Source organism: bacterium, assembly GCA_037128595.1.
GTDB lineage: Bacteria > Verrucomicrobiota > Kiritimatiellia > CAIKKV01 > CAITUY01 > JAABPW01.
Genome location: JBAXWB010000036.1, coordinates 1 through 43972, shown reverse-complemented (window position 1 = coordinate 43972; position 43972 = coordinate 1). Strand labels below are relative to the sequence as shown.

General features: G+C 58.4%; 28 protein-coding genes. 8 read left to right on the top strand and 20 right to left on the bottom strand.

Features of this window, described 5'->3' with window-relative positions; genetic code table 11:
* The 7 genes from WCS52_17375 to fucU all read right to left on the bottom strand — a co-directional run.
* The coding region (locus WCS52_17375) for an RNA-binding domain-containing protein (protein ID MEI6168956.1) at window positions 1–1241 on the bottom strand (1241 nt) is incomplete at its 3' end.
* 79 nt (window positions 1242–1320) lie between these two features.
* A complete protein-coding gene (locus WCS52_17370) occupies window positions 1321–2010 on the bottom strand; it encodes a hypothetical protein (GenBank protein ID MEI6168955.1) in 690 nt (229 codons plus the stop codon).
* Between the two features lie 175 nt (window positions 2011–2185).
* Window positions 2186–5524: a sugar-binding protein gene (locus WCS52_17365; GenBank protein MEI6168954.1), complete on the bottom strand. Its 3339-nt coding sequence runs from the start codon at window positions 5522–5524 to the stop codon at window positions 2186–2188.
* A gap of 22 nt (window positions 5525–5546) precedes the next feature.
* Window positions 5547–7022 carry an MFS transporter gene (locus WCS52_17360; protein MEI6168953.1) on the bottom strand — a complete coding sequence of 492 codons (1476 nt, stop codon included), beginning with the start codon at window positions 7020–7022 and terminating at the stop codon, window positions 5547–5549.
* 15 nt (window positions 7023–7037) lie between these two features.
* Window positions 7038–9362, bottom strand: a complete 2325-nt coding sequence (locus tag WCS52_17355; protein ID MEI6168952.1) for a hypothetical protein — start codon at window positions 9360–9362, stop codon at window positions 7038–7040.
* 116 nt (window positions 9363–9478) lie between these two features.
* A complete protein-coding gene (locus WCS52_17350; GenBank protein MEI6168951.1) occupies window positions 9479–10477 on the bottom strand; it encodes a LacI family DNA-binding transcriptional regulator in 999 nt (332 codons plus the stop codon).
* A 129-nt stretch (window positions 10478–10606) separates the two neighbouring features.
* The gene (gene fucU, locus WCS52_17345; GenBank protein MEI6168950.1) at window positions 10607–11038 is read right to left on the bottom strand and encodes an L-fucose mutarotase; all 432 of its coding nucleotides are present in this window, start codon (window positions 11036–11038) and stop codon (window positions 10607–10609) included.
* Window positions 11039–11263: 225 nt separating this feature from the next.
* On the opposite strand from fucU, the gene WCS52_17340 reads away from it, so the two are divergent.
* Both WCS52_17340 and WCS52_17335 read left to right on the top strand, forming a co-directional pair.
* On the top strand, window positions 11264–12979 hold the full coding sequence (locus WCS52_17340) for a hypothetical protein (protein MEI6168949.1): 1716 nt from the start codon (window positions 11264–11266) through the stop codon (window positions 12977–12979).
* 242 nt (window positions 12980–13221) lie between these two features.
* Window positions 13222–13554: a glycoside hydrolase family 95-like protein gene (locus WCS52_17335; GenBank protein MEI6168948.1), complete on the top strand. Its 333-nt coding sequence runs from the start codon at window positions 13222–13224 to the stop codon at window positions 13552–13554.
* 23 nt (window positions 13555–13577) lie between these two features.
* On the opposite strand, the gene WCS52_17330 is transcribed toward WCS52_17335, so the two are convergent.
* Entirely contained in the window at window positions 13578–14579 is a 1002-nt protein-coding gene (locus WCS52_17330) for a hypothetical protein (protein MEI6168947.1), read from the bottom strand.
* Between the two features lie 143 nt (window positions 14580–14722).
* Here WCS52_17330 and WCS52_17325 point away from each other — a divergent pair, with 143 nt between their 5' ends.
* Entirely contained in the window at window positions 14723–15928 is a 1206-nt protein-coding gene (locus tag WCS52_17325; protein MEI6168946.1) for an alginate lyase family protein, read from the top strand.
* 144 nt (window positions 15929–16072) lie between these two features.
* On the opposite strand, the gene WCS52_17320 is transcribed toward WCS52_17325, so the two are convergent.
* The 3 genes from WCS52_17320 to WCS52_17310 form a co-directional block, all read right to left on the bottom strand.
* On the bottom strand, window positions 16073–18313 hold the full coding sequence (locus WCS52_17320; protein ID MEI6168945.1) for a GH92 family glycosyl hydrolase: 2241 nt from the start codon (window positions 18311–18313) through the stop codon (window positions 16073–16075).
* 3 nt (window positions 18314–18316) lie between these two features.
* Entirely contained in the window at window positions 18317–19690 is a 1374-nt protein-coding gene (locus WCS52_17315; protein MEI6168944.1) for a glycosyl hydrolase family 28 protein, read from the bottom strand.
* A 146-nt stretch (window positions 19691–19836) separates the two neighbouring features.
* Entirely contained in the window at window positions 19837–20163 is a 327-nt protein-coding gene (locus WCS52_17310; protein ID MEI6168943.1) for a hypothetical protein, read from the bottom strand.
* A gap of 30 nt (window positions 20164–20193) precedes the next feature.
* On the opposite strand from WCS52_17310, the gene WCS52_17305 reads away from it, so the two are divergent.
* Entirely contained in the window at window positions 20194–22290 is a 2097-nt protein-coding gene (locus WCS52_17305) for an MFS transporter (protein MEI6168942.1), read from the top strand.
* Window positions 22291–22352: 62 nt separating this feature from the next.
* On the opposite strand, the gene WCS52_17300 is transcribed toward WCS52_17305, so the two are convergent.
* Both WCS52_17300 and WCS52_17295 read right to left on the bottom strand, forming a co-directional pair.
* Window positions 22353–22736, bottom strand: coding sequence for a HEPN domain-containing protein (locus tag WCS52_17300; protein ID MEI6168941.1), 384 nt, complete (start codon window positions 22734–22736; stop codon window positions 22353–22355).
* Window positions 22717–23010, bottom strand: a complete 294-nt coding sequence (locus WCS52_17295; GenBank protein ID MEI6168940.1) for a nucleotidyltransferase domain-containing protein — start codon at window positions 23008–23010, stop codon at window positions 22717–22719. The genes WCS52_17300 and WCS52_17295 overlap by 20 nt, the downstream gene beginning before the upstream one ends.
* A 177-nt stretch (window positions 23011–23187) precedes the next feature.
* On the opposite strand from WCS52_17295, the gene WCS52_17290 reads away from it, so the two are divergent.
* Both WCS52_17290 and WCS52_17285 read left to right on the top strand, forming a co-directional pair.
* Window positions 23188–25440 carry a hypothetical protein gene (locus WCS52_17290; GenBank protein ID MEI6168939.1) on the top strand — a complete coding sequence of 751 codons (2253 nt, stop codon included), beginning with the start codon at window positions 23188–23190 and terminating at the stop codon, window positions 25438–25440.
* Between the two features lie 23 nt (window positions 25441–25463).
* Window positions 25464–27503, top strand: a complete 2040-nt coding sequence (locus tag WCS52_17285; GenBank protein MEI6168938.1) for a beta-galactosidase — start codon at window positions 25464–25466, stop codon at window positions 27501–27503.
* A gap of 235 nt (window positions 27504–27738) precedes the next feature.
* On the opposite strand, the gene WCS52_17280 is transcribed toward WCS52_17285, so the two are convergent.
* From WCS52_17280 to WCS52_17255, 6 genes are all read right to left on the bottom strand, one after another.
* Window positions 27739–28527 (bottom strand): helix-turn-helix domain-containing protein, encoded by a 789-nt coding sequence (locus tag WCS52_17280; GenBank protein MEI6168937.1) that lies wholly within the window; start codon window positions 28525–28527, stop codon window positions 27739–27741.
* Window positions 28528–28541: 14 nt separating this feature from the next.
* Window positions 28542–30848: a hypothetical protein gene (locus tag WCS52_17275; GenBank protein ID MEI6168936.1), complete on the bottom strand. Its 2307-nt coding sequence runs from the start codon at window positions 30846–30848 to the stop codon at window positions 28542–28544.
* Window positions 30849–30948: 100 nt separating this feature from the next.
* On the bottom strand, window positions 30949–32049 hold the full coding sequence (ugpC, locus tag WCS52_17270; GenBank protein MEI6168935.1) for a sn-glycerol-3-phosphate ABC transporter ATP-binding protein UgpC: 1101 nt from the start codon (window positions 32047–32049) through the stop codon (window positions 30949–30951).
* Window positions 32050–32061: 12 nt separating this feature from the next.
* On the bottom strand, window positions 32062–33975 hold the full coding sequence (locus WCS52_17265) for an ABC transporter permease subunit (protein MEI6168934.1): 1914 nt from the start codon (window positions 33973–33975) through the stop codon (window positions 32062–32064).
* Window positions 33962–35713 (bottom strand): extracellular solute-binding protein, encoded by a 1752-nt coding sequence (locus WCS52_17260; protein ID MEI6168933.1) that lies wholly within the window; start codon window positions 35711–35713, stop codon window positions 33962–33964. Before WCS52_17260 ends, WCS52_17265 begins: the two co-directional genes overlap by 14 nt.
* A complete protein-coding gene (locus tag WCS52_17255) occupies window positions 35710–37560 on the bottom strand; it encodes a tetratricopeptide repeat protein (protein MEI6168932.1) in 1851 nt (616 codons plus the stop codon). Before WCS52_17255 ends, WCS52_17260 begins: the two co-directional genes overlap by 4 nt.
* Before the next feature lie 66 nt (window positions 37561–37626).
* On the opposite strand from WCS52_17255, the gene WCS52_17250 reads away from it, so the two are divergent.
* Both WCS52_17250 and WCS52_17245 read left to right on the top strand, forming a co-directional pair.
* Complete coding sequence (locus WCS52_17250) at window positions 37627–39486, top strand: hypothetical protein (GenBank protein ID MEI6168931.1); 1860 nt, start codon at window positions 37627–37629, stop codon at window positions 39484–39486.
* Between the two features lie 11 nt (window positions 39487–39497).
* A complete protein-coding gene (locus WCS52_17245; protein MEI6168930.1) occupies window positions 39498–41582 on the top strand; it encodes a beta-galactosidase in 2085 nt (694 codons plus the stop codon).
* 109 nt (window positions 41583–41691) lie between these two features.
* Here WCS52_17245 and WCS52_17240 read toward each other — a convergent pair whose 3' ends face one another.
* Complete coding sequence (locus WCS52_17240) at window positions 41692–43845, bottom strand: hypothetical protein (GenBank protein ID MEI6168929.1); 2154 nt, start codon at window positions 43843–43845, stop codon at window positions 41692–41694.
* Between the last annotated feature and the right edge of the window lie 127 nt (window positions 43846–43972).

Sequence of the window (43972 nt, the reverse complement as noted above, 5' to 3'; positions counted from 1 at the left end):
ACTTGTGGGGTGACTTGTGGGGTGACTTGTGGGGTGACTTGTGGGGTGACTTGTGTTTGTGGCATCAACGGAATAATCGTCGTAAACATCTCCCCCTCTACAAAGGATGGAGCAGGTGCCCCGGGCGCATAGAAAGGGTGATAGTGGGTCACCTTGTTGATTCCCGACCCCAAGGACTCAAACTGCCCCAGTTGAATCATGAATTGGCAGATGGTCGGGTTCTTCGGATAAGGGGTGAAATTAAGGGGATCAATGGGCCCATGCCCGTGCGGGATATTCGGGTTCTTGAACTCAACCCGGTCCTGGTAAATCTTAATGGTAGCGGCCGCCGGGCTGACATATTCACGGTGAGCAATGACATTCGCCACCAACTCACGGAAGATCAAGGAACGGAGACTAACCCGTATTACGCCCTCAAGATAGAAGGGATCGCTGAGATGTTTCTCAATGAACCCCATAAGAATATCAAAGGAATCAATCAGGTTAGTGCACACAAGTTCCCGGTCATCATACCGCTCGGTGTCGCGCCGCCTCAGCAAGGCGTCGAATTTGTAGCCGGGTGCAACGCTCTGGATGATCGAATCTGTCCCGAACATGAGAGCCGCCGCCAGTGTATACCCAACCTTCCCCGTAAAAACATCACGCCGGACAAATCCTGCAATGTTCAATAGGGCCTCCGGGGACAAACTCGCCCAAGGATGTTTTGGTTTGCGGGCCTCCATCAAGACCTTGGCCTTCTCAAAAAGATCAGGCCGTAAATCAGACATCTCTAAATACGGGAGGACCCGCTGCTCGGTATACGTTCCCGTCTTGCGGTTGACCAAGGCGGCAATACGGTTCAGGCCGGAAATCTTGTAATCCCCATCCTGGCTTCGGAGATAAACATGCCCTGCAGTCTGGTGAACGTTTGAGCTGGCCGGCACCTGGATCTTAATAACCCATCGTTCATTGATTTCCAAGACCTGTGGAAAGAGAAGCCGGGGCGGATCAAGTTTGGTGGGATTGTTAGACAGGCTGGCGATCTCCGCCACCATCCGGTCCACCGCCTCAGGAGCAACACCCGCCACCGTGCCATCATCCGCTACCCCCAAAACAATCAACCCACCATCCATGTTGAGAAAGGCACAAATGGTCTCGAAAAGGTTCTTCGGCAGGGCATTCGCCGCCTCCTTGAACTCCAGATCAACCCCTTCTTTCCGCCCAAAGGGATATTCAGGGGGATCCGGCTGCTTCGTGTTCATGGTTTTCCTCATTGCCCAGTACGCTATTCATTGCCATTAACCTCGTCAAGGCAATCCAATGCCCACCCCTATTACGCCCTTAGCGCTGGAAGAACGTTGCATCGCGGATCGTCTCATATCCGTCTTTCCGCATATCGTCAAACGTGAGACTGAGCCCCGGAACTGGTCGCGTTCCCTTTGGCGGAATAGCGAAAAAGCCCCGGTAATCTGTCCTGACTGTATAACTCACAAGCGGGGCTTCCCACACATAGTTAATCCCGACTCGCTGAAGGCGCGTACGGACTTCGGCATCTTCCACCGGATCGCCGAACTGATCAACTACCTTCCCGTAGAATTCGACAGGAACTTCGTTTGACTGTGCTTCTTTCAGTGCCTTTTTCGCCCACTCTGGAATCGTGTGTTCCTCTCCAGGAACACCACCCGCTGAAGCAAACAGAACCATCACGAGCAACAAATTGAAGGCCAATGATCTGGGATCAACGCGTAAACTTCCGACATGTACTATTTTCATCATCATTCTCCGCTGGGGGGGGAAACCACAATTGCTCATCAACTGTCGCCAGTAGGCCCGTTCATCAATGATATTGGAGCGAAACTGACGACTGTGCGAGTAATGCTGCCCGTCATAGCTGAACGAGATTCGAAGGTTAACGCTCCCCTCAAATCCCGTCACCGCAGATTGAGTGCCAACGGGTTCGGCACGCGCTTCCGCCCCGTATGAGCTTTTTGATTTTGTATAACACGGAAAATATTGGCGAGGAATGTTCAAATTCTTCTACCCAAACAAAGCGCGAACGCCAAGAAAGCTCGCCTTGTCCACATATGCCGCCGGGACGTCGGCATCCACCCATGCTAGACAGCGCGAGCAAGTGGTCATCAAGCATTACCTATTCAGTTATTTCGCCCGGCTCATTCTCAGGTTTAACAGCTACTGCTGTGCTGGATTATTTTACGATGAACAGGCCCCAGTTTGACGGCCGGTACTGAATGCTTTCGTCCTTGCCGCGTGGCCAGCACACTTCCACTTTATCACCCTTGACCGAGTTCACGGTCACGACCAGATCAATCCCGACCCGTGTTCCCGAGGCGGTGCTCCAGCCTTCAATCTGAGAGGCCGGGATCAGGGCCTGCATCACATACCCCTTCGCGGTTTTAGCGGAGAAGGACTGGACCCCCTCCTTGACGTCGTACAGGTTGGCCGGAATCTCATCCTTCATCTTCCAGCGACCCAGATAAGCCCGTTGCTCGCCCACCAGCGGGCACAGCCAGAACTGGTGCATGTCTTTGGGATTGCCGCGCCAAGTCCGGTCCGCCAGAGGCTCCACAAAGACTTCCAGCGTATCCTGGGTCCAGAACCAGGAGGGATCCGACACCTTGGCATCGGAGCCAACCACCTCTACCCCGACCAACAACCCCTTCGAGGAAACCGCCAGATGGAAACTGGCCTCAACGCCCTGCCCGGCTCCCGCAGTCGCCCAGGCGGGAAGCAAGGAGTCCTTAGGCCAGGTGCCAAACGAGCCATCCAGCTTCACCTCACCCGCCACCGGCACTTGAATTGTATCTGGAACAAGTCCGCATTCGGCAATCTTGGCGCCATCTGCCGCAAACACCTCAATGCCGGCACGCTCGTCTGTCTTCCAACCCAGACCCCACTCTAATTCCAGTTCGAACTCCTTGGACTCGCCGGGTGCGAGATTCTGGATCTCCATGGAGGCCGGCGTCACTTTCCATACGGCCGGCACCGTTACCTTGGCCGTGAAGCTCTTCGGGTTCAGCGAGACATTGGACACCGTCACCTTGGTCTTGCACTTGCCGGGCCCGCCGACCAGTGGTTCCGCCGTGACGGCCGCCGGGGAGGTGATTTCAAAGTCGATCACCAGCGGCTTCTCCACCGCGCCATCCTTGACCAGGACAATGACTTTCCGGAACGGGCCTTTGTCGGCCGCCGCGGAATTGACCGTCAGATTAATGACATTCGTCTCACCCGGCGCGGCCGCCATCGTGCCCGTGGGTTTATCGCAACTCCACCCCGCAGGCAGCTTGACGGAGTAGGTTCCCGAGAGCGCACTCTTCCGGTTGTTGCACGCCCGGAGTTCAATGACCGAGACATCACCCGCCGCACACTTCTGGAAATACCGGGACTTCAGATCATAGGCTGTCTGGATATAGAATGGATCGCTTTCACTAAGTCCAACGACCCAGGTGGGCAAGATATCCAAAGTTTTCGGAGCCTGCGCCAGAGGATTGGCATAGGCGTCAAACAGCTTCCCTGACTTAAACTCCGCCGCCACTGCGGGTCCATCGACATCCACCTTGAACGCCGCCGCCACCAGTTTATTGCCATCCTTGAAAACATGTCCCATCCCGTTTTCGCCCACCACAAATGTTCCCACCGGCTTGGGAAGCGCCATAAAATGAGTCAGCGCCGAAATGGCGGCACACGCCGGCTTCGGCTCGTCGTTGGGGTCCAGGATGCCGCACCCGTCAAAGAAGGTGGTGGGCTTTTTCTTGGTATCCCGGTTCCAGTACCAGAACATTTTATCAAGGCCCGCCTGCAGCCCCAGCATATAGCCGCGCTGGAGATAGGCCGCCTGCTCTTTTTCAGAAACGATGTGGCCCGCGAGGGTATCCCACCCGAACTCCGTGATCCACGCCTGCCGCTTCTTGCCATCACAACTGGCGGCGGCGACAAAATCCCGGAGCATGTCAAAGTAGTAGCGGGACAACCCTTTCAGTCCGCCGGTATTATAGTTGGAACGATTCAGTTCCGGGGCCTGGGTTCCACAATAGAAGTGGCCATTAACGACGTCGATGGAGTCAAAAGCGCCGCTTTTGACCAGATCACGGGTCCGCTCCGGGTAGACGCCGGCCGCGCCCTGTTCAACGGAGAGATACGTGTCATCCATCATATTGACCGTATCCCCGAAGGTCTTGTGGAAGGACTTGTAGGTGGCCCAGTTATTCTTCACCTCATCCTTGCCATAATGCAGATCGTACTCATTATCGAGTTCCCAGGCGGTATACTGAGGGAACGCCGCCATGAACATCATCATTTCCCGGCGCATTTCCTTGTCCATGGCCGTCTTACCCGCCTTAACCGAATCGCGCATCGACCCCATAAAGCAGGGAAGAAGCATCAAGCCGGACTCCTTGATTTTCGCATCCATCTGGGGATACCAGGGCCAGCCACCGTATTTCGAGTCGGAGCCTTTGGCCCGGGTGACCCAGTTGTAGGTATAGGCATAATCCCGGATCCAGGTGAACCCCAGCCGGGCGATGGCGTTGTAACCGACCCCCTCTATACCGCCATGGATATTCAGGGCATAAGGGGAGTTCTGCTTCTCCGCCGCCGTCAGTACCGCGGGTTTCGGAAGGTAGGCGATGCGCCCTTTTTTCTGGATGGGTGCCCCTTCGCTGAGCTTCAAGCTTAAACTGTAGAAATAGGTCCCGAACTTGCCCGGGGCAAACTGGGCGGACCCATTCCAGGAATCGCTGAATTTCACCGGCCCGCCACCCTTCTGCACAGTCTGGCCTTCAGTGTCGGTCAACGCCCAGATGAGCTCGCCTGAAAGTTCCTTACCCAACCAGCTGCCGGCGGAAATTTCAATCCGCGGGGTTTCGCCTTCGATGAAAATGTTGTCCTGCGCAGGACAGACGGTGGTGATCTTGAGAAGTTTGGCCGGGTCACTGACCCCACTGACGTCCGTCTCGAGCTTCAGTCCGGCAATGAACAAACTGGCGCGCCCCACTTGATCGTTGGCGCCCCAGTTGTGGGTCCCGATGCCCGAGAAGCTGACCGGCTGTTTCCAACCTGCCGGAATCGGAAACTGGACGTGAACCCATTTACCGGCTGAACCCTTGATGGAGCAATCAAGTTTCTTTTTATCAACTTCGCTTTTGCCATCCGCATCCTTGAAGATCAAGTTCCACCCGCGAGATAACCCCTCACTTTTCGCCCATAGATTGATGGACTTCAGGGTGCCCGGAACCGTTCCCGCACCCGCTTCCGCCGTATAATGCGCGAACCCCTTGCCATTGTAGTCCACGTCAATTTCGATGGAACCTGTTAATGCCTCACCTGCCACGCCAGCATCCGGCCTCTCGACTGAATTCTTCACCACACCCTGTGCCAGATTCCAGGCACTCGGCTTGACCTGCAGGGTTTCCGCGCTCTGGAAAAGGCGGGTGACCACCCGTTCCTGGGCACAGAGTGCACTTGCGGCCAGCGACAGGGGAATGATTAGCAAGGCGCCAAGACAACGAGTCGAGATGAAGTATTTCATTATTTAGTCTCCTTTTTACCACTTAGTGCGACGGGCTTGCAGTTGCAGGTTCGCTCACATCATTGGGCGGGTAACCCGGGGGCGAATAGTGCGTCACCCCGCCCTGCCGCTTCCATTCCCGGTAAAGCAACCAGAGGAAAATCATAGCCATGCCCAAAAACGGTAGGCGCCAGGCAGGGATCATGCGATAGCAGAAATCCTTACCATAGACCGCATCCGGCAAAAGGGTTCGCATGCCCGTCATGAACCAGGCGACCGACAACGAGGCCACGATATTCATGACGGCCCCGCTCAGGGCATTGAATGAACAGAATTGCCCGAATTTCTCCCGGGGCAACATGCGCATCATCAGGGGCATTCCCACTGCGCCGAGAAGCATGGTGACGGGGAGATCGATCGCGGTCAGTGCGATCATGATGTGGAAGGCCTGCGTCGGTGTATATTGGCCAAACAACCATACAAAATTAAGCGGCACGATAAACAACAGACAGACCATCATCCACATCCATACCCGGATGGGATGGAACCGGTCGGCCAGGGCGCCCGATGGATAACTCACCACCAGTTGGACGAACTGGATACCGGTATTTAAAACCGCCAATTGCTTGAGGGTGATGCCCAGCGACAAATTCAGATAAAGCGTGAAGACGCCAATGGCATTCGCCACGGTCATGAACATGCCCATTGCAAAATAGTAGACGTAAATACGGTGGGAAAGACATTCACGGATATATATCTTCATCTCCCCCATCATCCGGAAAAAGGGGCCACGGGCATGGGGTGGCCGTACGGGAGGCGGGGGATACGTTCCCTCCTTGACGAACAGGCACATCATCGTGAAGCCCACGAGATAGATGGTGGCCGCACCCAGATAGATCCAGCGCATATGCGTCAGGGCATGTTCATAGAAGAAGTAGTTGTACAACATGGCCGCCAGGCTGGCGACGACCCGGAACATTCCCATGAAGCGGGCCATAAAGGCCTGGGGCACCACATCGTTGAACAGGTACCAGAAGGTGGTGTTGACGAACATGTCAAACACCTTGAAGCTCGCCATCAGGAGGCCCACGGTAAAGATCGACATCCCCACAATCCCCCACCCGCCCATCGGCCCGACTTTGGCGTGGAGCCAGACCGAAATTTCAGGGGAGAACGCCATCATGACCAGCGTGGCGGAAAGGAAGGGCGCCGAGTACAACAAAAAGGGAATCCGCCGCCCCAGCGGGCCCCGATGCCGGTCACTGATCGTGGAAATCACCGGATTCAGGGTGAAATTGATGATGCTGGGAACCGTGGTCAGGATAATCGGCAACACCCAGTCAGGCGCCTGCAACTCCCTGAGTCGCAGGGGCACGATGCTGTTGTTGACATACTCCATCACCGTGAAACAGAAATCGCCCCACAGCAGCCAGACGAACACCCACATCAGCCCGGCCATCGTGTATCGCAGCGAGCCGACCCGCAGGCGGGGATCCTCTTTCTTCGTTTCAATTTCCACGCGGCAATCCCCTTTTTATTTCACAGTGACCAGGACTTCATTGCTCTCGCCGCAGTCGGCCAGCGCAAGGAAATTACCCTTTACGGCACGTCCATTCAGCATCAGCGACGGCTGGCCCGTCCGGCGGATGTGAACGTTAAAGGTACGGCCCCGGAAGGAGCGGACGACACTCGTGTCCTGCCACTCGGAAGGCAACACAGGATCAATGGTCAGTCCGTCATATTCGCGCCTGACCCCGACCAGGTAGTCCAGAATGGCGTTCCCGTACCATGAGACGGAGCCCGTGACCCAGGTAAACTCCATCTGGAACGGGCGATTGCGGTGCTCCGGCCCGTAGTAACAGTTGGAAAAGATGTAGGGCGGCGCCCCGTTTTTCGGATTTTCAGGAGTTGGCAAATAGCCCGGTGCGGCACGCTGGAACAGCGCGTACGCCCGGTCGCCTTCGTGCTTCTGCAACAGCGCATAGATCATGAACGCATTGCCATGGGAATAGATGGTGCCATTCTCGCAGATGCCGGGCTCAAGGTAACTGATGCGGCCGATATGATCGTCGCGCTTCAGATACGGCGGCACCACCAGGCGATAGCCCAGATCGGTCAACAGCAGTTCATCACAGGACTTGAGCATCGTTTCCATCTGGGCGGGATCCGCCACTCCCGCCAGCATGGCCCAACTCTGGGCATTGACATAGATGCGGCCCTGCTCGCACTCACTTGCGCCCACCGGCCGGCCATCGTCGTCAAAGCAACGCAGGAACCATTTACCATCCCAGGCGTGGGTGCGTATGGCCTGACGCATCGCGTCGGCCCGCGCCTGATACGCGTCGCTTTCGACCTTGCGGCCCAGGCGGCGCCCCAATTCCACCATCAGATCCAGCGCGCGCACATACGCCATCGACAACCACACGCTTTCGCCCCGACCCGCCTTACCGATGGCGGTGAGCGAATCATTCCAGTCACCAAATTTGATCAGGCAAAGCTGATGGATGCCTTTGTTGATTTCCAGGAATTCCAGCGCCCGGTCAATGTGGCCCAGCACCGTATCCTCACCCTTGTCAAAATACGGCACCATCACCTCAAGCAGGTCAAAGTCACCGGTCTCCTTCAAGTAGTCGCACACGGTGGCCACCAGCCACAAGGCGCTGTCGCTGTACACCTTGGTGTCCAACGGATTCCAGCCGCGCAACGCCAGGCCGTTGCCATACTGCCGGGCCAGCGCGGACAACAACACGCGCCGGGTGCGGGGGGCATCAAAGGAGGCCACGCCCCAGGCATGCTGCACCACATCCCGGTACCCCATCCAGCCCCAGCGGCCCCAGGTGGCGCCGAAAAGCGTCTGCTGCTTAAGCCACCCATTGGCCATCCGGTTCAAGTGGGCATCCGGGGTCTTGATCGCATTGTGGGCCACCATCCGGGCCTTTTCGGCCTTGAGGGCCTCGAACTGGGCATCGAACGACGCGAACAGGCGCGGACGGATCTCCGCCAGATGCGCGGGCGCATCGGTCAGCCCGCTGATCAGGTGAATGGTCTCTTCCTGATCGGATGCCAGCTCCAGATTGAATTGCAGGACGCCGACGGTGGCCTCGGACGAGCCGGGCCGGTTGGAACATTTCCCGGCGATGACCGCCTGCGGCTCAGACAGCGTGTTGTAGATTCCGACAAAGTTGTCACGACTGCCATCAAAGCCATCGGCCTTCCGGTCGGCAGTCAGGAAGGCGGTGAGGAAGGCATGGGGCGCAATCTGCGGATGCTTCTGGACGATCATTGCATTGTGTTCGGCCTCAAACCAGGCCCCGCGGTACAGCATGTCGCCATAGCTGTTAAACCCGCTCTTGTACTGGAGTCCATACTGATTGTAGACGAACACCGTCAAGGACCGGCGGCGCCCGCTCGGATTGGCCAGTTTCAGGCGCCACAGCTCCACGGCCTCCTTGCCCGGCGGGACAAACAGCAGGAGTGAGGACTCAATGCCCTTGGTGCGGGAACTGAGGTGGGTATAGCCAAGTCCGTGCTCACAGGCATAGGCCTCGTAGGGCCGGCGCACCGGCTCCCAACCGACATTCCAGAATTCGCCGGTGTCATTGTCCCGCACGTAGATCAACCGGCTCAGCAGCGTCTCGCGGCCGAACACTTCAATGTCACAGATACGCCCCTCACCGGTGTAGAGCTTGACGCCCTCCGTCTCGCCGATCTGCACATCGCAATAGCCCACGCCGGTCTGCTGGACACAGGACATGACGGAATCGTTCCAGATAAAATTATCGAAGGCCCGCGGTGTCGCCGGATCGGTGACCACAAATGCGAGTCCATCAGGGTGAAAATGTCCGTACGGGTGATTCATGCCATCGTCTCCTGTTGCGGCCTTTAAGACCAATGATGAATTGGTATCATGGCCCCCTCATCAAGGTCTAGAAAATATTTCACCAGGAGTGATACTCTTTCATCAAGCCCCGTCTCTCAGGCGGTCGTCCGCTTCTGGGGTTTGCCCCCGCGCAGGTCGGCCACGGAATCCCGTTCCACCAGTTCGCCATGTAGCCGGATATCGAGGACTTTCCTGGAGGCTTTACCCTGCCCGCAGGCGCCCGCTAGTTCCATGGCGCTATCCACAGCCAGTCGAGCCAGCTCTTCCAGCGGCTGCCGGATCACCGTCTGGGGCGGAGACAGATACTGATAGAAAGGCAACTCTTCCAAGGTAATAGTGGAGATGTCCCGGCCAATCTGCAAATTGAAGACACTTTGAAGCACGTGGATCGCTTCGGGCCCAACCCGCTCTCCAAAATTCAAGATGGCCGTCGCCTCATCACGGACCCAGCGCCGTAAAATGTCATAGATCGGCGCCTCCTCACTGAAGCGCACCCAGGATGGGTCCACCGTGAGTCCCGCCTCCTTCATCGCCTGCTCATAGCCACGCCGTCGCTCACAGCCCCCCCACTCCGTCGACAGATCCGCCATAAACGCAATGCGCCGATGCCCCTTTTCAAGGAGGTGTTTTGTCGCACTCATCCCCTGTTCAAAGTGGTCGGTGTAAAGGCTATGAATCCCCATGTTCACCATCGGGTGATTAATGGTCAGGACAGGAAGATTGGGAATTTCATGGAGCGCCGCAATGCGGTCATCGAATACGATGCCAATGGCCGCCTTGATCCCGGAATCATACAGGGTATCCAGATTGTCCATGTCCACAATCTCAACCCCGAGCTTCCGTTGCATCACAAACCGCGTGATCAGGCTGGTCATGATGCTTGTGTAGCCGACGGGCATCACGGAGTTGGACCAGGAACTCATCAACGCCAAACGCGTATGCGCGATTTTTGGAACAAACCCGATCCGCCGGGACTCAAGCAATACCCGCCGCCGCAAATCGGCATTCACACTGGTCTCGCCATTCATGACACGCGATACGGTGCCCACCGATACTTTCGCTAGTCTTGCAACATCTGTGATAGAAGGAGCCATACTCAATTTCTCCAGGTACCCCTGACACTTCAGCAGGGAAGCCATATTTAGCGGGTAATATGCGGATTCCCTCCTTCAGGGTAAAGGAAATATTTCATCAGGTGATGAAATCAGCGCCCAGCGAAGGCATCAGACCGGGGTCACACCCTTTTTCATGATGATATTGCCATACTTGGCTGTTTCGCCGGTCATCACCACCGCAAAGGCCACCTTGGCACGGTCATAAAAGGCGAACCGATCGATGCGGGTGATGGCGGGTGTCCGGGGGGCATGTCGATCGACGGCCTTGCGGTACATTTTCTCCACCTTGGGATCGAGTTTATCACCCGGCACGGCCGCCATCATCATCAGGGGCGAATCGACATAACAGTCCAGTTCAAACACCGGCAGGATGGCGTCCAGCAGATCGGCGATTTTCAGGCCATCCGCCCGGATCACACGCTGGCCAAACGTGTCGCCCGGAAAATGGGCATCCGCCAGAACCAATTCATCGCCATGCCCCATCCGGCAAAGCACAGCCAGAAGGTCAGGACTCAACAACGGTGACAAACCTTTAAGCATCGTATTTCTCCTTTTGAATGGGGATGTTTTATATCCACCACAGCCAAAAATATATCATAATCATTAGCATCCCATGGAAATCTTAATCATAATCGTAATCTTTATCTTAATCTACTTTCCCCGATGAGGATTACGATTACGATTAAGCCCCAAGAATTCCCTTTCGCGCCTTTCGCGTATTTCGTAGTTTAACGGCTTTTTAACGAATTATAAGGAGTTCATTTTATGCCGCCTAAATCTGTCGACTCCCTTCTGCTCTGGAATTTCCCCCTTCCCCGCACCCATACCGGAATTCTCATTGGAAACGGGACCCAAGGCCTGATGGTCTGGGGCGAGACCACGCTGAACATCACCATCGCCCGGGCGGGCTTTTGGGATCACCGGGGCGGGAATCGCTTTGAAACCCGTGCCACCTTCTCCGCCGTCCGGCGCCTGCTCGAGGCGGACGATGAAGCTGGCATCCGAACCCTGTTTGCCGGAGCCAAGCCGGCCCCGCTTTCCCCTAATCGTCCTCAACAAGTCGGCGGCGGCCGGCTGGAAGTCTCGCTGGGCAAGGGGTGGCGCCCCGTGGAAGGCCGGCTCGACATCACCCGCGCCCTCCTGACGATCCGCTTCGCCGGTCCCGGGGAAAAAACAGCCCGGATCACCCTCCGACAGGTGATGAACGAAGAGGTGGCCTGGGTTGATTTCGACGCCACCTCCGCCCGGCTCGCCACTCTCAAGCTGATCCCCTCCTGGGCTCATGTCAGCATGGAATTGGAAGCCGTCGGCTGTCGCCCGCCTGATCAATGGTTTGGCAAACATGAAGGCGGCTTCTGCCAGACCCTACCCGAGGATGACCCCATGGCCATCGCCTGGCGGCGGCAGGGCCGCCGGCTGGTGCTGGCGACCGCCCTCGGGCCTGACGCGCCCCAACACGCCCGGCAGCGCGTGGATGAAGGCATTACCCCTGCCTTCATCAGACAAACCGATGCCTGGTGGAAGCAGTATTGGCGGGACGTGCCCCGCCTGCGGCTCCCTGATGCCGGACTCCAGCATACGTATAACTATGGAGTCTACAAGCAGGCCGGCCTCACCAACCCGGGGGGCGTGGCCGCCACCCTGCAGGGCCCCTGGATGGAGGAATACCAGCTCCCGCCCTGGAGCAACGATTACCACTTCAACATCAACGCCCAGATGATCTACTGGCCCTGTCTGGGCACCAACCGGCTCAGCCACCTGACGCCGATGTGGCAGCTGATCCAGTCATGGCTACCCCAGCTCAAGGCCAATGGGGAAGCCTTTTTCGGCGCGCCGGGCGCCATCATGCTCCCCCACGCCGTGGATGACCGCTGTCAGGTGGTCGGCACCTTCTGGGCCGGCACCATCGATCATGCCTGCACGGCCTGGATGGCACAACTCGCGTGGTTGCACTACCGCTACAGCATGGACCCGCGTATCCTGGGCGACATCGCCTGGCCGCTGCTGAATGGTGCCTTCAACGGCTATTGGGCCATGTTGGAGGAGATCGAGGAGAACGGGACGAAACGACTCTCCCTGCCAGTCAGTGTCAGTCCGGAATACAACGGGTCCCAGATGAATGCCTGGGGCCGGGATGCCAGCTTCCAGTTGGCGGCACTCCATGAAACCGCCCGTCTCCTGCAACAGGCGGCCAAGCTCCTCGCCCTCCCGGAGGATGCCCGCTGGGCAGAAGTCCGCACGCGGCTCCCGCTCTATACGCTGACAGGCGTGCAACCCGGCGCTTACCGGGGCCGCATCGCCCTCTGGCAGGAACAGGACCTGGCGGGCAGCCCGGCGCTTACCGGGGCCGCATCGCCCTCTGGCAGGAACAGGACCTGGCGGGCAGCCATCGTCATCACAGTCATCTGGCGTCCATCTATCCCTTCTGCACCATTGAACCCCTTGCCGATGAGCACCGGGAGATCGTTGCCAATTCACTGACCCATTGGACAAACCGGGGAGCGGGCCAATGGACCGGCTGGTGCATTCCGTGGGCGGCCATCCTCTGCGCCCGGTGCGGCCTGGCCGACGCCGCCACCACCTGGCTGCAGTGGTGGAAATCCAATTTCACCAATATCGGCCATGGCACCCTGCATGATGCTGATTTCGGCGGGTGCTCCTCCTGGAATCAGAACGCCCTGGCCACACCGGATTTCCACCGGGGCCCGGAATTCCGCGAAATTATGCAGATGGATGCCGGCATGGGTGCGGTCACCGCCATCCTCGAATTACTGGTCCAATGCCGGCAGGATGGGATCTATGTTCTGCCCGGGCTCCCCAAACACTGGCACTCCCTGACCTTTGACGGGATCCGGACCGAGGGGGCCTTTCTCCTCGGGGGTACGGTGCGTGAAGGCGAACTTTGCGAAATCCGGGTCACCAGCCTTGCCGGCGGCCCGATCGAACTGGTTCACGGCTTCCATAAAGCCTGGAAGCTGAACGGAAAAGCCGGCAAAGGACCACGCGTGTCCCGCAACACCCGCCCCGGCGAAACGCTGAAACTTTCCCGGGATTAAAAGGGCTTAGCCGGTAGCGACCTTTACGCGAACTTGGTATGGACCCGGTCCAGAAACGACTGGCCTTCTTCCGGAGTATCAGCATATTGGAAAAGGGATAAGTGGCGGCGGTCCAAATGACGCGCCATCCAGGCCAGTTCGGCATCCGTAAACCGGCGACTCCAGCAAGTGACCAGAAGCCGCGTGTGCTCCTGAATGCCAGCCAGTACGGGCTCCAGACTTTCAAGGTCCGGCCCCGTCGGATCATGGCTGATTTCCACTGCTTTCACACGCGGATGGGGGGCAATCCACTCGGCCAGGGCGGGCCCCGAGCCGCCGGAATGTAAATGATAAATCACACTGTCAAATTCATTCAACAACTTGCGCTCCTCCGGCCAGATCAAATCATGGAACCAGTCCGGACTGCACATCATCATCATGTCGGCCGAAACCGTGGCGCCGCGCCCCGGCATCCAGGCTAGCCCTCCCACCAGACCACCCTCATAAAGCGGTAGACGCCCCAGCAAATCCCTCATCAAGTAGCGCCAGCACCCCGCCACATGCGCCACCAATACCGCCACCGAATCCGGATCTTCCATCAAATCCATCATCAAATCCTGCGCCCCTCGCAGAGCCGAGAGGAGATCGGAGATTCCCGCGACCGGAATCATTTTCAAGGCATACTCCGGCCTCCCTTTTGCCGCTTCAATTCGCCGGATCAGTTCTTGATAGAGCGGGGCTCCGGGATCAAACCGGACCTTCAAGCCCTCTGCTAAATTCGAAAGGATGGGAGTGGACCAGGCTGAGCCGGCACTATATTCAACCGGAACCCCAAGCAGAGCGGCCATGGTTTCGGCCTCATTACTGATAGCCACATGCGGGGCCGTATCATCCGGCAAATGACGCCGGTTTTCCCAGTAGGCCACTTGCGAGGCCAGATCCCACCGCTTCAGATCAGCGGGCGGCTCGGGCAACCAGATCGAAACAAGAGGGCCGTCCTCCAAACCTGCTTCCCAAAATGTGCGGACACGACTATTTACATTCATGAGCCCCTCCTGAGTTCGGATGAATCATTTCATCACCTGTGATTAAACACAATACTTTAATGAAACATATCATATATTTTGACTTCATGGCCCTATCTTGCAACCATGACTTAATCCAATCTTTTTCTGGAGACGCCTAAGTTATGAAAGATGCTTTTCGCCGTGATTGCCTGCTTATTCCTGATCGCTTTGATCAGGCCCTTCTCAAATCAAAACAGGGAGCGTTCGCGGAAGTCACCAGGCGCTTGATCAAGGATGCGGAATTGGCACTCCTCACGGCACCCCGCTCCGTGCTCGAAAAACCGATCCTCCCGCCGTCCGGTGATAGGCGGGACTACCTGAGCCTGAGCATTTATTATTGGCCGAATCCCTCCTCAAAAGATGGGCTTCCCTATTGCTACAAAGACGGGCAGGTTAATCCGGAGAGTTACCAGACCGACCGGGGCCGCTTTATCGACATGGTGCGGGATGTTGAATCCCTCTCCATTGCCTATGCCATAACCAGAGATGAACGCTTTGCCGCCCATGCTGCTCGTCTCCTTCACACCTGGTTTCTGGACGAGAAAACCGGCATGCTGCCGCGGATGTTATTTGCACAATACATCCCCGGTGACGAGGTGGCGGTGCTCTGGCCGGATTACCCGCCCCGCCTGGTTCCGGGCATGGACGGACGTAAAGGTGTTTATGTTTCCTTCGGCGGGGTGATTGAAGACCTGCATCTGGTTCCCCTGACGGACTGCATCCGCCTCCTGGGGGCCTCCCCGCATTGGACGGCCGCCCATGAGGCAGGCATCAAGAAATGGTACGGGGATTATACCGACTGGCTGCTGACCCATCAACACGGGTTGGACGAGGCGGCCTGCCGGAATAATCACGGCTCCTGGTATTGGGCCGACATCGCCTGCTTCCTTGAATTCACCGGCCGGCAACAGGAAGCCAGGGACCGGATCGCCGCCATTTTTTCTGAGCGGCTGGACATGCAATTAGAGCCGGACGGGAGTCAGCCTGAGGAGCTGGTGCGGGCCATTTCCATGAACTATACGGCATTCGGGCTCTGCTCGTTCACCAATATGGCGGTCTCTGGACAACGGTTTGGCTTTGATGCCTGGTCCGCGAAAGGGTCTGCCGGGCGGTCCCTGCGTCGCGCCGTTGACTGGTTCATCCCCTATCTGACCGGGGCCCGGGAATGGACCTGGCGCCAGATCAAGCCGTTCGACGAAATCGCTGTCATCGGCTCGCTCGCCGCCTGTGCCACACGTTTCCCGGACGGGGGCTACGAGGATGTCCTCCGGCAACTCCCCTTCCTGCCGCCAGACCACCGATTCCGTTTACTGTACAATCTGGACTAAAACAAAATTTCACTTCGCCGGTTTCAAATGAAAAAGACCTCTTTTTGACTGTGGCAAGGTGGCGTTCGCCGTCCCCGGCGAACGATTCTACGCGCTGGCCGACAATCAGCCGCCGGTGTGTCTCTCTAACGATGAATAACCCGGCTACCGGGGGGCCATACTCATGGAGTAGGGCCACAAGGATTGGGGAATCGCCGCATCTGACGGCGCATGAGCCATGGCCACCTCCATCACTCCTCCGGCGGCGAGACTTTGATGAGAGATCCAAAGCGGGTCATGGGCCCGTTGGTTCCAGCGCCGGGCGGTGACATAAGGGGTGTCCACCCGATTCGACGGAGCGTGTATTTCCAGACATCCCCCCTGCTCGAGTTTGAGACTCGCGTAAGGGAAAAGCGGGGCCCCCAGCACATAGGTCGGATGAGACGGTGTCAGGGGATATATCCCCAGTGCGCTCAACACATACCAGGCCGTCATTTCGCCATTGTCATCATCACCTGGGAGTCCATCGGCGGCGGCGCTATAAAGTTCCGAAAGCACGCGACGGACCCAATATTGGGTCCGATGAGGCTGGCCGAGCGCCGTGTAAAGATACAGGACATGATGTACTGGCTGATTGGAATGGGCATATTGGCCGAAGTCAACGGACGCCATCTCGCTCATCTCGTGAATTTCGCGCTGATAGTTATCCGCGGTAAACTGCGGCGGCAGCTCAAACATCCGGTCCAGCTTGGCACAGGCCGCCGCGGGCCCTCCCATCAGGGTAGCGAGCCCCAGCGCATCATGCGGGACCGCCCAGGTTTGCTGCCAGGCGGAGGCTTCAATAAACGGGCCACCCCACGCGAACTCATCAAAGGGCGAATCCCAGCCGGCGCGGGACCGCCCCCGCATGAAGCCGACGGCGGGATCAAATACGTTCTGATAATGACCGGCGCGCGCCATCAGCATCGCAGAGTCCTGAGCCCGCCCCAGCACTTTTGCCGCCTGGGCGATCGCAAAATCGGCAAATGCGAAATCCAACGTGCGGGCCGTCCCATGCAGGGCGACCTCTGAAGGCACATAGCCCAGACGGTCAAATTCCGTCAAGGCCGCCCGGCCACAGCCCCGGCCCGGGTCCCCGGGCTCGAAGGCATCCTTGCGGATCGCCTCATAGGCGGTCTGATGACAAAAGCCCGGAATCCCCTTGACGATCGCATCGGCGAAAATGGCATCCGCATGGGTCCCGATCATACAGGCGCGGTAGCCGGGACTGGACCAGGTAGGCAACCAGCCGCCATCCCGGTAGGCATTCAGCCAACCGTCCAGTATTTCTCCCAGCCGCTCGGGATAAGCCAGGGACAAGAGCGGGTAAACGGTCCGGTGGGTATCCCAGAACCCATTGTCGGCACACAGTCGCCCGGCATGGATCTGGCCATCATAGGGGCTGAAATAATGCGGGAGTCCATCCGGGCCGGGCTCATGAAAATCACGCGGAAAAAGCAGCGACCGGTACAGGCAGGTATAGAAGGTCTCCCGTTGCGCAGGGGTGTGAGCCTCAATGCTGAAGCGCTTTAGCAAGGTATTCCAGCCGGTTTCCCCTTCACGCCGCAGAGCATCGAAACAGGCGCCCGCCACCTCTACACCGGAATTTCGCTGGGCCTGTTCGGCCGAAATGAAAGACGTTGCCACCGTAAATTCGACCACGCGCCCGTCCTGAGGGGCAAGTTCCACATAGCCGCCCAGCTTCGCGCCAGTTCCATGGGTTGCCTCTTTTTCAACGGTCGTGTCAGTGAAGAGGCCACAGGCCACCACAGGACAATCAAACTCGGCCACCCACCATGACTTGAAATTTGCAGGAACACCGCCGGAATTGGCCGTGGTGGACCCCACGAGCCGTCGCTCACCCGGCAGAATCGTTATCGCGGACTCCCCGTCAAAGGTGGAAAACAGGATGCGCCTGGGAAGGGGACCAGAGGGGAAGGTGATGCGGAACCGTGCGCAACGGGACGTCGGGGTGACCTCCATGCGGGTCTCGTAGCGCAGCAGATCGGCACAGAAATAATGGGGCGCGAAGACAGCATCCTGCTGGCGATAGCTGGAGGCGCGGCCCACGGCATCGGGAAGCAGCGCTCCGGTCTGGGGCATGACCACGAAGTGTCCATAATCGCCAATCCAGGGACTGGGCTGATGCGTGGCCCGAATGCCCTGCAGGACACGGGCACGGGACGAGAACAACCAACGGCCTTCGTTGGTTTGCGGCGTCCAGTGGGTCATCCCCCACGGCCGGGCCACCAGTGGTAAGGTATTTCCATTGGAAAAATCGGGCTCGGAATCCGTTCCCTGCAGGGGCCGGACAAGGGAGACAGGCCCGGCCGCATTCCCTTCACCACCATTTCTTTTTGAATTCATAATTTATGAAAAGGTTACGCCGGTCACAAAAGGACCAATTCGGATATTCGCGTCTTCCGGATTCAGGACAACGGCCCCATTGATCACCAGGTTCTGGATGGAGACGCGCTCCACCCTGCGCTCCAGATCGTATCCTGAGATTTCAGACGCCTTATCGGGTCCCGAGTAGGTCACATCCCGGATAATGACATTCTGAATTTTTTGCCCGGGCTTGGGATTGTAATCATCATTCTTGTACACCCTGATATTGAAAATCTGACCGGCACGGACCTCCTCGATCCGGATCCCCGAGAAGGTGATATCGCGCACAACATTGGCATCACCGGCATTGACCGCCAGCGCCCCCTGATACTGCTCGAGGATTTCATCGTGAAGCAGAATATCAATATTCTCGATCAGGACATCCTCGATGAGGTCGCCCTCCTTTTCGTGCCAGCCATGAATCCCGATCATGACGGGATGCGCCACGTCAGCCCAGAAGACGGAATTCCTGACGCGGATATGGCGGGTGTCCCCGTAAAAATCCCAACGGTGGCCGTAGATGGCGATGCAGTCATCGCTGGTCCGCAGAAACACATCATCAACCTCCAGATGGGTCGTGGACATGCAGTCAATTCCATCCGCCCAGAGCGAGGAGCTGATCGTCTTGATATTCCGTATCGATACATGGTCGGACTGCCCGACATAGACGGTATAGTGATTCGGATTGAGAAACAGGATCCCCTCCAGCGTGATCTGGCGGGCGAAGGTCACGCATACACCGCGGGTGTCCGGCCGGGTCTTGTCATAGGTTTGCACCGGCATCCACTCGCTCAAATCGACTACCCCGCGCCCGCAGATCCGAACGTGATCCACATGGTCACACACAATTCCCTTCGTTTTCAGGACGGCCCCATAAGGGAGGTAGAGGGTCTGGCCACTCTGGAGGCGGAGAAACCCGTCCCCCCCGATATGATGAATACCGGGCGGGTAGGTCACGACCCCCTTCCCGGCGGGATCGGGAACAGAGGTCTCTAAATCATTTGCGAAAAGATGCAGGTTATTCAGGGTATCGCCGTTGATTTCGATCGACAGCTTGCGAGGGTGGATCAGGGTGAAGCCGATTTCCCGGTCGCTCATCCGGCGGGCCTTGACCTCATCATGCAGAGGCCTGATCTTCCATGAAGTAATGGCCTGCGCGAAAGTCACGGAGACCTCGACGGTGCCGGTGAAATCAAAGGAGCCGATGGAAACGATGCCGGTTTGGCGAAGCCCGACCCGTGCATTACAGAGGCTGACGGGTTGCCAAGCCTCCCCCGGACTCCGGATATTCACCGAAAACAGTTTCTGCCGGTCACTCAAAAACTCGCTCTGATTATTGAAAATCGTGTGCATCATGCCTACTTTCGTAATGGTGTTGAGGGTGCCGAGGGGCCGCCCTTAAGTCAAGTTTAACTGGCAGGGCAGACGCATCTTAATCGAGCAAAACAAAGGAATTTCAGGGCCAACAGGAAAAGATAAAGAATTACCGGAGACACGGAGGTTTAGGGAGAAAAAAATACAACCGTGGCGTTTATTTCGCCCTCATGTGTACATGAGGCCAAAACAAACGCCACGGTTTCCTGGAGGAATCCGGGAGAATACTTCGACAATGCTTCTTCGGCCAAGTCGGGAAAGGTCTTCTTTAACCCCTTTTTCTCGTGGTATTTCTCCAGAAAACCGTTGCGGAATTTCGAATTTCGGTACTCCGGAATTGAAAATTCAGCAACATTATCTTTGAATTCTCTCTCTAAATCTCCGTGTCTCCGTGGTAAATCCCCCTGCATTTCGAGTGTTATAGATGCGTCTGCCCTCGGCCAAACTGCTTGCAAAGGGAGCTGGTTTTTCTATTATCGACCGCTATGTCATTAATGACCCGCCAAGCCCAGCTGTCAGGGCAAACCGCCTTGTTGCGCTTTGCCAAATTAAACCCTTTGGGAGCCAATCTGGCCATCGGGCCCCTGATCACGGTCTTGGCACTCACCTATGGGGCCAGCGATTTTGAAACGGGCTTGATGTACGCCAGTGTCCACCTCTGCGGAGTGGTGGTGCTGATTGCGCCCGCGCTCTGTGCCGGCATGGATGCCTCCCGCGTCTACAGCCGCGCCTGGTTTATCCGGAGTTACCTGGGCATGGCCTATCTGGCGCTCCCCTTTCTGCCCGGAAATCAGGTAAAAATATGGGTGCTCATTGTGGTCTATTTCGGATTCATGGCCGCCCGCGCAATCGGGGTCATTGCCTCACAGGTCGTGATCAAGGCCCTCAGCCGTCCGACTGAACTGGGAGAGGTCGTCTCCCGCCAGTTCACCTGGTGGTATATCGGGACCATTGCCATCAGCGTGCTGTCCGCCCTCATCCTGAACCGCTCGGCCTGGTTTCCCAGTCAGGAGTGGGCCTTCTTCGCCATCCTGGTTCTGGGCATCTTCCTCAACTTTGCCTCCTCCCTGGCGTTGCGCCGCCTTCCCCCTACGGGCGCCCTTCCACGGGGCTCGCCCATTTCATTGCTGACCGCGATCCCTTCGGTGCTGCGAAATCCGGAACGGCGCGAGGTCATGCTCCTGGCCCTTCTCACCGTCCCAATGGGGATTGCCGCCGGATACCAGCTGAACTATCTCAAAGTCGTCCTGAAACTCTCGGCCGATATCGTGTTCATGACCACGATCGGCGGCATGGTCGCCATGATGGCGGGATCCCATATGGCGGGCATCATCGGGCGCAGCATCGGCTTCCGCCCCCTTCAATTCGGCGCCCATGCCACGCTGGCGGTCTGCGGCATCATCATGGCCTGGGCCAGCCTCCTTCCCGCCCCGCTCCAGCCCATCATCGCCATTACCCTCTTCATCATCGCCTCGCTCTGCATGTCTGTCTCAGGCACCATTTTCAGTGCGTTAAGCATTGATCGCCTGGGTGAAACCCAACGCGTTGAAATTTCCATCATCTTCCAGCTGACCGCCACGCTAGCCGCCGGGCTCGGACTGGGCGTGGTGGCGCTCGCCAAAATGCTCAGCAGTCCCGGAATCCCGGGCGGTCACCTCTACAGTCATACCTGCCTGGTCTGGGCCCTTTTCAGTCTGGCGGTCTGTTGGGCCAGCCAGCGCCTGCGTCGCCCCGGGGATGGGACCTGGGGGGATATTGCCGTGCTCCATCCGGCCAACCTGATGACGGCCGTGCGCCTGCATCAGGTGGAAAACTCCAAGGAATCCCTGGTGGAACGGATGCATAGTTTTGAAAACGTATTGACCAGCGGAACCGCCGTAAGCCGGGCCCATATGCTTCAGTTCCTGCATTCGCCGGATCCCGCTCACCGGACCAGCGCCTACCGCTCTCTCTGCATCAATCCGCTCCCCGCCACGGCACCGATCGTACTTCAGGAGGGCCTGAATCCGGAGTCTCCGTTACGCCGCGAAGCCTTAACAGCTCTGGGCTTCCTCAATGATCGGTCCCAGATTCCAGCCTTGCGTCATCTTCTTGAGGAGGCTTCCCCGCGAGTCGCGGCCACCGCGTTTAAAACCCTGATGCGACTCGGCGAACGCCTCCCGGAAGCTAAGGTGCTGGCCTGCTGGCAGGCCTGGACCGATCCCGCTGACCGGCTGGAGCTCCTCGTAGGCCTTTCCGCCACCCGTCAGATTCCCATCTTGTGGGAACTGGTCCGCGCCGAACTTGCCACCAGCCAATCCGGGAGCTTCCTTCGCGTAGTGCTGCTCTATCTCGCTGATGCCCTGGGCGAGCGGACCGAGATCTGCGAGATATGGGACGCGGAGGAGAAAACCCCGGGCAGCGGTCAGGCCTTTGTCCTCGGCGACCTCGGCGACCAACCCGCCTGGGCTGATCTGGCTGATCCCGGAACGGACCGGTTGGCCTGGCGTGCGAGAATCGCCACGCGCCTGAAATGCCCTTGCGTTCCTGATGACTCCACCGCCATCTCGCTGCTCTTCCTTGCCAGCAAAATGGCCACGTAAGCGGCTGCTTACGCAAACACCCTGTCCGGGGCACTGATAAGGTGGCGTTAAATCGGCAAGGTCTATACGACACCTAGAGCCGCACGAACCTCATCACGCAGAGACTTGCAGATTTTTATAGCTTGGGCCGCATTCTCCTTTTGCGCCGATTCTCCAGGATACCGAAACGCCACCGCAAATTGGTTAAGCACGCCCAAATCAGGACGGAATGCATCCCAAGTCGGTTCCACAGCAATGACAAGATCGAGCAAGTGGATCAGGTTATGAGTTTTCACAATAGCGATATCCGCTTCCTGCAGGCGAGCCTTGAGGTATTTTTCGGCTGCTTGCTGGGCGTGAAAACATACCGCATCGAAATTCGGCAGGCGACGCACACGCCATTCCCGGCATGCCGTCCGGTAATCACCATCAGCCTTGGCTATCCACTCATGCGTTAGGAGCTTCATACAATAACTTACCGCTCGTGGCCTCTTTTAAGAAAAAATCATTCATGGCCACACGACGCTCAATATCAGTAGGTGTCCGTATGACCAAATCCACAGCAAATGAAGGGCTCAATTTCCGGATCATCTCAGCTGCCTTACTAACGCCACTTCCCTTGAACGGCATCACAATCAAGAGATCCACATCAGAATCCGGGCGGGGCTTGCCTCTGGCATAGGATCCAAACAAGACAATCCGACTGGGTCGGTATTCTTCTACCAACCGACTGCAAAACATCTTTATGTCTCCAATTGCCACCATTTTTCAAATCTGCCATATAACGCCTCGTCTTTCAATCCTGTTATCAATAGCTTTGTTAAATTTGAACAGAAGCCTGAAAAATCACGAAGCTCGCCAGCCACACCAGCCACACCCTGCTTGCGTTTCCCACTGGATTCATGCATCTTCTCCGCTATGAAACCCTATGGACATTTCTCTCCGGATGGTCGTGAATTTATCATCACCGCCCCCCTTGCCCCCCCGCGGGCGCAGGTCAATTTTCTCTGGAATGACACCTTGATCTCCGGACTCAATCAGTTCGGCGGAGGGGACGGTGTGTTCAACAACCAGACCCTCACGCTCAACCATCCGGAGGGCCGCGTTCGCCTGATCCGGGATGGACGACGCTATTTCTACCTGCGCGACACCGACACCGGCACCCTCTGGAACACCGGCCTGTTCCCGATCAACACACCCGATGCCTGCTTCACCTCCCACGTCGGCCTCGGCTATTCGACGTTCGTCATGGAGTGGAATGGGATCACGACGGAAAGCCGTGTTTTTCTGGCCGCCGATGAACCGGTTGAGATCTGGGAATTCTCCATCCGGAACACCTCGGATCACCCACGCCACCTCTGGTTTGCCCCCTATGTTGAATGGTGGCTCGGCGGTTACACGACGTTTTCCAGTCCCTATTCCTACCTGCGCAGCACCTACGACCCCGCTCACCGCGCCGTGCTGAGCTTCAACACCTCCGACGAACGCCCTCATCAACGCTATAATGCCTTTGTAGCTACTGACGGCGAGGTGCAACAGTGGTGCGGGGGGCGTCGCGACTTCTGCGGTCCGTTCGGCTCCCCCATCCAGCCACGCGCCCTGATCGATGGCGCCATGTCCTGCAAAGAGTCCTGGTGCGAGGAACTGGCCGGTGCCCTGGCCATCCCCATCGAACTTGAACCCGGCGCCTCCCGCCAGGTGACCGTATTGCTGGGCAGTTTCGACACGCTGGCCGAGAAGGACCGCCTCATCACCAAAGTTATGGCACCCGCCTATCGCCTCCAGACCTGGAATAGCCTGCAGGCGGAAAAGTCGGCCATGCTGTCACGCGTCCAGGTGCAGACCCCGAATGAGCAGATCAATCGCCTCGTCAACGTCTGGGCCAAGCAACAGATCCAGTTATGCGTGGAATTCGGACGGGATGGGGCGCGCGGCTTCCGGGATACGCTTCAGGATGCGTGGGGCATCCTCCCGTTCAATGCCCCGCTGGCCAAGGCAAAAATCAAAGAGACCCTGGCTCACCAATACAGCGACGGACATGCGATCCGGGGCTGGCTCCCGCTTCAGCCTCATCACTATTCCGACGGACCCACCTGGATCACCCCGACGGTTGACGCCTATCTCAAGGAAACGGGCGACCTCACGATCCTTCAGGATAAGGTCCCCTTTCTCGACCAAGGTGAAGCCACGGTGCTGGAGCACATGCTCAAGGGCGTGCGGCACTTGAGCGACGATCTGGGCAGCCACGGCCTGGTCCTCGCCCATGAAGGTGACTGGAATGACTCCCTTAACTGGATGGGACGCGCCGGGAAAGGCGAGAGCGTCTGGACGTCTATGGCCCTCTATTACAGTTTAAACATTCTCGCCGAAATGGCGCGTGAGGTCCTGAATGATGCCGTGCTGGAAGCGGAAATGCGGCAGCGGGCCACCCGGATTCAAGCGGCCATTGACCAGCATGGCTGGGATGGCGAATGGTATCTGGCGGGCTATAGTGACTTCGGCAATCCGGTCGGTTCCGCCAAAAACAAGGAAGGCCGGATTTTCCTCAATACGCAAACATGGGCGGTGATGACCGGCCTCGCCCAAGGCGAACGTAAAGCCGCCTGCCTGAAGGCCATTGACGGGATTCTGGAGTCGGAGCATGGCTCCCTGACCCTGACCCCGCACTATACGGCGGCCGACCCCAATGTCGGGCGTGTCACCATGCTTTTGCCCGGCATGTATGAAAATGGTACGCCATATTGCCACGGCACCGCCTTTAAAATCGTGGCCGACCTGACGGCGGGACGCCCTGATCAGGCCCTGGCCAGCTATCTCAAGGTGATGCCCGACAGCCCCGGCCATCCCTCGACCGTCTCCGGTTGCGAGCCCTATGCCTTTACCAATCAATACCTGGGCCCGGCCAATGGCCGGTCGGGTGATTCGATCAGCGGCTGGATCACCGGTGCCGCGGGATGGATGTTCCGCGCCGTGGTGGAGTACTTCTGCGGAATCAAGCCGGGTTACAAGGGAGTGACGATTGAGCCCTGTTTGCCCTCCGACTGGAATCAGGTTTCCGTCCAACGTGAGTTGCGGGGGAAACGCTATGAGGTCTCGATCACCCGCAAGGCCGGCGGCTATGCCATCACGGTCAATGGCCGCGCCTATCAGGGCGAGATTATCCCTTATTAACCTTTCATCAGGAGCCAGATACCATGCCACCCTTATCACACCTTCGTCCTGCCTCGCTGAACCGGTTCTGGTTCGGGGCCGCCTATTATCCTGAACATTGGGATGCCAACACCCGGGCGGCGGATCCGGCACGTATGGCCGCGGCCGGATTCAATATGGTCCGCATGGCCGAATTTGCCTGGAACCTGATTGAGCCCTCCGAGGGGCACTACGACTTCACCCTTTTTGATGAAGCGATCCAACAGCTCGGGGCACAGGGGATCCACACCCTGCTCTGCACGCCCACGGCCACTCCGCCACGCTGGCTGACGCTCAAACACCCGGAGATCGCCGCAATGAATGAAAACGGGCTGTGCATGGAACATGGCTCACGCCAGCATGTCTGCCACGCCAACCCGGTGTTCCGCAGTTATTCCCGCGCCATTACCCGCGCCATGGCGGACCATTACCGGGCCAACCCCTATGTGGCGGGCTGGCAGACTGACAACGAACTTCATTGCCATTTCAGCGAATGCCATTGCCCGAGCTGCCAGCACGCCTTTCAGGATTTCCTGCGTCTTAAATTCAAGGGGGATATCACCGCCCTGAATACCGCCTGGGGAACAACCTTCTGGGCGCAAACCTATGATGATTTTACGGCCATCCCGACCCCTAAAAATAACCGACCCACATTTTCCAATCCCGCCCACCAGCTCGATTATGCACGGTTCGTTGCCAGAGTCGTCGCACAGTTCCAGCACGACCAGGTCGTGACCCTGCGCGAAACCAATCCCCGCTGGTTCATCACACACAACGGGTGCATGAAGCATGTGGATTATCGCGGTGAGTTCGGGCAGGATCTGGACGTGCTCGGCTATGACTGTTATCCAATGTTCTGCACCGACCCTGCGGAGCGGCAGGCCTCGCAGGCCTACCAACTGGACGCCGTTCGCGCCTGGTCAGGCAATTTCATGATCCCGGAACACCAGTCCGGCCCGGGCGGACAGCAGCCCTACTTCCAAGATCATCCCGAGCCGGGTGAACTCCGGAAAATGACCTACGTCTCGATCGCACATGGAGCGGACAGTCTTCTCTATTTCCGGTGGCGGACCTGCCGGTTCGGGGCCGAGGAGTACTGGTGCGGCATTCTGGATCACGACAACGTGCCGCGCCGGCGCTATGATGAAGTCAGTCAGGTTGGAACTGAACTGAAGCGGATCGGCCCTGAACTTGCGGGGACCTACGTCCATGTGGACGTGGCCATCGCCGGCGCGGACCTGGACCAGGATCAGGCGTATCCCACGCTCTCTTTCGGACTTCCCAGTCACTCGGATATGGCTGCCGCCATTCACGGCGTCTGGTATCGGAAGGGCTATGCCACCGGTGTCATTCATCCCACGGATGACCTGTCATCGCTCAAGTTGTATATTATTCCGCACTGGGTGGTGTTCAATCCTGACTGGGTGCCGCTTCTGGAAACCTTTGTCCGGAACGGAGGGACGCTGGTGATTGGCGCCCGGACCGCAACACGGGACCAGAATAACAATGTCGTACCGGAAACACTACCGGGCTGCCTGCGCGAACTGGCAGGTGTGACGATCGAGGAATATGGCCGCCAGAATCAACCCCAAGCCCGCCCTCTGGCCTTCTCGCTCAAGGGGAAAACGGTGACAACCGACTTTTGGTATGAGTCGCTCAAACTGGAAGGCGATACCAAGACCCTGGCGAAGTGGTCCAGCCGGCACTTAAAAGGCCAGCCCGCCCTGTCGATCCGCAAACTCGGCAAAGGGTCCGTGGTGTATGTGGGAACCTACATGACCCGTTCCGTTGCCAGCAGCCTATTGCCTGTGCTGGCTCAACAGGCGGGCCTGAAACCGCTCTGGCCTTCGGCACCAACCGGCGTCGAGATCGTACTACGCCAGAACGACAACCAGAAGCTTTGGTTCCTGATCAACCACAACGAGAAAGCCATCTCCCTCAAATCGCCACCACGGGGGATTGACTTGATTACCGGAAAACGTGTTCCGGCAGTCCTTCACCTCAAGGCGCGCGATCTGGCGATCATTAAACAAGAACTGCGTTAACCCTATATCCGGCCGTTAAGACCACTACGAAACACGCGAAATTCGCGAAAGGTATTGATCATTAAGACATTGCAGGAAAATTTTAGTTAAAATGATCTTCACCCAGCGGGCGTGGAAACCATTCCAAAAAACGATTTCCCACTCTTCTTCGTTACCAACATACTATTTTCGCGTCTTTTGCGTGTTTCGTAGTTGCTGCTCTTTTTAGACTAACACCCGGGCGAGTCGAGAGATTCTACTGGGCCAACAGTGGAGCCAGTTTTGAGGCGACCCGCCGCATCGCCTTGATCAGCTGGGCACAACGTGGGGCCGGACAACGGAACGCCGGGGCATAAAGCCCGAGTGCGCCCCAGGCGTTGTGGTCGGGGCCGTAAACAGGACAAGCCAGACCCACCAACCCTTCGCGGCGGGAGCCGGTCTGACACCAGCCTTGTTCCCGGAGTTCGGTCAGGGCGGCGGTCAGGGCTTCCTCGGTTTTGATGTGATCCCAAAGCGGACCCGGCATCCCGTTCTGTTCCAGGATTTGCTGCCGCTCCAGATTGCCCGCGGTCGCCGCCAGCATCCGGCCGGTGGCCCGCGCAAAAAACGGCCGGTTCGCCATAGGGGTGTGGGCCACCTGAATGGGTTGCGTACTATCCACACGAGCCAATTCAACGCGGTTCCCATTGACCAGTACGGTCAAGAGGCAGGCCTCCCCCTCCTGATCAGCCAACTGCTTCAGCTGGGCCTGGATCTGGCCCAGAACCAGGGGAGCGGCGAGCCGGTTCATGACCCCTAATTGCCGGCACTTCACGCCGGGCACATAGATGCCATGTCCGGTTTTCTGCACATACCCGCAAGCCGTCATGGTCTTGAGGAGATTATGCACGGAGTTGGACTGCAAGTTCATGCGCTTCGCCAGCTCCGCGAGTGAGGTGGCTTCTCCGTGCAGATCCCCGGCTATGATCAAGTCAAGAAGGTCGAGCGCCTTTTTCAAGGATCGCACCGGTACCTTCTTCACTTGAGACTCACTCGCGGTCTTCATTTTAATTCTTTCGCTCAGGTTCGGCTTGGCCGGGTCGCCAGCGGACAATTGATGACACACGGTTCCGCCACCACCGGTCGGTACTTCTTGATCGGATCATGCTGACGCAGTCCGGCCGCCAGGGCTTCGGGTGTGATCGGGTCCGGCGCCACCAGATCCACCTTCGAGCCAAGGTACTTAAATCCACTTTCACCGGCCAGCACATAACGCTTGCACCAATTGCAGCGATTCGCATCGATTCTGGCGAACGAGAACGTACTGGCTTCACAGGTCAGGGTGACCCGTTTATCCGTGATGGCCTGGGTAGCACAGGTGCTGATGCAGGGCTTGCCATCGCACTCCTCGCAGGCAGTCGCACCGGGGGCGGGCGTAAAGACCGGAGAAGGCGAGAGCGGGGCATCGGTGACAATGGCCACGCAACGCTGGCGGATACCGAATTCGGGCGTGGCCAGGTGACCACTTTCCGTGAGCCAGCCCAAACCAGCGGCCACCCCGGCAAACCGGTTGCTGAAAATATCCGGCTGCGGGCCGCGTGGATTAGCGGTAACCGAATCCGTTCCCGTCAGATCCATCGTGAGGGCGGCCCGGTAGCCTAACGACTCCAGTTGCTTGACTAGACGGTAGCCGATAATGGTTCCAACCCAGTTTGTAACATAGGTCTGGAAGGCATAGGGTCCGACCGCCTCCGCCGGGGGACGGGTCGCCCAGCGCAATACTTCCTCATGGTAGCGTAGCCCGAAAACCAATACGGACTTGGCCCCGGCAAGCCAGTCACCAGGTGTCTTCACGACCCGCTTATTGGATTCGACTACCGGATCCCACGGCGTAAACCGGATGGAGTGGTCCGTGGCGTCAAGCACGACCCCTGCTTCAAAAACCGGACGCAGTTGATCCGCCAAGGCGTTCAGGCGCGAAACGGGGGCCACGCCCACCAGATCAGCCCCATATTCCCGGGCCAGAGCGGCCAAATGACCGGCCAGGTCCGCACGGGCGTTCCCCCGGTCCAGACGCGTGGGAGCGCTATCGGGCAACCGTTTTTGAGGAGGGATGGGCAACCGGGTGACCACGGTATTGGCCAATACCTTGCGGCCGGCCAGTTCGGGAATGAGCGCGAGCAGCTGTTGTGTCAGGGAAACGCCTTCCACCTTGTCCACATGCGAGCCACTGGACTCGATGCTGGTCAGAGAGCGGAAGCCGAGCTCCTCCAGATTACGGGTGAGATCAAAGCAGAGCGAATCCACCTGATGCCGGGCACCAAAGAGGAACGGTCCGTCCCCAGCGTCCGCCGGACAGGTCACCGCCAGAACTACCGCGCTGGTGGCGCCGGGCAACCAGGTGCCCAGCTCGATCCCGGCCGTGTGCAGGGACGCCGCGTCCAGCACGACCAATGCCTCGGCACCATCGGCCATCGCGCGGGAGAGGAGTCGATCCCGTACCGCCCGCGACATCTTCTCCGCATCGGCACTGGCCCAATGCATCCGCATCGGGGTTTTTGAATAGCTCCGGTCAAACGAACGGATGGGTTTAGGTACGCAAAACTTAAGGCATTGGCCCATTTCCCCCGAACGGATGCCGTGGGCTTTGATGTTGTCCAGAATGACCTGCTCGGTCACCACTTCGGGAATGTCCAGATCCAGATCCAGATCGAAATGCTCACCCCAGGCGCAACGCCAGAGGTTCTTGTTCGGGAAGCGATATTCATACGGGCTAATTTTCAACACTTTCTCGCCGTTGATTTCCTTGGACAAGGCATGGGAGGGGCAGTGTTTGCGGCAAAGCATACACTGATCGCATACGGTCCCTGGCGGAATGAGGGGATCGGGCTCGATGATGGCGTCCGTGATGACGGTGATAAACCGGTTACGCGCGCCGTATTCAGGCGTCAGCGCCAGGCCATTGAAACCGATGTCCGCCAGCCCCGCCACGACCGGCATATAGATGTTGCTGACATCCGGCGCAAAGACCGCCTTCAGCTCCTTGTACTGGTTGTAGCGCCAGATATTGCTGGAGGCGATCGGAATCGAGCCATACCCCTGCTGCTCCAGAAAGGTGGCCATGCGGTAGGCCATTTCATCCAGCCGCGAGTTCATGAGATACTGCACCGAATACGGGCCGATCTCCTGGGAATGGCGTTCCCCCCCGAGTTCGATACAGGCGTCAGGATGATGCAGGCCCATGACCAGCACTGTACGGGCCCCCGGAAAGACCCCCTGCGGACTCATCATAATCGGCGCCTGCTCGCACCGTTCAATATTGCCGAATCCCACCAGATCCGCGCCCAACTCATACGCCCGGTTCTTCAATGCGTCCTTCAGATTCATATCCCTCGGCTCCTTTTGATATTCCACAATATTGAACTTTATTCTTAATATGGAATACTAATAAGGGATGCACAAGATGTCAAGATGGGGAAAACGGCCTCTAGATGCGCTGCTCCGTCTTGCAATCGAAGAAGTGGGCTTTGTCGATAAACACGGCCGGTTCAGCGGCCTCGCCTACCTGGAATTGGCGATGGGCATCCACCCGGCTGATGAAGGTCGTCTCGGCCACGCGGAAGTAGATGTAGGACTCCGACCCCATGGGCTCCACGACTTCCACCCTGGCCTGGATTCGCGGCGCACCAGGCAATCCCTCGGCCGTCGCGGAACCAATGTCTTCGGGTCGCAAGCCCAATGTCACCGGCTTGTCAACATACGCCGCCAGGGCGGCCTTGTCCTTCTCCGGCACCGCCAGCCGCATGCCGCCTTCCCCCTCAAACGTCACCCGCCCGCTGATCACCCGGATGGTCCCCTCGAAGAAATTCATGGGGGGCATGCCAATGAAGCCGGCAACAAACCGGTTGACGGGAGTGTTGTAGAGCTTGAGCGGTTCATCCACCTGCTGAATCAACCCGTTTTTCATGACCACGATTCGCTGCCCCATCGTCATGGCCTCAACCTGGTCATGCGTCACATAGATCATCGTGGTATTCAGCTGATGATGGAGCCGGTTGATCTCAACCCGCATCTGCACCCGCATTTTGGCGTCCAGATTGGAGAGCGGTTCATCGAACAGGAATACCGCCGGCTTGCGCACAATGGCGCGCCCCACCGCCACGCGCTGGCGCTGTCCGCCTGACAGGGCCTTGGGCCGGCGCTCCAGCAGTTCGCCGATGCCGAGGATCTGGGCCGCCTCCTGCACCCGCGCCTCGATCTCCTTGGCGGGAAACTTCCGCAGCTTCAGTCCGAAGGCCATGTTCTCCTTGACCGTCATGTGCGGATAGAGGGCATAGTTCTGAAAGACCATGGCGATATCCCGGTCTTTGGGCGGCACATCGTTCACCACCCGGTCCCCGATGCGGATCACGCCTCCGCTGATTTCCTCAAGCCCTGCCACCATGCGCAGGGTGGTAGACTTACCGCACCCGGAGGGTCCGACAAAAACCACAAACTCGCCATCCCGAATTTCCAGATTGAAGTCCGACACCGCTTTCACGTTGCCGGCATAAATCTTATCCACATGTTCCAGTGTCACTTTGGCCATATTATTTCCCCATTACCCCTTAACGGCGCCCTCCGTCAGGCCGCGCACGAATAATTTCATTGAGAACACAAACAACAGGATGATCGGGATGCTGGCTAAGGCATAGCCCGCCATCAGAGGGCCCCAGAATTTGAGATATTCCCCGGCCATTCGCAGCAACTGGACCATCACCGGCAGGCGCGAATGATCGCGCATCACAATCAATGGCAGCACGAACTCATTCCAGGCGGCCACAAACTGCATAACCCCGACCGTCCCCAGGATCGGACCCGACAGCGGCAGAACCACATTGCGAAGTTGCTGAAAATGCGAGGCGCCGTCAATTTCGGCCGCTTCATACAGATCGCCGGGAATGTCGGCCACGAAATTGCGCAACACGAAAATGGCAAATACCTGGCCGGACGCCGCCCCCACCAGGATCAGTGCCGCCAGCGTGTTGAGCAGATTCAAGTCTCTCAGGAGACGGAACAACGGCACCAGATTGGCGATCATGGGCATCATCATCAGAATCAGGATGGCATTCCAGAAGAAGGCGGACATCGGCATTTTCTGGCGCGCAAAGAAATAGGCGGCCAGCAGGGCAAAGCAGAGCGTCAGCACCGTGGCGCTGACGGATATGAAGATGCTGTTGGCCACCGTGGGCATCACCAACCGCCAGGCCTCCACCCAGTTCTCGGGATGGAACGGGGGCGTCAGGGCGGTCGGCGCGGCATAGAACTGGGTGTTCGTCTTGAAGCTCACGACCACCATCAGATAGAGCGGCAGAAAGGCAAACGCCAGCACCGACCAGATGGTCAGATGCTTGGTCAGGCGCAGACACCCGTCCCCGAATTGACTCAGCCGCCGGTAGAAGGGATTCGTCTGTCGCTCGAAGGCGCGGCGGATGCGCGCCTCCGCCATCGCGCAGGCGGCCCGCAACGCCGCATCGCGCACGACCAGCGCGGCCGGCGCGGAGCGCGGCCGGGCCTCCTTGCGGTTGGGATCCATCAGCCAGGTCAACCCCTTCTGCAACGCAATCACAATGATCGTCAGCACAATCCCCACCGCACAGGCATACCCCATTTCCTGCTCGATAAAGGCCTTGCGGATCATGAACAGCGCGGGCACCGTGACCGCCCCGCCAGGACCGCCATACATCCCCGCCAGGGCCAGAATCATTCCGGCATCCTTGATGGTATCAATGATGACGAACACCAGTAGCAGGTAGATGGACCCCATAATCAGCGGCAGCTCGATTTTCGTGAACTTCCGCCACCAGTTCGCCCCGTCGATCTCCGCCGCTTCGTAGACATCCTTGCTGATTCCCTGAAGCTTGGCCAGGTGCGTGAGAACCGCAAACGACCCCACCCAGGGGAATCCCCAGACAATACACGCCACCAGGATCAGGCGTGGATCGCCCAGCCAGGCGGGAGACTGACCCTGGACAAAAATGCCGCCCCAGTGAAAGAACTGGTCGAGCGACACCAGGACCCCAAACAGTCCCGTGGAATTCAGGAATTGGTTCAGGTAACCGGAGGTGGCCTCAAAAAAGAAAGAGCGCCAGATCAACACCACCACCAGCCCGGGAATCACCATGGGCACCACGAACATCGTCCGATAGAAAAACTGCAGCTTGACGCTGCGGCACCGGTGGATGCACACGGCCACGAGCAGGGCGGGAATCATCTTAACCACATTCCAGCCACCCAGGATGAGCGCCACTTTGAAGGACTTCCAGAACTCCGTGGATTTGCATAAACTGATGTAATTATCGAGTCCGACAAATTCAGAGATATCCGACCCGTTCCACCGGAAGAAGCTATGGAACACCCCGCTGGCCGCAGGGTAATAGATGAACAGCCCGATCAGGCACAGCGCGGGCAGGACAAACAGGTAAATCTCCCAATGGTGCTTGATTTCCCGCCACTTGATATCACGACCCGCCATCGCTACTCCCCCCCCTCTGCCCACTGCCCACCGGCAACTGCTTACTGTTAACCCGGGCGCGGACTTTTTCGACTACCGCCGGGCTGAACTCATAGAAGCCGCCGGGATTGGCCAGGGGCTCCGCATCCAATTGCTTCTGCAGGTAGGCGGCATCCAGGTCCCGGTTCAGCAAGCGGATCGCCAGCATCTGACGGTACCTGATCCAACGCGACTGGGCCTGCCGAGGCACCTTTTCCTCAAACGCCGCGGCACGAACCTCCGCCAGAAGCTGCTCATCACGGACCATGCCCCGCCGCCGGTTGCGCCCCATTTCCTGAAGCTCCCGGACCCCGCGTTCGAGATAAAACGGCAGGAATTCAGAAGCCATCTGCAGATAGCCGATCTGGTTCACTTGGAAGAGCGAGTAAAGCTGCTGCCACTTGATGAGCGTCTCCCCGCCAAGGGTCATCGGCATGCATCCAAATATCCCCTCCAGGTGGGGGTTGAACGGCTCCAACATGGGCGACACGCGAGTCCCCTTGATGGCCGGGATCCAACCCATGATGCGGTTCAGCTCCTCATTCCCCGACTGGCTACCGAGAAACCGCAGGAAATCGACCGCCACGTCGGGATATTTACAGCTCCGGGTAACCGAGAAGGCGAACGACGAGGTCGGCCGCTCATAGACCGGCCCTTCCGATATGGCGCCGAACTCGGGGTCATCCGCGGCCGGCACCGGAAAATCCATGATCCCGACCTTAAACACCCCGCGCGCCTGCTCGTGCAGGCTGCCGACATCCCAGGTTCCGGTCGTCATGAACACGGCCCTTTGCTGGGCAAACAGGAAGATCGCCTCATCCCGCCCCAACCCGGTGAACCCGGCCTGGAACTGTTCGGTCAGATGGCGGAGCATCCGGAACTTGGCCTCAAACGGCGGGAAATTGAAATCCAGCCGACCGGTCTTAAACGCAACAAAGAGCTCATCATTCCCCACCGAACCATCGCCATTGAAGTCGGCCCGCCGCACCGCGCCATAGGTCAGCGGTTCAGCCATCATGCTCTCCCACATCGCCATATGATACGCCGACCCGGCGATGGGGGTATAAGGCTTCCCCTTGGCATCCCGCTGGCTTCTGATCTGGCGGCAGACTTCGAGAAAGTCACGATAGTCGCGGGGCGCCTCGGTCCGGCCCGTGAGTCGTTTCAGCAAGTCCTTGTTATAAAAGATCCGGACCCCGAATTGCGCGAGCGGGATCTGCATGTATTCCTGCAACTCCTCCAGATAGACCGACCGCATCACATCCTTGTAGGTGCTGCGCCAGGGAACGCCTTCCAGTTTGGTTCCCTTATTATAGGGATTGGGCTGGTTCACGGCCACCGTCATCGGCAGAAAATATCTCCGGTAATACCCGAGCATGACATTGTAAGGAATGCTGCCGCCGCCGATTTCAATGATATCCGGGGCCGTCCCTCCCATCAACTGGGTGGACATCCATTGCGCATAGGTCACCTCGGGGACGGCGTCCTGGATGATGCGGACCTTGGGATGCAATCCATGATATTTCTCCGCCATGGCGTTGAGGGCCTCCCGCACCCCCGCCTCCAATTGCCAGTGCCCGATCCGCAGAACAATATCCCCCTCCGCCGGCGTCGCCTCATGACGGGCGTTCAAGATGGACACCGCGGACCAGATGAACGTGGCGCCCACCACGATCAGGGCGGAATTCTTTTTAAGAAAGGGACCGATGGCACTACTCACGGGGTCGCGCCCTCCGCCCGCAACCGGGCCTCCAGTTCATCCATCCGCTTGAGTTCCTGTTTGGCAATGAATACCTTCTGCTCGCCGGGGTACTCCTCAATCAATTTCGTGTAATACTCACGAGCCATCGCAAAGTCTCCGACCCCGAATTCAGCGAGAGTGGCCAGTTGCCAGTAGGTATAAGATAAATCCTGGATGGGATTGGCCGGATCGATTTCCGCCGTTTTCCAGGCCTGCATCGTCGCCTCCAGTCTCAGGTCGTTTAACCCGAGCATCAGACCGCAATGCGCGACCAACCGGAAGGCCGCACTGTGCCAGGGGCTTTGCGGATGGGTTTTGAGAAACTCCTGCAAGGACTCAAGCACCACTCGGGTCCGGGCCTCATCCGGTGCCGCCAGTTTTGCCGCCTGCTGGAGCAGAAAGGCCTCCTCCCCGGCGGGATGAAATGGAAACCGATCGATCACGTCCTGATAGGCGGCCACCTGTGGCTCCAGTTCCGGGGCTTCCCCATTGTCGGGCATGGCCGTGATCCGGGCTAACCCCAACCAACTCCAGGCCGCCAGATGGTTAGTGGGCGCCAGCTCAATCACCTGGCGGTATAATTGCCTGGCCTGCTCGAGATCCTCACCCGGCCGGCGTAGAGACCACGTCGTCGCTTCCCCATACAAGGCCGCCAGATGCTCCGAGCCTCCCTTGGGCGAATGCATCTCTGCCATCTGGAAGTCCTTCAGCGCCAGAGAGTATTCACCCAGCCGATAGTTTTTCCAACCGGAACTCACCTTGGCTTCGGATCGGCTTTTATCCCGGGACAGCGCGTTTTCCTTGAACCGGTTCAGCGCCAGAAGGTGTGCTTGAGCGGCCTTTTCTCCCGCCTTACCGGGATCCCGCGCCTCTTCAGCATTGATCCGGAGAATCTGCCACACCTGGTCGTGGTCATACCGCCTCCCTTCAGACATCACCGTCATGGGCCCCAGCAGTTCGATCTCGCTGTATTGCCCGAATTCGCCGCCCCCGGCAAATACCTCCGCATCACACCCATTGTCGGGGTAGGTCACACCGGACTGCAATTCATGGGATAGCAGAAGCATTGCCCCATCCGTTTCGAAGCAGGCGGCAACCCAGCCAGCCTTCAAGGACGCGTCAGGCATGACGCCCACCTTCTGACAGGCGATGTCATCATTTTTCAGCGACAGCACCGACTGATGGGTCGAAAACAAGCCAGGCAGAAGTTCTCCCAGTTTCCGGTAACGCAGGCCATCATCCTCTTTACCCAGCGGAAGCAGGCAGAAGGAGGGACGCCTCACCTGCGTCACAGACCATACCGTCATGTCCACACTGCCCCCCCGCTGTTTTTTGAAATACTGGCGGACATTGACTAAGGGTTCCTTGGGGTCCATGACGAACTCGCGCACGCAAACTGACCCAAAGTCGGTATCTTCCGGCGAGGTCATCCGCACCCCGCCCGGGATCGGCTCCGCAGTGGCACGCCCGCCATCAAACGAATAGGACGGGGGCCAACGCCGCCCCGTATACTTCCGCCAGAGGTCTAGCGACGTGGGCCACACCTTATCGCCGCCGAAGTTATGCCAGTTGGTCCCCGCCTCCTGAACCATCCCGCCATTGACTTCCGGGGCCACCCACAGCAGATTGGAGCCGCCTGTCAGGGAAAAGCTCATCACATGATTGATAGCAGGCACGAGAATCAGTTCGCAGCTCCGATTGGAGATTTTCCAGGAGTTGGTCCAGCCCATGAAATCAGTGGTCTCGACCGTCACCCGGCCCCTGTCAACACAGCCTCCCGCCAGAACAAGGCCGAGCAATAGGAATAGGTATCTTCGCTTCATCATGGGCGCAGAATATAACACGACTGTTTTCGATTGTCCCAAACCATTTTTTATAAGATTATCCTTCACATGAAACCACCCTCTTGTCCCGATCTGATCCCCCTGACTGGCACCATTCACGAAACAGGAAAATCTCAACGCCTCCCGGCCTGGGTGCGCGTGACTGATGGCCAAGGCAATATCATTCAGGATGCCGGCGTTCATGAATCCCTGCGTGGATTCCCCTGTGATGGCGCATTCGAGCTAGATCTCCCTCCGGGCCAATACGATATTGCCGTTCATCGCCTGATCAGCCACGAATGGTTCACCCGGACGATCGTGCTCGAGGCAGGAACTCCCCAGACCCTGACCTGCGAATTAACGCCCTGGTTCGATCCAAACGCTGCAGGGTATTTCTGCGGCGAAAGCCATGACCATCTCAATTATCAACAGGACCCCAAGGGGGTGGTGCGGTACTGCGAAGCGCTCGGGATCAGTTATGTGGACGTCTGCCAGGGATGGATGCACCGCTGTGAAACAGATCGCGTCGTTTCAGGCGATGAAATCGCCGCCCGGCTCGAATCGTACTCTACCCCGGCTTTCCATCTTTATTTCGGCGGCGAACGACCCAAGAAACGCTTTGGCCACACCTGGTGGACCAACCTCACCCCGTTCAAGGATCCTAATGGCGAATACATGGGATGGCATGACCCGGATTATGTGAAGTTCAGCAGCCAACAGACCCGTACGGGTGTTGAAGTCGAGCCGAACTGCCCTTTCACCGGCGAGCTTCCCTTTTCCGTGTGGCGCCGGTTTCAAGCCCAGGGCGCAGTCGGGGTGGCGGCCCATCCCACCAGTTGGTGGATGGATCGCGCCGACCAGACGGTCATCACCACCAACATGGCCAGTGACCTGATTTATGGCCTTCTCGCCGGCTGTACCCCTGATGCCATTGTGGCCATGGGCTACGATCCTGACCAGATTTTCTATCAGAACGTCTGGTTCCATCTGCTCAATGAGGGTTACCACCTGCCTGCCGTTGCCGAAACGGATGGGGACCTCCATGGCGCCCATCATATCGGCCAAATCCTGGGCTACACCCAAACCCCCAGCCGGACCTATTCACGGACCGGCGTCGCGGAAGGGATGCGGACCGGCAGGACCCTCATGACGAGCGGCCCCTTTGTCATCTTTACAGCGGATGACGGCCATTACCGGATGGGCGATGAAATCACCCTGGATCATCCCGGCCACCAGCTGGAGGTCGAAGTCTGGTCTGACCCCGACCCCGGGGAGTTCCTGAGTGGACTCATTGTTTATCGCAATGGCCTCCCGATTCTGAAGCAGGATCTGCGTGACCAGAAACCCCGCCACCACCGGCTCATCCTGCCGGTCACCGAACACGGGGACCGGGCCTGGTATGTGGTCAAGGTTTATGGAAGCAACTACCCGACCGACGACCGTTTTCTGGATGTATTCGCCTACGCAGAACTCTGTGAGGCGGAGTTGCATTCTGAATATACGGCCATCAAGCAGGTGGCTCTGACCAATCCCATCTATTTTGTTCCGCGCGGCTGGACTCCGCCCGCCCCGGTGCAATGCCACCTTCATCTGGAGACGCTCCCCGGCGCCCATGTGGCCATCTCGGTCCTGGGGGTCGTTCAGGAGAACCTCACCGCCAACGCCCGGGGCCAACTCGAGGCCGTGGTGTCACCCCTGGCCGAACTGACCATTACCGCGAACGGGATCACCCCCATGACGCGGTCCATCTTCCTGGACTACGCCCCGGTGCGGCGTCATGTGGAATTCAGTTTCACGGGACAGTGGCGCGAGAAAACCAAGAGCGGCATGCTGCCGGGGCAGGTTCCCTGGTGGGGCTTCGCCTTTGAACCCCTGCGCCAATCCCTTCAACATATTTACTGGAACATTATGCCGGAAGCCGGAAAATAGGAGTATCGCCCATGTCGCTTAACCGCCATCCCCCCATCAATCCGAAATTCCCTCATTTCATTCACGGGGGAGACTACAGTCCCGAACAATGGCCCGCCGAAGTATGGGATGAAGACATGCGCCTCATGGGGCTGGCCGGGTGCAACACCATGACGGTGGGCATTTTTTCATGGACGAAACTGGAACCGGAGGAAGGGCGTTATACCTTCGACTGGCTTGATCGCATCATGGATAAGCTGGCGGCGCAGAACCGGTTTGCCATCTTGGCCACCCCAAGTGCGGCGCAGCCGGCCTGGATGTCCCGCGCCTATCCTGAAATCCTCCGGACCCATATCGACCGCCGCGCCCCCCTGCACGGGTTCCGGGTGAACTATTGCCTCTCCTCTCCGATCTACCGAGCCAAATGTGCAGAGATGGCCACCCGGCTCGCAGACCGCTATAAGGATCATCCAGCCCTGTTGCTCTGGCACGCCTCCAATGAGTATCACGGCTACTGCTACTGCGAACTCTGCAAGGCCGCCTTCCGCGAGTGGCTGAAAAAGAAATACACGACCCTCGAGCGGTTGAACGAGGCCTGGTGGACGGCCTTCTGGAGCCACACCTATACCGACTGGGATCAGATCGATGCGCCGGGCTGGTGGACCGGCGAACGCGGCCTGGGCGAAATCAGCATTCATGGACTGACCCTTGACTGGCGGCGGTTCATGACGGACCACACCATCGACTTCATGCTCAACGAAATGCGACCCCTGCGCCAACTGACACCCGGAGTCCCCGTGACCACCAATATGATGGGCACCTATGTCGACCTGGATTGCTGGAAAATGGCACCCCACATGGATCTGGTCGCCTGGGATAGCTATCCCCTCTACCATGATCGCGCGAACATGCTGGAGCAGGCCGTCAGCACCTCCTTTCAACATGACCTGAACCGTTCGCTCAAAGGAGGCAAACCGTTCCTGCTGATGGAAAGCACCCCGAGCGTGGCAAACTGGTGGCCGGTGGGAAAACTCAAACGGCCCGGCGTGCACCGGATGGCCTCACTTCAGGCGGTGGCTCATGGCGCTGATTCCGTCCAGTATTTCCAATGGCGTCAAAGCCGGGGCTGCGGCGAAAAATTCCACGGCTCCGTTGTGGAGGTGTCAGGACAGGAAAAGACCCACGCCTTCGCCGATGTCGCCGATGTGGGGCACCTGCTCTCCCAACTCGATCCGGTGATCGGCACCGTGACCCCGGAGCAAGTGGCGGTGATCTATGACTGGGAAGTCCGCTGGGCCATTGACGGCAATGGCAGTCCCCGACACCAGCGCCGCGACTATGAGCTGACTTGCAACCAGCACTACCAGCCGTTCTGGCAGAGCGGGATCCCCGTTGCGGTGGTTGACAGCACGCATGATTTTTCAGGTTTCAAGCTGGTGGTCGCCCCCATGCTCTACCTTCTGCGCCCCGGCGTGGCGGAACGCCTCACGGCATTCGTGAAAGCGGGCGGCACCCTGGTGGTCACCTACTGGAGCGGCCTCTCGGATGAGAATGATCTCCTCCTTGAAGGCGGCCGGCCGGGCGGGCTCCGCTCCGTTCTGGGAGTGTGGGTCGAAGCGACGGACGGGCTTTACGACGACGAAAGCAACAGCGTGGTTCCTACGGCGGGCGCGCTCCCGGGCCTGACCGGTCCCTATAAGGCAGAGTTGTTCTGCGATATGGTTCACGCCGAGGGGGCTGAGGTGGTGGCCACTTACGGCAAGGATTTCTACGCCGGCCAGCCGGTGCTGACGGTCAATCGTTTCGGAAAAGGCAGTGCCTGGTATATTGGCGCCCGGACCGAACCGGCCTTTCTCAAGGACTTCTACGCGGGCCTGATCAGCCAACTCGGCCTGCGCCGGGTGCTGGAGGCCGATCTCCCGGAAGGCGTGACCGCCCAGTTAAGAACCGACGGGGCCACTGACTTCCTGTTCCTGATCAATTTCACGCCATCGGTGCAGACTGTCACGCTCCATGAAAAAGGCTTGCAGGATTTCCTCACCGGCACCCCCGTGAAAGGCTCCCTTCAATTGGCCAGCCATGGAACGGCGATTCTAAAACGACCGGCCTCATTCTAGCCGCATGCAGACGGCTCGCCCTACCTGTTTAAAATCGGGTGTTTCTGCGTTTGGGTAGGGCGAACCGTCCCGGTGAGCCGCTGTGGCAACTGAGCGGTCCACACCGGGTTCAGATATCCAACCGCCATAAGGCCATGGTCTCGGGCGGAGCGTTGAGCTCCAGCGAAGTGACGGGGCCGGCGGTTAACCATTGTCCGGCAAACAGGTCAAAGACCCGGACGGGCTCCCTGAACTGAACGCAACGCCGCTCTGCAAGCCCCGTATAGATACCCAGAAAACGATCGTTGGCATAAACCAGATCGCCGGGCGGAGTATAGGCATGGGCCCCGGCGCCCCTGACCAACCCATGGAGAATGGATTCGGGCAGAAGCGGGCCCGCATTGAAAATGGAGGTGAAGCCTGGCCGGCGGGTCAGCGCCAAAGCGGGCCTCGATACATCACTCCAATCGGCCACCACCTCGTCAGCGGCCTCCGGACGCAGCCCCAGTCGCGGGGCCGCCGCGAAAGACTCCGGCGGGGGGTAATATTTCATGCGGGCCGTGTAGTCCTCTCGCCGGACGCCCGTCCCGTACTCCAGAGCGGCCGGCCAGGTCGCAGCCCCAGCCCGTGTTCTGAAGGTCCAATCACCGGAAGCCAACGGCAACCACTCCACCTCAAAACCCGTCAACTCTTTCACGCCCGACAATGTCGGACCGTTATCACCCAGCAAGCCGGGCCACAACGTCCAAATGGCAGCACAACCCGTCGCACCTAACTTCTGATGCAAGCGCTGGCGCAACGCCGTATTGACCCGGAATAGGTTTACAAAATACACCATCCGGGCCTCGGGCCAGTCGTAATCCAGAAAATCGTTCAAGGTGATCTGGGTCCAGGGCATTCCGGTGCGAAGCAGATGCCATTGTTTCTGCACCCCGAACAACGGTACGGTCATCGGCGTATTCGGCGTGGTCCAGCGGAGGCTCTCCTCATCAACCACCACCAGGCACTCCGGCCGCCCGGCCTGTCTTAATTCCATGTTTTCGTGCGTGATGACCTGGAGGCGCGCCAACGTGTCACGCAGCGCCGGATGCTTGAAGGCTCCGCCAAAAAGGTCAACCCAGGATTGATCCTGACCCGCCGCCAGCGAGGTTGCAAAATCCCGTTTCATCAGTTCCACCGCTTCGGAAGCGGTGCGCGGCACCCGGATAAAGGACTGCCACCCATAACTGTCATCAGCCAGCTTGATATCGGTGGAGTTAATGTAAAGTTTGCCGTGGCGGGTCATGGAGCCGGGCAGGGTCTGTGAACTATTCACTCCGCCGACGCCCCGGTTGGTGTAGTCATAAGGACTGGCCAGGAAATCAACATCGTCGGAATTCAGCACGCGCTGCAGGGCCAAATGCCCATTGCGAACCGGCCCAGGGAAATTGGTCTGGGTCCACCAATATCCATAAAACCCGCCCACCAGCCGACGCTCCGGCGTCGCCTTGCGGGCCGCACGGCATAGATCCAGAAAGGCGTCCGCTTGCGCATCCGATAAAGCCGCCGCAAAATCAGCCGCCGGTCCGTGATGGCGCGGATCCAATAACGGGGCGGCCTCCCGCGCCGGACGTTGCTCCGGTAGGGGCATCGGAATGGAGTTAAAGTCACGTACAGGTTGACGCCAGGCGGCGGCCAAGGCGGCAGGAGTGAGATAGCGCCGGCGTAACCATTCCCGGAAATAGTTACCCATGGGCTCACTGTAGTCAAAGAGGACGTCGTCCGTATAATTTCCCCAATTAAACCACTCATACGACAACCCCGCGCAGAGATAATATCCGACAAAACGGTCCGGGAAGGCCTCGTCAAGGTGGCGTAGCAGACGGGTCAAGGCTTCGATGGCTTCTGATTTCCAGACCGCTGATGCAAAGGAGTGCAGACAGGGAGACTGCTGGTGATGCCGGTCGAAGTTGTCCAGATTCGGATCAGGCTGGTCGTCCACGGCGGCATAGCGAGGAATGTCCGGGTGTTGTCCGATGATCTCACCGGACATCCGTGAACGGGCCAGGGCCCGTTCACCCGGATGAGCCAGCTCCCACCACTTGAGTTCGGCACCGTCCAACCAGAGCAGCGGAAATAATTTCGCGCGGGGACTGGCGGCACAAAATGCGCCTACGATCTCATCAGTTTCGCGATAATCATATCGCCCCGGCCCGACCCAGCCCAGAGGCAGAGAAAGCCGGAACACTTCAATACCGGCCGCGACAAACTCCGCGAGATGCTCGCGATAGGTATAGGCCATCACGCCTTCAAACGGTCTCCCACCCACTGTCGGGCGGGGCGTATCGTGTAGAGATTCCAGTACCGAAATCATCTAATGAAATAGACAGAGCCCTTGATCAGCCCACCGAAGTTTTCAGGCAGGGCGGGGC

Excerpts from the sequence above, each read along its gene's own strand:
- WCS52_17365 (MEI6168954.1), bottom strand. The coding sequence starts at position 5,524 with ATGAAATACTTCATCTCGACTCGTTGTCTTGGCGCCTTGCTAATCATT.
- WCS52_17355 (MEI6168952.1), bottom strand. The coding sequence starts at position 9,362 with ATGAATCACCCGTACGGACATTTTCACCCTGATGGACTCGCATTTGTG.
- WCS52_17350 (MEI6168951.1), bottom strand. The coding sequence starts at position 10,477 with ATGGCTCCTTCTATCACAGATGTTGCAAGACTAGCGAAAGTATCGGTG.
- fucU (MEI6168950.1), bottom strand. The coding sequence starts at position 11,038 with ATGCTTAAAGGTTTGTCACCGTTGTTGAGTCCTGACCTTCTGGCTGTG.
- WCS52_17340 (MEI6168949.1), top strand. The coding sequence starts at position 11,264 with ATGCCGCCTAAATCTGTCGACTCCCTTCTGCTCTGGAATTTCCCCCTT.
- WCS52_17335 (MEI6168948.1), top strand. The coding sequence starts at position 13,222 with ATGCAGATGGATGCCGGCATGGGTGCGGTCACCGCCATCCTCGAATTA.
- WCS52_17330 (MEI6168947.1), bottom strand. The coding sequence starts at position 14,579 with ATGAATGTAAATAGTCGTGTCCGCACATTTTGGGAAGCAGGTTTGGAG.
- WCS52_17325 (MEI6168946.1), top strand. The coding sequence starts at position 14,723 with ATGAAAGATGCTTTTCGCCGTGATTGCCTGCTTATTCCTGATCGCTTT.
- WCS52_17320 (MEI6168945.1), bottom strand. The coding sequence starts at position 18,313 with ATGAATTCAAAAAGAAATGGTGGTGAAGGGAATGCGGCCGGGCCTGTC.
- WCS52_17315 (MEI6168944.1), bottom strand. The coding sequence starts at position 19,690 with ATGATGCACACGATTTTCAATAATCAGAGCGAGTTTTTGAGTGACCGG.
- WCS52_17305 (MEI6168942.1), top strand. The coding sequence starts at position 20,194 with ATGTCATTAATGACCCGCCAAGCCCAGCTGTCAGGGCAAACCGCCTTG.
- WCS52_17300 (MEI6168941.1), bottom strand. The coding sequence starts at position 22,736 with ATGAAGCTCCTAACGCATGAGTGGATAGCCAAGGCTGATGGTGATTAC.
- WCS52_17295 (MEI6168940.1), bottom strand. The coding sequence starts at position 23,010 with ATGTTTTGCAGTCGGTTGGTAGAAGAATACCGACCCAGTCGGATTGTC.
- WCS52_17290 (MEI6168939.1), top strand. The coding sequence starts at position 23,188 with ATGAAACCCTATGGACATTTCTCTCCGGATGGTCGTGAATTTATCATC.
- WCS52_17285 (MEI6168938.1), top strand. The coding sequence starts at position 25,464 with ATGCCACCCTTATCACACCTTCGTCCTGCCTCGCTGAACCGGTTCTGG.
- WCS52_17280 (MEI6168937.1), bottom strand. The coding sequence starts at position 28,527 with ATGAAGACCGCGAGTGAGTCTCAAGTGAAGAAGGTACCGGTGCGATCC.
- WCS52_17275 (MEI6168936.1), bottom strand. The coding sequence starts at position 30,848 with ATGAATCTGAAGGACGCATTGAAGAACCGGGCGTATGAGTTGGGCGCG.
- ugpC (MEI6168935.1), bottom strand. The coding sequence starts at position 32,049 with ATGGCCAAAGTGACACTGGAACATGTGGATAAGATTTATGCCGGCAAC.
- WCS52_17265 (MEI6168934.1), bottom strand. The coding sequence starts at position 33,975 with ATGGCGGGTCGTGATATCAAGTGGCGGGAAATCAAGCACCATTGGGAG.
- WCS52_17255 (MEI6168932.1), bottom strand. The coding sequence starts at position 37,560 with ATGATGAAGCGAAGATACCTATTCCTATTGCTCGGCCTTGTTCTGGCG.
- WCS52_17250 (MEI6168931.1), top strand. The coding sequence starts at position 37,627 with ATGAAACCACCCTCTTGTCCCGATCTGATCCCCCTGACTGGCACCATT.
- WCS52_17245 (MEI6168930.1), top strand. The coding sequence starts at position 39,498 with ATGTCGCTTAACCGCCATCCCCCCATCAATCCGAAATTCCCTCATTTC.